45 protein-coding genes, 1 tRNA gene and 1 pseudogene (1 of these 47 only partly in view) are annotated in these 57,671 nt (G+C 52.2%); 35 read left to right on the top strand and 12 right to left on the bottom strand.

What is annotated here, in order from left to right; all coding sequences use genetic code 11:
• The 3 genes from PSCS_RS10990 to PSCS_RS10980 all read right to left on the bottom strand — a co-directional run.
• Positions 1-2,870, bottom strand: partial view of a TonB-dependent receptor plug domain-containing protein gene (locus tag PSCS_RS10990; RefSeq protein ID WP_068812145.1) — the 5' portion only. Its footprint begins 139 nt before the window's first position; only the first 2,870 of its 3,009 coding nucleotides appear in the window; the start codon lies at positions 2,868-2,870; its stop codon lies beyond the left edge, outside the window.
• A gap of 270 nt (positions 2,871-3,140) precedes the next feature.
• Positions 3,141-5,294 carry a TonB-dependent receptor family protein gene (locus PSCS_RS10985; RefSeq protein ID WP_068812144.1) on the bottom strand — a complete coding sequence of 718 codons (2,154 nt, stop codon included), beginning with the start codon at positions 5,292-5,294 and terminating at the stop codon, positions 3,141-3,143.
• A gap of 316 nt (positions 5,295-5,610) precedes the next feature.
• Positions 5,611-5,697: transfer RNA gene (locus PSCS_RS10980), tRNA-Leu, on the bottom strand.
• 188 nt (positions 5,698-5,885) lie between these two features.
• Between PSCS_RS10980 and queA the strand changes: the two genes are divergently transcribed.
• The 4 genes from queA (at position 5,886) to PSCS_RS10960 (ending at position 9,953) form a co-directional block, all read left to right on the top strand.
• Positions 5,886-6,935, top strand: coding sequence for a tRNA preQ1(34) S-adenosylmethionine ribosyltransferase-isomerase QueA (gene queA / locus PSCS_RS10975; protein WP_068812277.1), 1,050 nt, complete (start codon positions 5,886-5,888; stop codon positions 6,933-6,935).
• Between the two features lie 78 nt (positions 6,936-7,013).
• A complete protein-coding gene (locus PSCS_RS10970) occupies positions 7,014-7,994 on the top strand; it encodes a malate dehydrogenase (RefSeq protein ID WP_068812143.1) in 981 nt (326 codons plus the stop codon).
• Positions 7,995-8,020: 26 nt separating this feature from the next.
• Positions 8,021-9,112 carry a sensor histidine kinase gene (locus PSCS_RS10965; RefSeq protein ID WP_082866336.1) on the top strand — a complete coding sequence of 364 codons (1,092 nt, stop codon included), beginning with the start codon at positions 8,021-8,023 and terminating at the stop codon, positions 9,110-9,112.
• Complete coding sequence (locus tag PSCS_RS10960) at positions 9,099-9,953, top strand: LytR/AlgR family response regulator transcription factor (RefSeq protein ID WP_068812142.1); 855 nt, start codon at positions 9,099-9,101, stop codon at positions 9,951-9,953. The genes PSCS_RS10965 and PSCS_RS10960 overlap by 14 nt, the downstream gene beginning before the upstream one ends.
• 70 nt (positions 9,954-10,023) lie before the next feature.
• On the opposite strand, the gene PSCS_RS10955 is transcribed toward PSCS_RS10960, so the two are convergent.
• Complete coding sequence (locus tag PSCS_RS10955; protein ID WP_068812141.1) at positions 10,024-10,506, bottom strand: Lrp/AsnC family transcriptional regulator; 483 nt, start codon at positions 10,504-10,506, stop codon at positions 10,024-10,026.
• A 528-nt stretch (positions 10,507-11,034) separates the two neighbouring features.
• Between PSCS_RS10955 and leuA the strand changes: the two genes are divergently transcribed.
• The 5 genes from leuA (at position 11,035) to PSCS_RS10930 (ending at position 15,677) form a co-directional block, all read left to right on the top strand.
• Complete coding sequence (gene leuA, locus PSCS_RS10950; RefSeq protein WP_068812275.1) at positions 11,035-12,720, top strand: 2-isopropylmalate synthase; 1,686 nt, start codon at positions 11,035-11,037, stop codon at positions 12,718-12,720.
• A 156-nt stretch (positions 12,721-12,876) separates the two neighbouring features.
• Positions 12,877-13,428, top strand: coding sequence for an RNA polymerase sigma factor (locus PSCS_RS10945; RefSeq protein ID WP_082866337.1), 552 nt, complete (start codon positions 12,877-12,879; stop codon positions 13,426-13,428).
• A complete protein-coding gene (locus tag PSCS_RS10940; RefSeq protein WP_068812139.1) occupies positions 13,415-14,032 on the top strand; it encodes a zf-HC2 domain-containing protein in 618 nt (205 codons plus the stop codon). Before PSCS_RS10945 ends, PSCS_RS10940 begins: the two co-directional genes overlap by 14 nt.
• A 5-nt stretch (positions 14,033-14,037) precedes the next feature.
• A complete protein-coding gene (locus tag PSCS_RS10935; protein ID WP_157885697.1) occupies positions 14,038-15,138 on the top strand; it encodes a hypothetical protein in 1,101 nt (366 codons plus the stop codon).
• Between the two features lie 152 nt (positions 15,139-15,290).
• Positions 15,291-15,677, top strand: coding sequence for a TFIIB-type zinc ribbon-containing protein (locus PSCS_RS10930; RefSeq protein ID WP_068812137.1), 387 nt, complete (start codon positions 15,291-15,293; stop codon positions 15,675-15,677).
• On the opposite strand, the gene PSCS_RS10925 is transcribed toward PSCS_RS10930, so the two are convergent.
• Complete coding sequence (locus PSCS_RS10925; RefSeq protein WP_068812136.1) at positions 15,664-16,644, bottom strand: PHP domain-containing protein; 981 nt, start codon at positions 16,642-16,644, stop codon at positions 15,664-15,666. The genes PSCS_RS10930 and PSCS_RS10925 overlap by 14 nt on opposite strands.
• A gap of 198 nt (positions 16,645-16,842) precedes the next feature.
• Here PSCS_RS10925 and iscR point away from each other — a divergent pair, with 198 nt between their 5' ends.
• From iscR to der, 10 genes are all read left to right on the top strand, one after another.
• On the top strand, positions 16,843-17,316 hold the full coding sequence (gene iscR / locus PSCS_RS10920) for a Fe-S cluster assembly transcriptional regulator IscR (protein WP_068812135.1): 474 nt from the start codon (positions 16,843-16,845) through the stop codon (positions 17,314-17,316).
• Positions 17,317-17,340: 24 nt separating this feature from the next.
• Entirely contained in the window at positions 17,341-18,507 is a 1,167-nt protein-coding gene (locus PSCS_RS10915; protein ID WP_068812134.1) for an IscS subfamily cysteine desulfurase, read from the top strand.
• A 52-nt stretch (positions 18,508-18,559) separates the two neighbouring features.
• A complete protein-coding gene (gene ndk / locus PSCS_RS10910) occupies positions 18,560-18,988 on the top strand; it encodes a nucleoside-diphosphate kinase (protein WP_068812133.1) in 429 nt (142 codons plus the stop codon).
• An 86-nt stretch (positions 18,989-19,074) separates the two neighbouring features.
• The gene (gene rlmN / locus PSCS_RS10905; protein WP_068812132.1) at positions 19,075-20,253 is read left to right on the top strand and encodes a 23S rRNA (adenine(2503)-C(2))-methyltransferase RlmN; all 1,179 of its coding nucleotides are present in this window, start codon (positions 19,075-19,077) and stop codon (positions 20,251-20,253) included.
• 21 nt (positions 20,254-20,274) lie between these two features.
• On the top strand, positions 20,275-21,321 hold the full coding sequence (locus PSCS_RS10900) for a RodZ domain-containing protein (protein ID WP_068812131.1): 1,047 nt from the start codon (positions 20,275-20,277) through the stop codon (positions 21,319-21,321).
• Positions 21,322-21,339: 18 nt separating this feature from the next.
• Positions 21,340-22,482 (top strand): flavodoxin-dependent (E)-4-hydroxy-3-methylbut-2-enyl-diphosphate synthase, encoded by a 1,143-nt coding sequence (gene ispG / locus PSCS_RS10895; protein WP_068812130.1) that lies wholly within the window; start codon positions 21,340-21,342, stop codon positions 22,480-22,482.
• A gap of 60 nt (positions 22,483-22,542) precedes the next feature.
• Entirely contained in the window at positions 22,543-23,829 is a 1,287-nt protein-coding gene (gene hisS / locus PSCS_RS10890) for a histidine--tRNA ligase (protein ID WP_068812129.1), read from the top strand.
• A gap of 159 nt (positions 23,830-23,988) precedes the next feature.
• Complete coding sequence (locus PSCS_RS10885; protein WP_068812128.1) at positions 23,989-24,657, top strand: YfgM family protein; 669 nt, start codon at positions 23,989-23,991, stop codon at positions 24,655-24,657.
• 81 nt (positions 24,658-24,738) lie between these two features.
• On the top strand, positions 24,739-25,887 hold the full coding sequence (gene bamB / locus PSCS_RS10880) for an outer membrane protein assembly factor BamB (RefSeq protein WP_068812127.1): 1,149 nt from the start codon (positions 24,739-24,741) through the stop codon (positions 25,885-25,887).
• 36 nt (positions 25,888-25,923) lie between these two features.
• Positions 25,924-27,342 (top strand): ribosome biogenesis GTPase Der, encoded by a 1,419-nt coding sequence (gene der, locus PSCS_RS10875; protein ID WP_068812126.1) that lies wholly within the window; start codon positions 25,924-25,926, stop codon positions 27,340-27,342.
• Positions 27,343-27,356: 14 nt separating this feature from the next.
• Here the strand turns inward: der and PSCS_RS10870 are convergent, their stop codons facing one another.
• Positions 27,357-27,791: a DoxX family protein gene (locus PSCS_RS10870; RefSeq protein ID WP_157885696.1), complete on the bottom strand. Its 435-nt coding sequence runs from the start codon at positions 27,789-27,791 to the stop codon at positions 27,357-27,359.
• A 159-nt stretch (positions 27,792-27,950) separates the two neighbouring features.
• On the opposite strand from PSCS_RS10870, the gene rodA reads away from it, so the two are divergent.
• A complete protein-coding gene (rodA, locus tag PSCS_RS10865; RefSeq protein WP_068812125.1) occupies positions 27,951-29,096 on the top strand; it encodes a rod shape-determining protein RodA in 1,146 nt (381 codons plus the stop codon).
• A 531-nt stretch (positions 29,097-29,627) separates the two neighbouring features.
• Here rodA and PSCS_RS10860 read toward each other — a convergent pair.
• Both PSCS_RS10860 and xseA read right to left on the bottom strand, forming a co-directional pair.
• Positions 29,628-30,323, bottom strand: a complete 696-nt coding sequence (locus PSCS_RS10860; protein WP_068812124.1) for a DsbA family protein — start codon at positions 30,321-30,323, stop codon at positions 29,628-29,630.
• Entirely contained in the window at positions 30,316-31,689 is a 1,374-nt protein-coding gene (gene xseA, locus PSCS_RS10855) for an exodeoxyribonuclease VII large subunit (RefSeq protein ID WP_068812123.1), read from the bottom strand. Before xseA ends, PSCS_RS10860 begins: the two co-directional genes overlap by 8 nt.
• 65 nt (positions 31,690-31,754) lie before the next feature.
• On the opposite strand from xseA, the gene guaB reads away from it, so the two are divergent.
• The 3 genes and pseudogenes from guaB to PSCS_RS16150 form a co-directional block, all read left to right on the top strand.
• Positions 31,755-33,224 (top strand): IMP dehydrogenase, encoded by a 1,470-nt coding sequence (gene guaB, locus PSCS_RS10850; protein WP_068812273.1) that lies wholly within the window; start codon positions 31,755-31,757, stop codon positions 33,222-33,224.
• A 157-nt stretch (positions 33,225-33,381) separates the two neighbouring features.
• Complete coding sequence (guaA, locus tag PSCS_RS10845) at positions 33,382-34,959, top strand: glutamine-hydrolyzing GMP synthase (RefSeq protein WP_068812122.1); 1,578 nt, start codon at positions 33,382-33,384, stop codon at positions 34,957-34,959.
• 131 nt (positions 34,960-35,090) lie between these two features.
• Positions 35,091-35,351, top strand: a pseudogene (locus tag PSCS_RS16150) (DNA-binding protein); the annotation flags it as partial.
• Here PSCS_RS16150 and PSCS_RS10840 read toward each other — a convergent pair.
• On the bottom strand, positions 35,342-37,138 hold the full coding sequence (locus tag PSCS_RS10840) for a spinster family MFS transporter (RefSeq protein ID WP_068812121.1): 1,797 nt from the start codon (positions 37,136-37,138) through the stop codon (positions 35,342-35,344). The pseudogene PSCS_RS16150 and the gene PSCS_RS10840 overlap by 10 nt on opposite strands.
• 360 nt (positions 37,139-37,498) lie before the next feature.
• On the opposite strand from PSCS_RS10840, the gene PSCS_RS10835 reads away from it, so the two are divergent.
• From PSCS_RS10835 to PSCS_RS16145, 6 genes are all read left to right on the top strand, one after another.
• Positions 37,499-40,237: a cation-transporting P-type ATPase gene (locus PSCS_RS10835; RefSeq protein ID WP_068812120.1), complete on the top strand. Its 2,739-nt coding sequence runs from the start codon at positions 37,499-37,501 to the stop codon at positions 40,235-40,237.
• On the top strand, positions 40,234-42,072 hold the full coding sequence (locus PSCS_RS10830) for an acetate/propionate family kinase (protein WP_068812119.1): 1,839 nt from the start codon (positions 40,234-40,236) through the stop codon (positions 42,070-42,072). The genes PSCS_RS10835 and PSCS_RS10830 overlap by 4 nt, the downstream gene beginning before the upstream one ends.
• Positions 42,073-42,171: 99 nt before the next feature.
• Entirely contained in the window at positions 42,172-44,583 is a 2,412-nt protein-coding gene (locus PSCS_RS10825) for a phosphoketolase family protein (protein ID WP_068812118.1), read from the top strand.
• Between the two features lie 30 nt (positions 44,584-44,613).
• Complete coding sequence (locus PSCS_RS10820) at positions 44,614-46,032, top strand: MBL fold metallo-hydrolase RNA specificity domain-containing protein (RefSeq protein ID WP_068812117.1); 1,419 nt, start codon at positions 44,614-44,616, stop codon at positions 46,030-46,032.
• 36 nt (positions 46,033-46,068) lie between these two features.
• Entirely contained in the window at positions 46,069-47,199 is a 1,131-nt protein-coding gene (locus tag PSCS_RS10815) for a Na/Pi cotransporter family protein (RefSeq protein ID WP_068812116.1), read from the top strand.
• Positions 47,177-47,650 carry a hypothetical protein gene (locus tag PSCS_RS16145; protein WP_068893733.1) on the top strand — a complete coding sequence of 158 codons (474 nt, stop codon included), beginning with the start codon at positions 47,177-47,179 and terminating at the stop codon, positions 47,648-47,650. The genes PSCS_RS10815 and PSCS_RS16145 overlap by 23 nt, the downstream gene beginning before the upstream one ends.
• Before the next feature lie 50 nt (positions 47,651-47,700).
• Here the strand turns inward: PSCS_RS16145 and PSCS_RS10805 are convergent, their stop codons facing one another.
• The 3 genes from PSCS_RS10805 to PSCS_RS10795 form a co-directional block, all read right to left on the bottom strand.
• Positions 47,701-48,588 (bottom strand): M28 family metallopeptidase, encoded by an 888-nt coding sequence (locus tag PSCS_RS10805; RefSeq protein WP_068812114.1) that lies wholly within the window; start codon positions 48,586-48,588, stop codon positions 47,701-47,703.
• A gap of 27 nt (positions 48,589-48,615) precedes the next feature.
• Positions 48,616-49,317 carry a protease-associated domain-containing protein gene (locus tag PSCS_RS10800; protein WP_068812113.1) on the bottom strand — a complete coding sequence of 234 codons (702 nt, stop codon included), beginning with the start codon at positions 49,315-49,317 and terminating at the stop codon, positions 48,616-48,618.
• Positions 49,318-49,393: 76 nt separating this feature from the next.
• Positions 49,394-50,002 carry an SCE4755 family polysaccharide monooxygenase-like protein gene (locus tag PSCS_RS10795; protein ID WP_157885695.1) on the bottom strand — a complete coding sequence of 203 codons (609 nt, stop codon included), beginning with the start codon at positions 50,000-50,002 and terminating at the stop codon, positions 49,394-49,396.
• Positions 50,003-50,261: 259 nt separating this feature from the next.
• Between PSCS_RS10795 and PSCS_RS10790 the strand changes: the two genes are divergently transcribed.
• The 6 genes from PSCS_RS10790 (at position 50,262) to PSCS_RS10770 (ending at position 57,661) form a co-directional block, all read left to right on the top strand.
• A complete protein-coding gene (locus PSCS_RS10790; RefSeq protein WP_082866340.1) occupies positions 50,262-52,547 on the top strand; it encodes a TonB-dependent hemoglobin/transferrin/lactoferrin family receptor in 2,286 nt (761 codons plus the stop codon).
• 440 nt (positions 52,548-52,987) lie between these two features.
• The gene (sorU, locus tag PSCS_RS10785; RefSeq protein WP_068812111.1) at positions 52,988-54,538 is read left to right on the top strand and encodes a SorU family sulfite dehydrogenase c-type cytochrome subunit; all 1,551 of its coding nucleotides are present in this window, start codon (positions 52,988-52,990) and stop codon (positions 54,536-54,538) included.
• 14 nt (positions 54,539-54,552) lie between these two features.
• Positions 54,553-55,377, top strand: a complete 825-nt coding sequence (locus PSCS_RS10780) for a M90 family metallopeptidase (RefSeq protein ID WP_068812110.1) — start codon at positions 54,553-54,555, stop codon at positions 55,375-55,377.
• Positions 55,378-55,492: 115 nt separating this feature from the next.
• Complete coding sequence (locus tag PSCS_RS15910; protein WP_157885694.1) at positions 55,493-55,714, top strand: hypothetical protein; 222 nt, start codon at positions 55,493-55,495, stop codon at positions 55,712-55,714.
• A complete protein-coding gene (locus PSCS_RS10775) occupies positions 55,698-56,348 on the top strand; it encodes a DUF3450 family protein (protein ID WP_068812109.1) in 651 nt (216 codons plus the stop codon). Before PSCS_RS15910 ends, PSCS_RS10775 begins: the two co-directional genes overlap by 17 nt.
• On the top strand, positions 56,345-57,661 hold the full coding sequence (locus PSCS_RS10770) for a MotA/TolQ/ExbB proton channel family protein (RefSeq protein ID WP_082866342.1): 1,317 nt from the start codon (positions 56,345-56,347) through the stop codon (positions 57,659-57,661). Before PSCS_RS10775 ends, PSCS_RS10770 begins: the two co-directional genes overlap by 4 nt.
• Positions 57,662-57,671 lie beyond the last annotated feature (10 nt).

Raw genomic sequence — 57,671 nt, 5'->3', positions numbered from 1 at the left:
CCACCTGCGCCAGGCACTTCCAGTCCCTGATAGGTGTAGAACATGTCCATTTGCGTCCATGGACGGATCTCCGTTGTGTAGCGGAAAGTGCTAAAAGGGAAGAATCGCTGGAAATCGTATTCATTAGCGTCAAATGCAACAGAATGTGTGTAGCGTGCTGTCAGCGCCAATGTGTGGTCGTTCATCGACCAGCGCAGGCGAGAGTTTGCGCGCCATCTTGGCATTGCCGGAACGGCACCCGTTGGATTGTTCTGGTTACCGGCGCCTTCTTGGACGGGATCATTCGCTGACATTTGATATTGATATGTATCTACATAGGTTGCCTGCATATTGATATCAAATGCACCCCAGCGGCGGAACGGCAAATCATAACTTAAGCGGGTATCCCAGGCACGTACCAGCATGGTAGAGGCGTTCGAATCGCTTTGCTGAATGCGCTGTACAGTTGCTATGTCACCCGGTACCCGCATGATTCGTTTGTCAGACCTGGGGTCGTCAATCCATTGTTGTAGCAAACTCAGGGACGGGTAGGGGTTATCTGTTGTCGGGGTAAATCCGTAGGCTTCCTGGAAGGCATCAAAGTCAGAACGTATCGTATCCTCCGTTGTCGTGCCGACGATTCTGTCTTCGAAGTCAGTTTCACTCCAGGTAATGGACCATGTCATGCCCTCCATCGGCACCAGATCAATACCGGCAGAGACGCTGGTGGAGGTTTCTGATTGCAGATTCGGATTGCCTGCTTTACAGGAAGTCACAAAGCCCTGGAAGGTGGTAAAGGGGTCGTTGACACTACTCAGGCCGCAATCTTCAGGCGACTCCAGTTGCCTGATAGTCGGTGCGATGAAGGCCTGTCCCCAGGTAGCTCGGATGCCAACCCAGTCAGCAGGTTCATACACAAGCCCGACTTTTGCAATGGCATCGTCCTGGCCAGTGCTGAACTTTTCCGAACGGAAAGCACTGGTGATTTCAAAATTGCTGGTCACCGGCAACAGGACTTCAGCAAAAAAGGCGTCAACAGACCGGCTGCCATAGGCGACGTCCAGTTGTGAGCCAATGAATTGATCACCAGCCAGGATATTGGCTGCTGGTACGTCGAGCAGCTTTTCCTGGCGGCGCTGGTAGCCAACGGCCATACCAATCTCACCGCCGGGCAGCTGGAAATCGCCAATGCGGACATCGCCATTAAAGACCAGGTCAAAGGTTTGCAGTTCGTCTTCATTGCGACGAGCGTAGTTGGTCCAGATGGCATCGGTGACTTCCTGGGAAGTGGCAAATTGCGGATCAACGACACCAAACGGGTTGTAACAGGCATCCACATCATTGATGACATCACAGTTCAGGCCGGATTCAATGGCGCTGAAGCTGAAGGTCTGATTTTCCCGGCCACGATCTTCGAACTTGTTGTAGGCGTAACTGGCCATGCCTTCCCAGCTGTCGAGAAAGGGGGCAGGGAAATTGGCGGTGAAAGCCAGGCGCATATTTCTGTCATCGTTAACATAAGGGTTGGTGCCGTCAGCATTAAACCCAGTGGGTAATGTGCTGGTTTTTCCTATCGGCATCCAGGCATTGGCCCTGACATCTTCATAGAAAGGCACACCGCCACTGGGGTCGGCATTCATGGATGCGAACTGATTGCCGGCCAGCACCACCTGGCCGCTGGCGTCACGCATGGGAAGAGGGCGACCGTAGCCATCGGTAACAATAGCGCCGTTGCCATCCCTTAGAGGCTCTGCATAAAGTTCGCGCTGATCAGCTGACATCGCGCGGAATGTATTGCCAGGCAACTCCCCCCGAATAGTCGACATGTCTTGTACGCGACCGCCCGGGTTAGACTGGTTGTTACGGCTATGCCTGTATTTGCGCGAGAACATGACCTGAGCGGACATGGAAAAATCGCCGGCAGGGCTGTAATCGAAATTGCCGTAGAACTGGCTGAATTGCTGATCGTTGCGGAAATCCCGGGTGTCGCCGAATTCCAGCCAGCATCGCCCCAGCAAGTTGATACCATATGGGTTGTTGCCCATCTGGCGCGGGTCTTCGCTGATCAGGCCACAGCTTGGATCAGGCCGACCTGCTGTGCCACCGGTCAGGTTGCCCATTTCATCACGCACAGGTACCAGGAAGTTGCCTGGGTGCGAACCGGAATTCAACGTCAGGCCTGATGTCATCAGTTCCGGACGGTCCAGCCAGCGCAGCCTGCCCTGATCCCGGTAACTGGCGGCAGCGGTGATATTGATATCGTCGGAAAGCTGGGTGCCAGCCAGCAGGCCAATGGAAGAATCCTTGAAGTCGCCCCGCGTATCACCTTCCTGGAAGAAGGACATTTCTACCCCTTCGTACTGGGTATGGGGAATAATGTTGACAACGCCAGCTACGGCATCACTACCGTAGAGTGCAGCGGCGCCGTCGGTCACGATATCAATACGCTGTACGGCAATATCAGGAATCAAGGCATTTACGTTATTGGTTGTCACGCGTTTGCCATCGACCAGTTGCAGTGTGGCGCTGGGGCCCAGGCCACGAAGATTGAAGGCCGGACTGTTGTCATCGACCCCCTGGATCGAGTTGGTGACAGCAGTGCCGCCGTTAAAGGTCATGTTTTGTACGACCTGGGCCATATTGGCCGTGCCTTCAGCGTCAAGGTCTTCAGAGGTCATTTGCACTACCGGCGAAGCGGCGGTAAACCCTTCGCTTCGACGAATAAATGAGCCGGTGACAACGACTTCCTCCACTTCCATGTCACTGTCATTTTGCTGCGCACTGACAGGGGCAGCATGAATGGCTGCGATGGCGCTGGTGCAAATGATGGCGGTTAACAGACGGTGATGGGTCGAGCGACGGAACGGGGGTAGGTGATGTGGGAACCACATATAAAATGTCTCCTGCAATTACATTGTTATGATTATTTGGAGATTTCGTCTACAACTGCATCCCGACAGCCTTCCAGGAATGTAGTGGTTTCACTATAGAGTTTGCAATGAGAGGATGCTGCCGGATTCTGAATTTCCGGCTAAGTCATTTTTAAAAAAGGCAGGTGTTTTCTTGAAATTGCTTGTTTAAGATGAAAAGACGTTAGCAGGATTTGGCTGGATGTCAGTAAAGCATAGGTGGCGAAGTCATTGACTTCGCCACCTATGAGATTAAAACTGGAAATTGACACCTACACTGGCTGCTCTTGGCTTGCTGGGGCGAGCGCCACCGGGGCTGCGAGCGACTATCTCCTGCTCATCCAGTATGTTGTCAATCTTTATATACAGCCGGGTATTATCATTGATGTTGTAATGTCCTACCAGGTCGAATATCAGCGTTTCATCTGTTTCCAGCAATGTATCATTGATGCCAGGACGATCACATTCGTTGTTGTGGCACATTTCAGAAACATAATTGGCATTCACATAAACACTCAGGCTATCGCCATAGTTTATTCCTACCTGGGTACTAAGAACATTTTCGGGGACATACCTTAATACATCACCTGCTTGCAGTGAATCGTTGCTTTCCGCATCCGTAATTTCTGCATCTGTGTGGGTAAAGCTGACCATCAACGGTACCTGCACAGACCCGGAGTTATAGAGCCTTGTCTCCAGCATCAGCTCAACCCCGGCAATTTCTGACTGACCCAGGCTCTGTGAACCACTGGATTGCTGCCCACATGGGAATGCCTGGGAGCAGTTAAGTACAGTGCTTTCATAATCACTGAAAAAGCCGATAACCGAGCTGTTGAACGCGTCGGACTGGTAACGGAAGCCGGCCTCATAGTTTTGACTTTTCTCCGGCTCAACATTATCGCTCGACCCAGCGGAAGCAGGGGCAAACCCTGTATGGACACCCGCCAGTACCTGCCAGTTGGGAGTTAAGTCATAAGTTGCGCCCAGGCTCCAAAGCGTTTCTGAGACACTATTGTTCGCCGTCAGTGTTCGTGTGCTGCGTTGCGGGTCGCTGTAGCGTAGCTGACGTGTATCAATATCTTCATGTCGCAGACCCATCGTGACATCCAGCTGCGCAGAGGCCTGCCAGGTATCCATGAAATGGATGGCGAGAGCTTCAGCTTCCTCGATCCGGTTGTTGCTGGAGCTGGGCGACGTGATGCGGTCGAAGACCAGGTTTCCGCTGGACTGCTGAAAGACTTCACTCGGCTGGAAACGGTCAACATCGTCCTCATGATATCTGATGCCGAGCTCCATTTGATGAGAGCTCACAGACCACTCTGCTACTGACTGCAGCCCCTGGCTGGTATATTCACGAGCGTTATGTTTGATACTGATTTCTGCATCAGTGTCGCCATTCAGGATTGACTGAGCAGATACATCACCAATATTAGCAGCGTCTATCAGGCTGCCAAAACTTGATCCATCGATTTTATCAACTTTGAACCAGTCTCGTTTAAAACGGTTCTGGTATGCCGTGGTAGTGAGCGTAATTTGATCATTAAGCTGAACCAGGTGGCGGGCACTGATGCTGGAGTGGCGCGTATCCATCTGATCATTGGCGGTCAGTCCATATCGACGATTGCTGGTATCGCGGAAATCACGGTCTGTCAGGCCGACATAGGTTTCATTGGACAGCTCTTCTGAATATTGAATTTTCAGGTCCAGCTGCTGATAAAATGAGCTGTCGCCTGCTGTGTTGACAGTAAACTTGGCCAGGTAGTCTTCAACCTCAAAGCCGCTGTCCTGATTTGAGCGGTCAATCTTTTTGAAACCGTCACTCTGCAACTGCTGGGTTTCAAGCAGCATGCCCCAGTGCGCTGAACGGGTACCATAACTGGCATTCAGGTTATGGGTACTGAAGTCGCCTGTTTCCAGATTGATCTCGGCGCTGGTCTGGCTTGGGATTGGGGTCGAAATCAAATTGACAACGCCGCCCACAGTGGCAGGGCCCTGGCGCAGAATACTTGCGCCTTTCAGTATTTCAATTCGGTGCATCCGGCCTGCTGTCGGGAAATAGTAAGCCGCTGGTGCAGAATAAGGGGCTGGCGCCATCAGTACACCATCTTCCAATAATGTAATTTTATCTGAACGTTCAGAGCCGGAGCCGCGAATGCCAATATTGGGCCGTAAGCCAAATCCGTCTTCTTCCTGCAAGTAAACTCCGGGAACTTGGCGCACCATTCTGTTGATGTCTGTATAGGCAAACTTTTCCAGCTCGGCTTCACTGACGACATGCGCTGAGCCAGGTAACTGCATCGCGTCTTCGGCGCTGCCTATAATAGTGACTTCCTGTAGCTGGTCATTACTGGCTGCAGCCTGAGTGCTAATCAGAATGGAAGTAAAAAGCAGGGTGCGTTTGAACATGGTGAGGTTTCTCCCGTAAGTCAACTCTAAAGAACGGCGCGAATAGTAACGAAAATGATAATGATTAGCAAAAATAAAAACAGAGTTAATAATTTATGGATAATCTGCCGTCAGAAAATAACTGCCCAGCTGATAATAGACGCTGGCGGGGGTAGGGTGGATCAGGAGTGAATACACAATAGTGCTGGGAGAGAAGGTCAGCCAGTACAGTCATGAGTTCAATAACCCAGTAATGGCGCTGATAATATTGATTTTGACAATGCATATGACCAGCTAACAGCAAAATGCTGAAAGCAGGAACAGAAAGGAAAAAGATTGGTACCGGAGGCCGGACTTGAACCGGCACGCTGTCACCAGCACCGGATTTTGAATCCGGCGTGTCTACCAATTTCACCACTCCGGCAGGGATGTGCGAATCAGAGGGGCGCATTATAGCAGTATTACTGGCTGTGACAATGCTATTACACACAGTTCCTGCAGGCATTTCAGGAAAGGCAGTCTTCCCGCTTGATATTGCCCTTTATGTCGGGACACTTTGGTGAAAATTGCTGCTTGGCAAGTAATCGCGATTCGGGCAAACTTGCCAGCCTTATGAAACTCAGTGACTTTGATTACAACCTGCCTGAATCCCTGATCGCTCGCTACCCCGCATCTGAACGGACGCATAGCCGTTTGCTGTGCCTGGGACGTGATGATGGTCAGGTTCAGCACCGGCAATTCCTGGACCTGATGGATTTGCTTAATCCGGGCGACCTGCTGGTCTTTAATGACACGCGAGTCCTGGCCGCGCGTCTGTATGGCCGCAAGGCCTCGGGCGGTAAACTGGAAATCCTGGTTGAGCGCCTGTTAAGTGATACTGAAGCGCTGGTGCAAATGCGTGTCAGCAAGTCACCGGCAGCTGGCAGCCGAATCGAGTTTTTGTCTGATCAGCCGGACATGCCACCGCTGGAAGCAGAAGTGCTGGGGCGGCAGGATGCATTCTTCCACCTGAAGTTCCATTGCCAGGAGGCACTGACAACGGCGTTGGAGCAGTACGGTCATATGCCGTTGCCTCCTTATATAGACAGAGATGACGAAGCCGCTGACCGTAGTCGCTATCAAACCGTGTATAACAAGAACCCGGGCGCTGTTGCAGCACCTACTGCGGGGCTGCATTTTGATGAGGGTATGCTCAAGCAACTCTCGGAGAAAGGTGTCGAGCAGACCTTCCTGACCCTGCATGTGGGTTCAGGCACTTTTCAGCCGGTTCGTACAGAGGACGTGCTTGAGCATAAGATGCACAGTGAGTGGATTGATGTGCCGCAGTCGACTTGTGAGCAGATTGCTGCCTGCCGGGCAAGGGGAGGCAGGGTTGTCGCGGTCGGAACGACATCTGTGCGCAGCCTTGAAAGTGCTGCCGCTCACCAGGTTCACAACCGGGTACCAGACGCTTTCGCAGGCGAAACGGACATTTTTATTTACCCCGGGTATGAATTTCAGGTCGTGGATGCCATGATCACCAATTTCCACCTGCCAAAATCTACCCTGATGATGTTGATCAGTGCTTTTGCCGGCAGGGACTCTGTCATGGCCGCCTACCAGGAAGCTGTGGCAGAGAAATACCGCTTCTTCAGCTATGGCGATGCCATGTTCATCGTGTAGTGGTATACTTTCCAGCCTTCTTATCAGGTCGTGCACGTCTTTGGCGACAAAATACATTGCTATTCAAAGGGTTAAAAAATGTCAAAAGCACCAGTTCGTGTTGCTGTCACTGGGGCAGCAGGTCAGATCAGCTATTCCTTGTTATTCCGTATTGCTGCCGGTGAGATGCTGGGTCCAGACCAGCCGGTTATCCTGCAGCTGCTGGAAATCACACCAGCTCTGGACGCGCTCAAAGGCGTTGCCATGGAGCTGGAAGACTGCGCATTCCCACTGGTACAGGGCATTGTTCAAAGCGATGATCCTAATGTGGCATTTAAAGATGCGGACTATTGCCTGCTGGTTGGTGCCCGTCCTCGTGGACCAGGCATGGAGCGTAAAGATCTGCTGGAAGCTAACGCCGCGATCTTCTCCGTGCAGGGCAAAGCTATCAATGACAACGCCAGCCGTGACGTGAAAGTGCTGGTCGTTGGCAACCCGGCTAACACCAATGCCTTGATTGCATATCGCAACGCGCCAGACCTGAACCCAGGCCAGTTCACTGCTATGACGCGTCTGGACCACAACCGTGCTATCGCACAGCTGGCTGAGAAGACTGGCAAGCAAAGCACTGATGTTGATGGCATTATCATCTGGGGTAACCACTCTGCGACACAGTACCCTGACATCCACCACACCAAAGTGGACGGCACAGCGGCAACGGAGCTGGTTGATCAGAACTGGTTAACCGAGAGCTTTATCCCGAATGTACAGCAACGTGGTGCTGCCATTATTAAAGCACGTGGCCTGTCCAGTGCGGCATCAGCAGCGAACGCGGCGATTGAGCACATGCGTGACTGGGCACTGGGTACAAGCGGTAAAGTGGTCAGTATGGGCATTCATAGCGATGGCAGCTATGGTATTGAAGAAGGTTTGATTTACTCCTTCCCTGTGACCTGCGAAAACGGTCAGTACACCATTGTTCAGGGTCTGGATGTGAATGATTTCAGTCGTGACCTGATGCAGAAGACGGAACAGGAATTGCGTGAAGAGCGTGATGGCGTTTCGCATCTGCTGCCTTAAATTGTTGCAGTGGGCAGCATTCTGAGATGCTGCCCACTTCTCTCATCATGTTGCCTAGTCACCCTTTTTGGCGTCGTGAGATTCAATTCTGGATATTCCAGCTGATTGGCTGGAGTCTTTGGATTGCTTTGCTGGTTCTCAGGGACCTGACCTTTATACCCCGCGAATATATCCTGGAACGCGTGCTGGTTTTTCTGGTTGATGCATCAATTGGTATTGTGCTGACTACCGGGCTTCGCCACCTCTACCGTGCTGTCTGGGACTTCAATATGGCCCTGCGCCTGATTGCCGTTGTGCTCGGTTGCTGGGCGGCTTCACAGGCCTGGCGCCCGATCAAGTGGTTGATTACCGATTCTGACTTTGGTTCGACAGTGGACCTGATCGGTTATGGCTGGGCTACCTTCAGTCAGTGGATGCCGGTGTCGATGACCTTGTTGCTGATCTGGAGTGTGCTGTACTTTTTCCTTAAGTATTATCACCTGTTCCAGCGGGAAAAACAGAAAAGCCTGCGTTCTGAAGCGCTGGCGCATGAAGCTCAGCTTCGCATGTTGCGTTATCAGCTAAATCCACACTTTCTTTTCAACACGCTCAATGCCATTTCTACCCTGATCATGGTGCAGTCCAATGATCAGGCAAACAGCATGATTACCCGTCTCAGCAAGTTCCTGCGCTACTCGCTGGAGCACGACCCCTTTGATAAAGTGGACCTGCTGCATGAAATCGAATCGCTGAACCTGTATTTGCACATAGAAAAAGTACGCTTCGAGGAACGCCTGACGGTTCACTTTGAGGTGCCGTCTGAGCTGGAAGACGCCCTGGTACCCAGCATGTTATTGCAACCGCTGGTCGAAAACGCCATTAAACATGCTATTGCCCGCTCAGAGTCAGGCGGTACAATCTGGATTCAGGCAGAATTGTGTCAGAATGATAAATTATGTATTACAGTAGCGGATAACGGACCCGGCGGGTCGGATCACCCGACATCAACCGGTGTCGGGTTAAAGAATATTCGTGATAGATTGCAGGAAATATACGGCGAGGCCTATCAGCTTGGTTCCTCGCCGAGAAAACCGAAAGGATTCCAGGTAACGGTAACAATACCCTATGAACAAGGTTAGTACTGAAAATCGTGCGGAACATATAATCAATCAGGAAGAGCAGCCCATCCGTGCACTTATCGTCGATGATGAGGCACTGGCCAGACAAGGGTTGGCTGTCAGGCTCGAGCAGGACAGCAGGGTCGAGCTGTTGCGCTCCTGTAAAAATGGACGGGAAGCGCTGGAGGCGATTGCCGAACTGGAGCCGGATCTGATTTTTCTGGATATTCAGATGCCAGGTATGTCAGGTTTTGATGTGGTGGAACGGCTGCAGCAGGATAATATGCCGCTGGTTGTTTTTGTAACCGCCTACGATGAGTACGCTATCAAAGCATTTGAAGTGCATGCTGTCGACTATTTACTGAAACCCATCGAGCAGGAGCGCTTGCAACAGGCGCTGGATCATGTCTCAGTGCGTTTGGCGGGTAAGCGGGATCAGCTTGAGAAGCAGCGCCTGATGGATGTCGTGATCCGCTTGACCGGTCGGTCCGAGGATGCGGTTGCCGAGTTGATGGTCAACGAAGAATCGGTGGTTCGTTATTCAGAGAAACTGGCCATAAAAGATGGTTCCTCGACCACATTTGTGCCTGTACGAGATATCGACTGGATTGATGCGGCCGGTGATTACATGTGTGTTCATGTTAAGGGCGAGACACACATTATGCGTACCACCATGAAAGAGCTGGAATCATCACTGGATCCCAACCTGTTTCAACGTGTTCACCGCTCCACGATTGTGAATCTGGATCGGGTTGAAAGGGTTTCCTCGCATATCAATGGCGAGTTTCATCTGACCCTGTCATGTGGAACCTCATTAAAAATGAGTCGTTCCTACAAAGATAAGGTCCGGCACTTTTTCTAGCCCTTATTGAATTCCTGGTCGACACCAGCAACCTGAAACGGGTTCTTGAGCGGTTTAAGGCAGCTGGGTTTTAGTGTGCACCTATGTGTTTCAGGGGCAATGCGGTTGTGTCCAGCACTTTACGCATGATAAAGCTGGAGTGGACATCTGCGACGCCTTCGATCCGAGTCAGGGTGTTAAGCAGAAACTCTTGGTATTCGTCCATATCACTGACCACGACCTTGAGCTGATAATCGGCAGACTGCCCTGTGATCAGCAGGCACTCCAGTACTTCCGGGTGTTTGAGAATTTCTGATTCAAAGCGTTCAAAGCGGTCAGGAGTATGGCGATCCATACTGACCTGTACCAGGGCGCTGAGCTTCAACCCCAGCATGGCAGGTTCGAGCAGGGTAACCTGACCGAGAATCAGCCCCTCATCCTGCATTCGTTTGACGCGCCTGGCGCAGGGAGTCGGGGAGAGGCCGATTCGCTCGGCCAGCTCCAGGTTGCTGATGTCTCCTTGCTTTTGTAGCTCGGCAAGAATTTTGCGATCCAGTTTGTCCAGTTCCAGCATACATTTTTCCTCTGAACTGTCGGTGAAAACCAATCAAAAGCACTGGCCTGTATTAGATTAACTAATATTTGGCATTATTTTAGTTAATATGTCCAATATTATTCAAAAATGACGCGAATTAGCGGTAGATTCACTCCGGCATCATGGGTAATCTATGCATCATACGGTCAGGCATGGGATTCACCATGTCGGCGACGCTGGCGGCCAACCCGCGGCAGTGTCGACGAGCGATACCGGTTGTACGAAGCGGCAGTCTTACCCAGATTGACAGGCATTCGGCAACGGAGTCGGGCAAACCCGCCCAGGACAGCTTGCCAGGCCGGCATGAATTAAAAGCAAAGGCACGGTGTAAGAAGAGCTTTACCCTTAAGCAGCTCTCAACTTAAACCGGTCGTCAGTAAACAATAACGTTTAGCAAGATCACAGCAGATAATACTGCAGATAAATATTGCAGATAAATATTGCAGATAAATATTGCAGATAAATATTGCAGATAATAGTACAGCAGATAAAAAGGCAGGCAGTCACATGGCAGAACAGAACCGTTTTGATCATCGCAAATACCCGGCATTCAAGCCGGTCGGATTAACAGATCGCACTTGGCCGGACCAGGTTATCAGCGAGGCGCCCCGGTGGTGCAGCGTGGATCTGCGCGATGGTAACCAGGCGCTGATCGAGCCCATGTCCGTTAACCAGAAGAAGCAGATGTTTGATTTGCTGGTGGAGGTCGGTTTCAAGGAAATTGAAGTTGGATTCCCTTCAGCCTCGCAACCGGACTTTGATTTTGTACGCTACCTTATTGAAGAAAATCGTATTCCCGATGACGTCACGGTGCAGGTGCTGACCCAGGCGCGCCCGGAGCTGATCGCGCGCACTTATGAGGCGCTCAAAGGGGTGCGGCGAGCCATCGTGCATGTTTACAACTCAACATCTGTGGTGCAGCGGGAAAAGGTCTTCAAGACTGACAAGGCCGGTATTGTTGATATTGCCGTCAGAGGTGCAAAAGAGGTTAAGAAGCATGCGGATTTGGCACCGGAAACCGAGTGGGTGTTTCAGTACTCGCCGGAGAGTTTTACCGGAACTGAAGTCGATTTTGCAGCAGAGGTGTGCAGCGCAGTGGTCAATGTCTGGCAGCCGACCAAAGACAAACCCTGCATTATCAATTTGCCAGCCACTGTCGAGATGGCAACCCCCAATGTCTTTGCCGACCAGATAGAGCTGTTCTGTCGTCAGGTGGAAAACCGCGAAGCTATCATTATCAGTCTGCACACCCATAATGACAGGGGTTGTGGTGTCGCAGCCGCCGAACTTGGCCTGATGGCCGGGGCTGACCGTATTGAAGGGACGTTACTGGGTAATGGTGAGCGAACGGGCAACATGGATATCATCACCATGGCAATGAACATGTACAGCCAGGGTGTGGATCCAAAGCTCGATTTCAGTGACATGGACAAGATCTGCACTGTCAGCAAAGCCTGCACCCAGATTGAGGTACACCCCCGTCATCCTTATGCAGGCGACCTGGTATTTACCGCTTTCTCAGGCAGTCATCAGGATGCCATCAAGAAGTGCCTGGATCTGTATCAGGAAGGCTCGTTCTGGGAAATTGCTTACTTGCCCATTGATCCGCGGGATCTGGGTCGTACCTATCAGGACGTGATTCGCGTCAACAGCCAGTCAGGTAAAGGGGGTGTTGCCTACGTATTGCAAAGCAAGTTCGGCTTTGAATTGCCGCGCTGGCTGCAGATCGAGTTCAGCCGTGTGGTACAAAAAGAAGCTGAAACCAGTGGCCAGGAGATTTCTCCTGATCGTATCTGGAGTCTGTTCCAGGAAACCTATCTGAGTAACCCTGATGAAGTGGTACTCGATACCTTTGCATTTGAGAAAGTGGGTGACCGTGAAAACTTTAAAGCCGAGCTGCATTGTTTTGGTCAGACCCTGAATATTCAGGGCGAAGGTGATGGTGTAGTTGATGCCTTTGTTGAAGCGATCAAAGGTTCAACCGATGTCGATTTTGAAATTATGGAGTATGGCGAGCATGCGCTGGGCCAGGGTGCTGATGCAGAGGCGGTCACTTACATCCAGCTCAAGGACGGTCTGCAGCGCTACACTGGTGTTGCCATCAGTCGCGACATAGTCAGTTCCTCACTGAACGCCCTGCTGCGAGCTGCAGGACAGCTGATTCAGGATGCCAGAAATCGCGATGCTGCCTGATAACGTCCGTTTTTACTACCACACCAGGTAACGGTTAGCAGATAGCCGTGAAGCCTGGCTGACCCCTGCTCTCGTGATTTTTCCGGAGCAGGGGATTTCTTTTTCTCTCCCCCCAAACTTTCCGCTAAAGTGGTGCGTCCAAGGTAAAAGAAGATCATGGAACGTACCGAACTGGCATTAATACAGCGCGCAATCCAAGGACAGCCCGACGCCTGGCAGGCACTCGTGCGCACTCATGAAACGCGGGTTTATAACTTTGGGTTACGAATGACGGGCAGTGTTGATGATGCTCAGGATTTACTGCAGGAAGTGTTTTTCAGCGCTTATCAGAACCTGTCAGGGTTCAGACAAGATGCGCAGTTTTCGACCTGGTTGATGCGTATTGCCTATAACCGGGCAGTAGACCAGGCCAGACGTCGCAAGGTCCGGGATGCAGATCCTTTGCCGACATCGACGGAGACGGTTGACGATAGGCCTGGCCCGGCCGCTGAAACACAAAGTCAGCAGCGAAACCAGCAATTGCAGAGCTGGCTGGCGGCTCTGCCACTGGAGCAGCGAATGGTAATTGAATTGAAATTTTTTCAGGAAATGACCTTTGACGACATAGCAAGCCTGGAGAGCATTTCCCCAAATACGGCAAAAACACGGTTTTATGCCGGTTTGGCCAGACTGAAGACATTAATGGGAGATTGTGATGGCCTGTTCTGAAACGCAGAAGCTGGTCGCGGAATACCTGGGCGGAGAAATGACGGTCGCTCAGCGTACTGCCTGCGAGTATCACTTTTCAGTGTGCGAAGACTGCCGACAGGCCGTGGACGGCCTGGCTGGCACGGCCGGGCGTTTGCTTCACTGGGAGCAAGTGACGATCCCTGACTGGGATCGCACGGCGTCAACGGCAGAGGAGGTCAGCGCACAGAAAACCAGGCCGGAGGTCGTGCCATTGAACACCAGGTCACGCCAGATACCGGGTGGTTGGCAAAGCTGGCTGCCGCTGGCTGCAACGGTGGCGCTGGCTGTGTTCCTGGGTTGGAATCAGGATTCCGGATTGAGTGAGCAGGAGCTGACTGCCTACCTGGATGCTTTTGAGCAACGCCAGCAGGCGCAAACGCAGCGCATCATGGAAACTGCCATGCAAGAGTTTGGTGACAGCACCAGCGACAGCATGGCGCAGTTAGTGGAATGGATACAGGCGCAGCGGACAGCAGATATGCAGCAGCTTGAAGCAAGCTTTCAGCAGATGCTCAACCATGATTACCAGGCACTGAGTTCAATGCAGCAACTGGCCTCCTGGGTCAGTACACAAGAGCCCTGAGATAAATGAAGCGAGGAACAGCAATGACTTATCAATGGTTAAGGTCCAGTCGTAATGCAATCGCGCTGACAACTTTTATGCTCAGCAGTGCAGTTGCCGCTCAGGTGCCGCCTGGCCAGGCAGCCCTGGATGACCTGCAACGAAGCGCGGAAGTGTTCAGTGCCACACTGACTGAGAGTCTCGGTCTGAATGAGCGCCAGGGGATATTCAGTCCACGTAACGGACATGTCAATGGTCGCTATCTGGCGCGCCAGGGTATGGTGTTTGAAATTGTGATGCCTGATCCTGGCCGGTCGGGAATGATTGGTATCAATCTGCAGCAGCTTGATGAGTCATTGTCCGCATTATCGCAGCAACTTGGCACCATGGTTGAGCGTGGGTTGGTGCATCGTCCTGACCCTGAAGCGATCCGTGAGGCCATGGCATTGAGTTTGCGCTCAGGGGAAGTCGCTGAGTTCTATCGTGAGAAACTGCAGGATGTTTCGGCATTGTCAGAGTCTGTGAATGTGGAGCGTGCCCTGGCTCGAGCCAGCGCTACCTTGCAGCGTCTGCAGGCTGATGGTGTACTGAACTCTGAGGAGATGAGTGAGGCCAGAGAACACCTTGATGAACTGCAGCAGGAGGCCCTCAGCAATCTTCAGTCTTTGCGAGAGCTGCAACAGGAGATTCGCCGGGAAGGGCTGGAGGCAGTCGAATTACCAGACAGTGCACAGGTGGAAAGCTGGGAGTCGGCACTTTCCGGCATGACGGCAAGCCTTGCCGGGGTGGAGTCACGCGCCAGAGAGCAGCTGTCAGAATTGCAGGCGCAGCAGCAACGCCTGCGAGCACAGAATCAGCAGGCACAGCAACAGGCGCTGGCGAGCTTTGAATCAAGGTTATTTGAGACGGTGTGCGACTATGCAGCAGCGATGCGTGCTTTGCCGGATCAGGAGTATGTCACATTGATTCTGGCGGGAGCGGGGCGTGTTGGTGATGCTGCCGAAGAGAATGAGGCCCTGCCGCGGGACAGGGTTCATGTGCTGACCCGGGATGCGATCGTGCAATGTCGGCAGGGTGAAATGAACGGTCAGGAGCTCGCTGACTCAGCCTCGACTTATAATTATTAGTGGATTCAGCAGGATGCAGGGCTTTTTAAGTTCTGACTCAGGTGATAATCTATCAGCTCTCAAGAGAGGCTCCTGGGACGAGGAGTCACTCTTAAAATAACAAGCGTTAATAGATATCGCGCATGAAGCAGCGGTTACCTGAGGAGAACAACATGGAATGCCCCAAATGTAATGCACAGATGAAAGAGCACTCAGTCAGGGTTCTGCACGGCACCGTCGTGATTGATCAGTGTAATAGCTGTCATGGGCTCTGGTTTGATAACGGTGAAGCCGAAGAACTGAAGTCGTCCTGGATGTCGGACTTTCTGGACAGCGGGGATCCGCGAATTGGTAAAACCTACAATCGGGTCAGAGATATACAATGCCCCCGATGTTCAAAAGCCATGTTGAAAGTGAATGATTCCAGGCAGCCTCACCTTGAATATGAAGCCTGTCCGGAACACGGCATGTTCATGGATGCCGGGGAATTTACAGACTACAAGCATGAGACGCTGATGGATATATTCAAGGGGCTTATCTCAACTCTCAAGCGTCGCTGATAGCACTGCCTTCAGAACCGCCTGCTGACACAATAGCTGGCAGCTTGCCGATGTGCTGCTGCCAGGCAGGATGGTGCCAGATGGCTGAATGGCGACAGGCAGCCGGCATCATCCGGATTTTTCCAAGATCCATCCAGTGATGATCAGGGGAGTGGAAATCAGATCCCGCTGTCGCCCAGAGCTCATGTTTTTCACACAATTCTGCCAAATGGCCAAGGCTGCCGGGGTTCAGGTTTGAGTAGCTGACTTCGATAGCATCACCGCCGGCTTCACAATAATCCTCCACCATGCGTCGAAAACGAGGTCGGCTCAGCGGGTAGCGGTCCGGATGTGCCAGTGAAGCAATCCCTCCCGCCTCGTGGATAGTGGCAATGGCATCAGCAAATTCACACCAGCCTGCAGCGACGTAGGCCTTGCCTTTTCTGCCAATCAGCTTGTTAAAGGCATGCTGTTTGTTTTTGCTGTGGCCCTGGTTTACCAGAAAGTCGGCAACATGACTGCGACTGATGGCATCGCAGGGCAGGGTGTCGAGATAGGCGCCAAGGCCTGTCATACCGTTACGCTGCAATTTCAGGTCGATAGCCGCGGCGCGTTCACGGCGTCTTTGCTGTTGCTGCTGCAACATTGTGGTGAGTGCGACGTTGTCTACATCAACAAACAGTCCGAGCACATGGATTTCCAGTCCCTCCCATTGGCAGGAGACTTCCACGCCGCTGATAAGGCCGCCGCTGAGCTGAGGAAGCCGTAATATTGTGCCAGATGCATTCGATGTCGTGCTGCTGTCATCCGGATTTGTGTCCTTGCTGGCATGGGCATGGCGTTCTGCTCTGAGGGTATGAAAGGCAGTCACACTGTCGTGATCTGTGATCGCCAGGTATTCCAGTCCCCGTTCGTGGGCCCGCGAAAGCAGGCGGGATGGGGAGAGGTCGCCGTCGGAAAAATGTGTATGGCTGTGGAGGTCAATCATGGCGCGCAGATTACGCCAGCTACTGATGCTTGTAAATGCCGCAGTTTCAGCGACCTTGACCTGTCAGGTCTGAACAAGACCGATTAGTGCGCTGGCAAGATTGGTATGTGGGCATGTGATGGTATAATAGTTGACTAAAATACTGTGGTATTTCATAATTTAATTCTTATCCTTCCGAGTTTATTGCGCGGACTGTCTATGCGATTGACAACCAAAGGGCGATACGCGGTCACAGCCATGCTGGATTTAGCGATTCATGCAGGTACAGAGCCGGTTACATTGTCCGATATTTCGCTGCGCCAGGATATTTCCCTATCCTATCTGGAGCAGTTGTTCGGCCGATTGAGACGTCGTCAGTTGGTTGTCAGTATCAGAGGGCCTGGCGGCGGCTACCAGTTGGCGCATGAAACCGGTGATATCGCGATTGTGGACATTATCAATGCGGTAGACGAGTCCGTCGATGCGACGCGTTGTCAGGGGCAGGGCAACTGCCAGCAGGGCGAAACCTGTCTGACACACCATCTTTGGGAGGATCTCAGTCAACAGATTCACGAATTCTTGCGTGGTATCAGCCTGGCCGATCTAATGGCCCGACATGATATTCGGCAGATTGCTGATGACCAGGACGAGCGCAGAGAGCTCATTGTTCGCGACCTCAGTCTGTCTTCCTGATACCCGGCGCATGTGGGAGACATTATGACCTTACCTGTTTACTTGGACTATGCGGCGACAACACCGGTGGATACGCGGGTTGCTGAGCGCATGGCGGAGTGTTTGACCAGGGACGGAAACTTCGGCAACCCGGCCTCACGCTCTCATCTCTTCGGCTGGCAGGCCGAGGCGCTGGTGGAAAGTGCCAGACGCGATGTGGCCGATTTACTGCATTGCGATCCCCGTGAAATCGTCTGGACCTCGGGTGCAACTGAAGCCGATAACCTGGCGATTAAGGGTGTGGCTGAATTTTATGCGCAGAAAGGTCGTCACATCATCACCTCGGCAGTTGAGCACAAGGCGGTACTGGATAGCTGTCAGGCGCTCGCGGACCGTGGTTTTGATATCACCTATCTGAAGCCTGATGAGACAGGGTGCATTACGGCATCCCAGTTAAATGAAGCGATTCGTCCGGATACAGTGCTGGTATCCCTGATGCATGTAAACAATGAGCTGGGAAGCGCCAATGACTTGCTGGCGCTGGGTGAAGTTTGTCGCAGGCATCAGGTTATATTTCATGTAGATGCTGCGCAGAGTGCCGGCAAACTGGCTATTGATCTGCGCGAGCTTCCAGTGGATCTGATGTCATTCTCGGCGCATAAAATTTATGGTCCCAAAGGCATGGGCGCGCTCTATGTACGACGGGCTGAACACGTCAACCTGAAAGCCCAGACGCACGGTGGTGGTCATGAGCGCGGTATGCGTTCCGGTACCCTGGCAACTCACCAGATAGTCGGCATGGGCGAGGCGTTTCGCCTGGCAGCCACTGAAATGCATGACGATACCCGGCATATCCGTCAGTTGCGTGAGCACTTTCTGGGTGGTCTGAAAGGGCTGGCAGACTGGCAGTTAAACGGGCACCCGGAGCAGCATGCTCCCGGCATCGTCAATGTCGCGTTTGCGGGCGTTGATGGCGAAACACTGTTGCTGGCGTTGCGTGACCTGGCTGTCTCTTCCGGTTCAGCCTGTATGTCGGCCACCATGGAACCATCGTATGTGCTGCGTGCGATTGGTGTGCCGGATCACCTGGCACAAAGCGCCCTGCGCTTCTCATTCGGGCGCTTCACCAGCACAGAAGATATCGAATTTGCAGTCAAAACCGTCAAAGAAACAGTAAACAGACTGCGTAATGTAGAATTGCAGGCGCGATAACCAGTATAATGCGCGCCTTTCATTTTACTGTCACCCGCTTTGGAGCGTATAAATGGCTATTGAACGTACATTATCCATCATTAAACCTGATGCAGTCGGCAAAAACGTAATCGGTGAAATCTACAGCCGGTTCGAAAAAGCGGGCCTGAGCATCGTTGCTGCAAAAATGGTACAGTTGGACAACGACAGCGCTGGCGGTTTTTACGCCGAGCACAAAGAGCGCGGTTTCTTCAACGACCTGATTGCTTTTATGACGTCTGGTCCGGTTATGGTTCAGGTGCTGGAAGGTGAAGGTGCTGTTGCCAAGAACCGCGAACTGATGGGTGCAACCAACCCGGCAGAAGCCGACGCTGGCACCATTCGCGCTGATTTTGCCAAATCCATTGACGCGAACGCCGTTCACGGCTCGGACTCCACTGAGTCAGCTGCGCGTGAAGTGGCTTACTTCTTTAGTGATGCAGAAATTTGCCCTCGCGGCTAATTCGCTGAAACGTACTGCCTGTTAATACTATGTACTGGCTGCCATCAGTGAATTTGATCTGACGGGGCCGGTACCGGAGCTCAGTCATGAGTCAGACCACAGAGCGAGTCAACCTGTTAGGAATGAGCCTGCCACGTATGCAGGCTTATTTCGTCTCGATTGGTGAAAAACCGTTTCGCGCCACGCAGATGATGAAGTGGATTCATCAGCGCGGTGTCACCGATTTTGAGGCGATGACCGACATCAGTCGCAAATTGCGCGAGCGCTTGCAGGCTGAGGCAGAGATTCGTCTGCCGACTATTGTGGAAGAATATCTGGCCAGTGACGGCTGCTATAAATGGATTGTCGAAGTGGCCAGTGGCAGCCGCGTGGAAACGGTATTCATACCGGAAGCCTCCCGTGGCACGCTGTGCATTTCCTCCCAGGCAGGCTGTACCCTGGATTGCAGTTTTTGTGCAACCGGCAAGCAAGGATTCAACAGTAACCTGACCACAGCCGAGATTATTGGTCAGCTGTGGTGGGCCAACCATCGGCTGGGCGGTTTTACTGACAGTCGCTCAAATGCCAGTCAGGCCAGCCGCACAGTCAGTAACATTGTCATGATGGGCATGGGCGAGCCGCTGATGAACTTTGACAATGTCATGGACTCACTGAGTCTGATGATGGAAGACAATGCTTACGGTTTGTCCAAACGACGGGTGACCGTCAGTACGGCAGGTGTTGTTCCGGCCATCAGGCGCATGCACGAGTTTACCGATGCCTCGCTGGCGCTGTCTTTGCACGCGCCGAATGATGAGTTGCGTAACCAGATTGTTCCGATTAATCGTAAATACCCGATTGCCGAACTATTGAGCAGTGCGGCTGACTATATGGCCAGCCTGCCTGACAAGCGTGTGCCAGTGATTGAATATACGCTGATCTCAGGCGTTAACGATAAGCGTGAGCATGCGGAGCAACTGGCTGTCCTGCTCAAAGATTTTCCCTGCAAAGTGAATCTGATTCCGTTTAATCCATTTTCACAGTCGGATTATCAGCGTCCCAGCAATAATGCAGTGCACCGTTTCCGGCAGATCATGCAGGAAGCCGGTTATACTGTAACGGTTCGCACCACACGCGGTGATGATATCGGGGCAGCCTGTGGTCAACTGGTCGGTGAAGTGGCGGATCAGACCAAGCGTAGCCAGCGATACCGTCAGGCAGCCGAAAAAAAGGCGGCCAACCTCGCTACGGAAGCGGGTCGTGTACCCGTGCAGGAAATCCATTAACCCTGATAGGGCTCAGTAGTTATGTCTAATGCCGAGGAAGGCCAGACGACATCAGATGAGGTAACCCCGGAGTCGCCAGCGGAGCAATTGCCAACGCCAGGTGCGCTGTTGGGTGCGCAACGGGAAACGCTGGAATTGTCGCTTCAGCAAGTGGCTGATCGATTAAATCTCACCATGCACTTTGTCAGATCTATTGAATCTGATAATTACGAGAAACTGCCCGGCGATGTCTTTATCCGCGGTTACCTGCGCAGCTACGCCGAGTTGTTGCAGCTCGATTCAGAATACGTGCTGGAGTTGTATAACCATTTCACGCAACGTCGCCAGGCTCGTAAGCAAGAAGCCATCAAACGCATTTCCCGGCGCCGCAAAGACAAAAACCGTCCTTGGGTTGTTGTTTCAGGTATCGCCTTTGTGCTTTTGGCATTGATATTGTGGTATTTCAATCGGCCAGGGGATCCGCAGGCCTCGCAGCAAAATGACCTGGCAGGTATGACCAATGCCCAGGTTGACGGGGCTGCGCAGGAGATAGCAGCATTGGCTGACGCCGAATCGGAGCAAAGTGTTCGAATTGTTGACGGTGTCGACTTGTCATCAAGGGCGCCGTCGCCAGCATTACCAGACGCAGCAAACAGCGATGCAGAAACTGACCAGGATGAAACCCCTGGCTCAACAGTCGAAGATGCCGGGCCTGGTCAGGGCCAGGCGACTGTGGCGCTAACTGAAGAGAGCATGAGCAGCGCCGGGCGGGGCCGATTGGCGCCAGGCGAGCAAGACAGGGTTGCTATCGAGATACTGGAAACGCAGTCATTAAACTGGTCCGGCGATGATGTATTGGATATCCGTTTTTCAGCCGCATCACAGGTTGAGGTGTCCCACAACCGCGGGTCTGAATCGCATGAAGCGATGGCAACACCAGGACTACGCCTGTTGGTCAACGGCGAAGGGCCGTTTACACTGGAGTTAGGCAATGCTGAAGCCGCTACAGTCATTTATAATGAACGTATACTGGCGTTTAAGAACGCGATCCGTGATGATGGCTCTGTCCGTCTGAGCGTTGGAATGTAGAATCAGGATTAGCGAATCATGAATTCAGAATCACCAATTACACGTCGCAACAGTCGACGCATTATGGTTGGCAATGTGCCGGTCGGTGGTGGTGCGCCCATTTCCGTACAAAGCATGACAAACACTGAAACCTGCGATGTTGATGCGACTGTGGCACAGATCAGGCGTCTGGAAGCCGTTGGTGCTGACATCGTCCGTGTTTCCGTGCCCACCATGGATGCTGCAGAGGCGTTTCGAAAAATTCGCCACCAGGTCAATGTACCCCTGGTGGCTGATATTCATTTCGATTATAAAATTGCTCTGAAAGTGGCTGAGTATGGCGTTGACTGTCTGCGCATTAATCCAGGCAATATCGGTAATGAGGCACGGGTTCGGGCTGTGGTTGATGCCGCTCGCGACAAAGGGATTCCAATCCGTATTGGGGTCAACGCCGGTTCATTAGGCAAGGCGTTGTTACGAAAATACAAGGAACCCACAGCCGAAGCCATGGTCGAATCAGCACTGACACAAATTGATGTGCTGGATAAGCTGGATTTTCAGGATTTTAAAATCAGCCTCAAGGCTTCGGAAGTCTTCATGACACTGGCCGCTTATCGTCAGCTAGCCAGCCAGATTGAACAACCGCTGCATCTGGGGATCACGGAAGCGGGCGGTTTGCGCTCCGGTACGGTGAAATCAGCTGTGGGCCTGGGTGCGCTGTTAATGGACGGGATTGGCGATACCATTCGTATTTCCCTGGCAGCAGACCCGGTTGAAGAAATCAAAGTGGGTTTTGATATTCTGAAAAGCCTGGGAATACGCAGCAAAGGGGTTAACCTGGTGGCCTGTCCGAGCTGCTCGCGGCAGAACTTTGATGTGATCGGCGTGGTTAACGAGCTGGAATCCAGGCTGGAAGATATTATTACGCCCATTGATGTGGCGGTGATTGGCTGTATTGTGAATGGTCCGGGTGAGGCAAAAGTGGCCGATATCGGCTTAACCGGTGCCAGCCCCAACAACCTGGCCTATGTGGATGGCAAACCCAACCACAAGATCAACAATGCAACGTTGGTCGACGAACTGGAAGTCATGGTTCGCAGCCGGGTCGCTGAAAAGCTCAAGGCAGAAGCGGCAGCAGAGTCAACACAACGAGACAAAGCAAACATTATTGCCCGCGGATAAAGCGGCAGACCAGAAACAGACATAAGGAAAAGCCGCCAATCGGGTCGGCTGATGTAACAGATGAGCAAAATTCAAGCGATCCGGGGCATGAACGACTTGCTGCCGGAACAGACCCCGATTTGGCAATATGTCGAGAAAGTTGCTGAGCGGGTTGTCCAGTCATACGGGTATCGTGAAATCCGTTTTCCCATATTGGAGCAGACACAACTCTTTAAACGTTCTATCGGTGAAGTCACCGATATCGTTGAGAAGGAGATGTACAGCTTTGCTGACCGTAACGGTGAGGACCTGAGTCTGCGCCCTGAAGGCACCGCGGGCTGTGTCCGTGCGGCCGATCAGCATGGTTTGCTGTATAACCAGCAGCAACGGCTGTGGTATCGCGGCCCGATGTTCCGCTATGAGCGTCCGCAGAAAGGACGCTATCGCCAGTTTCACCAGATGGGCGTGGAAAGCTTCGGCATGGCCGGCCCTGATATTGATGCAGAAATGATTCTGGTCTCGGCCGCACTGTGGCGTGAGCTGGGGTTGAGCAGCAATGTGCGTCTGGAAATCAATAATATCGGTTCCTCCGAGGATCGAAAACGGTTTGGCGCCGCGCTGGTCTCTTTTCTTGAGCAGCACGTTGATCAGCTGGATGAAGACAGTCAACGTCGGCTGGGTTCCAACCCGCTTCGTATTCTTGACAGTAAGTCGCCTCAAACCCAGGCGGTGCTGGCCGGAGCGCCGGTATTGAGTGACTACCTGAATGAAGAGAGCCAGGCGCATTACCAGGCATTGAAGGTCATGCTCGATGCGGCCGGTCTGTCTTATGTAGAGAACCCGCGTCTGGTGCGTGGTCTCGATTACTACAACAACATGGTCTTTGAGTGGATTACCGAAGACCTGGGTGCCCAGGGCACCGTCTGCGCCGGTGGCCGTTACGACGGTCTGGTCGCACAGCTTGGTGGCAAGCCAGCGCCGGCGGTGGGCATGGCTTTTGGCCTGGAGCGGTTGATATTGCTGGTGGAGAGTATTGGTACGATTCCGGCGGCAGCACTGAAACCGGTTGATGTTTACTTGTTGGCATCGGATAAATCCATGCAGGCCAGTGTATTGACCCTGGCTGAGGCATTACGAGCAGACATGCCGGGGTTACGATTGCTGGCACATTGTGGTGGTGGCAAATTTAACAGCCAGCTAAAGAAAGCCTTTGCCAGTGGTGCTTCATTCGCATTAATCGTGGATCCGGCAGAGGAAGCTGGGCAACCTGAAACACTGCGTTTGCGACCACTGGCTGATGAGGCAGAGGTGGAAACTGTGACGCGCCGCGACCTCAGTGCACGGCTGAAGACGTTGCTGGAGCAATAGCAAGGAAATAGTAAGGCACTTTCACTGCGGGTCAGCACAGCTTGACAGCATTGGTGCAGTAGGACAGGATGCCTGCCAGCCTGAATAAGACTGGGGCAAATGATATTAACCACATCCCTGAGGGGATGAAGCTAGAGTAAGTAGTTACAGGAGCGATTTGTGGCATTAAGTGCATCAGAAGAAGAAACGTTAGAGTCGCTTAAGCGCTGGTGGGATGAGAGCGGAAAGCAGTTGGCACTGGGTATTGCTGTTGTGGCGGCAGGGTATTTCGGCTGGCAGTTCTGGCAAAACAGTCAGACACAGCAAGCAGCTGAGGCATCTGCCATCTATGACCGTATGTCACAGCTTATCGTTGTGGCACCCGGACAACCTGTTGATCCGGCCAGCGCCGACCAGGCCAGGGGCATGATCAATACGTTGAAAAATGAGCACAGCGAAACAATTTATGCCCTTTATGCCGCCTTGTTTGCCGCACAGCTTGATGTGCTGAACGGTAATCTGCAAAGTGCCAGACAGGAACTTGAATGGCTGCTGGATAATACCCAGAGCGGTTTTTTTGCCAGTACAGATGAATCACTGATTCGCCTGGCGCAATTGCGTCTGGGACGTATTATGTTGTCGCAAGGCGAAACCGATGAGGCCCTGGCGCTGGTTAACAGCGTTGATGGTCAGGCCATGCAGGCCGAGTTCGATGAATTAAAAGGTGATATTCACCTGGAGCGTGGTGAGCGTGATCTGGCATTGCCTGCCTATGAGGCAGCTGCAGCTGCTGGCACGCCGACGCCGATACTGGAAATGAAAATCACAGAGCTTCAAGGCGCTATGTAATCACTTGCTTGCGATAGTCGCAACCAGGCTGAAAAGTTGTTAGTGAGAAACCGGGCAGTAGGAAAAGTGGATACCAGATTGATGAATCAGTACATAAAGGGATTGATGATCGTGTCACTTGGCGTGCTAATCAGCGCCTGTGGCATATTCTCCGATGATGAAGTCGAGCAACCCCGGGAACTGGTGGATATTGATGCGTCAGTTGAGCTGGAAGAACTGTGGACGGCTAATATTGGCAACGGCCAGGGTGATAGCTATCTGCACCTGGGTCCCAGCATAGATGGGCAATATATCTATGCTGCAGCTAACAACGGTGAAGTCTATTCCCTGAATAAAGAAACCGGTGACAGACAGTGGCAGCGTGATACCGATGATGTCATTTCCGGCGCCATTGGTGTGGGTGGCGGTATGGTTGTCTATGGCACCCTGGACGCACAGGTGGTGGCGCTGGATGCGGATAATGGCGATGAGCTATGGCGCAGCAGTGTCAGCAGTGAAATATTGGCGGCACCGCAAACCGATGGTCGTCGCGTAGTCGCGCAAACTGTCGATGGCCGTTTGCTGGCGCTGGATGCTGAAAATGGTGAGCAGGTCTGGGCCTATGAAAGTTCCGTGCCGGCTCTGTCTTTGCGCGGCAGCAGCAAACCGATTATTACTGGCAACACCGTGGTATCAGGCTTTGCCAATGGCATGGTGGCGGCTCTGGATGCCACTGACGGATTTATCATGTGGGAAGAGCGAGTCGCTGTTCCGCAGGGGCGCTATGATATTGAACGAATCATTGATATCGATGGCGATCCGGTTCTGATTGGCGGTACCGTTTATGTTGGCAGCTTCCAGGGTAACCTGATGGGGCTGGATCTGCAGAGTGGCCGTATTGTCTGGGGTATGCCGGGCTCTACCTACCGTAGCCTGACGCTGGGTCTGGGTAATGTCTACTGGGCCAACTCGGAAAGCCACCTATTCGCTGTCCAGAACAACACTGACAGTGAAGTCTGGGAGAACGATGATCTTCGACTTCGCCGTGTTACCTCTCCGGTTGCGTTTAACAACTACCTGGCAGTGGGTGATTTTGAAGGCTACCTGCACTTACTGTCGCAAATTGATGGCCGTATCGTCGGGCGCACACGCGTTGATAGCGATGGCTTGCGTAGCAACATTGTCGCTGATGGCAGAATGCTGTATGTCTATGGCAACAGCGGCCGTTTAGTCGCCTACCGACTGCCCTGATCTTAAGGGTGTCTCGACACCCGCTCTGGAAAAACTATGAAACCTGTAATCGCACTGGTCGGAAGACCTAATGTCGGTAAATCGACGCTGTTCAACCGGCTGACTCGTAGCCGTGATGCGCTTGTGGCTGACTTTCCCGGTCTGACACGTGACCGGAAATACGGTGAAGGGCTGGGTGCCAGCAAACCGTTTATTGTGATTGATACAGGTGGCCTGGAAGGCGGCGAGCAGGGCATTGATTTTGCCATGGCATCGCAGTCGTTGCAGGCAATGGAAGAGGCGGACATCGTTCTGCTCCTGGTCGATGGTCGCGCCGGACTCAACCCGGCTGATATTCAGATCGTCGATCACCTGCGTCGCAACAATAAAAAAGCCTGCCTGGTCGTTAATAAAATTGACGGCATTGATGAGAACGTGGCCAATAGCGATTTCTATTCGCTGGGTATGGACACCATGTTCAGCATTGCCGCCTCGCAGGGTCGGGGCGTGTCGAGCATGATCGATTACGTACTGGCAGATTTTCCCGAGCCGGAAGCGGAAGAAGATCGTGAGGAGCAGGGCATTCGCATTGCGATTGCCGGACGACCTAATGTGGGTAAATCCACGCTGGTTAACCGCATGCTGGGCGAAGACCGGGTTGTTGTTTATGACATGCCTGGGACGACACGCGACAGCGTCTATATCCCCTACGAACGCCACGGCGAGCGCTATACGTTGATTGATACCGCGGGTATCCGGCGTCGCGGCAAGACCAAGGAGACGGTTGAAAAGTTCTCGGTGGTCAAATCTTTAACCGCTATCCAGGATGCTAACGTTGTGGTCATGGTGATTGATGCACGTGACGGCATTGTCGACCAGGATCTGCACTTGTTGGGTTATGTGCTGGAAACGGGGCGGGCGCTGGTAATTGCGCTGAACAAATGGGATGGCATGGATCTGGAGCAGAAAGATCGGGTCAAGAGTGATATCCGGCGCCGATTTTCTTTTGTGGATTTTGCTGCCATCCACTTTATATCTGCCCTGCATGGCACCGGGGTGGGCGATCTTTATAAATCGATTAACAAGGCCTACGATTCAGCGCGTCGGAAACTGAGTACCAACCAGTTAACGCGTATTCTTCAGGATGCAGTGCTGGATCACTCGCCATCGATGATCAATGGTCGTCGTATCAAACTTAAGTACGCACACACAGGCGGTCATAACCCGCCGTTGATCGTGATTCACGGTAACCAGACTGACAAGTTACCTGCTCACTACAAGCGCTATCTGGAAAAGACCTTCCGGGATGTACTGGACTTGCAGGGTACGCCGATTCGGATCGAGTTGCGTCAGGACAGTAACCCTTATGTGAAGCACGAAGAGGGTATGTCAGCACAGCTGATTGCGCAAAAACGCCGCATCAGGAACAACCGCAAAGTACCCGCCAGCCGGGAGAAAAAACCCAAGCGTCGCTAGGCGGGCGGGTGGCTTTAACGGCGTATCAGGGCGTCTACGCTGATTTTTCCTGCGCCAAAGCAGAACAGTACCAGGTAAACGACAAAATACATGGCGGCCAGTTCGCCATTGTTCAACGTCGGAAACCAGGCAGGGTGAGCGGTGGCATAGGCCATGGCCATCAGAATGGCACATAACAGGGCGGCATAACGGGTACATAGGCCGATGGCGACCAGTCCGGCGACAAAGAGTTCAATCACCCCGGCAACCCAGAGCATGTTGATACCGACATCAATGCCAAAAAAATCCATGCCGCCAAACATGGGCTGGGCGCGTTCGCCGAACAGTTTGGCCCAGCCGTGAGTCATGAACATGGCACTGGAGAGCACACGCATGATGGTCCATGCCAGCGTCTGCAGATTATCGCCAAGGGTGTTGATCAAGCGGTTGGTAGATTGAAAAACTGACATGCCCCTGTCCTCCATCATATTGTTTTAGTCAGTTATATTTCCTGCAAGGGATTGTCGGACATTCGGGCTCAACCGGTGTCCACAGTCAGTAAAGAGAATAGACTTAATCAGGCTTTCAAGCTACCCTTTTACGTTTACTGTTTGAATTGTATTCCTCCTATGGCAGAACGGCTACGACGCATGCACGGCTCCCGTGTGGATCTCAATCACCGGGAACGAACCCTTGCCTGGCGTCTGCATCTGGATTTGCCACTGCTCGCTGCCGCATTGCTGGTTTCCGTCATCAGTCTGATTGTGCTCTACAGTGCCAGTGGCCAGGATGTGGATTCCGTGGTGCGCCAATGTATTCGCCTGGGGTTTGGTTTCGGCGTCCTCGCGCTGTTTGCCCAGTTCCCGCCTCGCACCTACCGATACTGGGCAGTCCCGGTGTTCAGTGCGGGCGTGGTGCTGCTCATTCTGGTGCTGCTGTTCGGCACAGTCTCCAACGGTGCCCAACGCTGGTTGAGTATTCCCGGCCTGGGACGTTTCCAGCCTTCAGAGGTGATGAAACTGTCGCTACCGATTACGGTGGCCTGGTGGTTCAGCAAACGAAGCCTGCCGCCCAGTATGCTGGAAGTCGGGGCAGCTCTGCTCATTATTGCCATTCCTTGCGTGCTTATTGCTGATCAGCCGGATCTGGGTACAGCGATTCTGGTCGGAATGGCAGGCATCATTGTGCTGTTTTTTGCCGGCATATCCTGGCGCATTGTGTCATTTGCCGGGCTGAGTGCCGTTATTGCAGCACCGCTGATGTATATCTTTGTGCTGGCAGATTACCAGCGCCGCCGCGTAGACACACTGTTCAACCCGGAGGCAGACCCGCTCGGTGCAGGCTGGAATATCATCCAGTCCAAGATAGCCATCGGCTCTGGTGGCGTGTTCGGCAAAGGATGGTTGAATGGCACGCAATCGCGACTGGATTTTCTGCCCGAATCAACAACTGACTTTATCCTGGCGGTGATTGGTGAAGAGTTCGGGCTGGTTGGGATAGTACTGATTTTGATGATCTACCTCTTCATCGTCGGCCGTGGGCTGTTTATCAGCTGGCAGGCCAGCGATACTTTCAGCCGCTTGTTAGGGGTCAGCATTTCATTGACCTTTGCCTTCTATGTCTTCGTGAATATGGGGATGGTGACCGGGCTCTTGCCGGTGGTGGGTGTGCCTTTGCCGCTCATCAGTTATGGCGGTACATCGGCGGTGACGCTGCTGGCCAGTTTTGGGATTTTGATGTCGATTCATACGCATCGGCGTTTGTTGCAGCCTTGAGTGGTTGCATGTCGAGGGAGCGGTCAGGGCATCACTCCACGTACCACAGCCGACCACTGCCTAACGCCCCTCACCCGGCAGCCGGAAACTCACCTGACGGCTCAAACAGTCCGGCTGCTCTTTCGGGTAAGGGGCGCTAGGCAAAGCGTGGTCTGATTGGCTGTGGTACGTGGAGTGATGCCCTGACCTTGTGCCGTATACATCCATGGGAGGAAAATGCTTTTGTGTTCCCGTCATCCCATTAGGTTATAGCTCCCAGCGGACATCCCTGTTCGCAGATGGTTCGACTTATACTGACAAGGCGCTTTCCTTGATAATTGGATCTACTGCCGAGTTTTGCTGCCGTTGGAGTGGCACTAAACTGAGGTACCTTCGGTAAATAAGGTTAGAAGAGCCAGATCGTCGGCGGACAGGACGTCCGCCGCCGAGCCCTACAGGGATGTATTTACGGGCGTGCCTGAACAGTTTATCTGCCTATCTCCGGTCGTAGCCTGGACGTAGCTTGTCCAGGCATTTGTTTGCATGCAGATATTACGGTGCGGCGTTGTTTACCAGTGAGATCATGTCCACCGGATTCTGTGGCACCTGCGTCGGCCGGCCGTTGACGAACAGGGCGGGTGTGCCTCTGACGCCAGCCTGGGTGCCGCCGCGCTGGTCGTTGCGGACTTTCTGAATGACAGCATCCGATTCCATGTCGGCGTGTGCCTGTTCCACATCCACGCCTATCTGTTCCAGGTATCCGTCAAACTCGCTGCGGACATCATTTAATGTTGACCAGTAACTCTGGTTGAGGAATAGCTGATCGTACATTTCCCAGAACTTGCCTTGCTGACCGGCAGCTTCGGCGTACAGTGCTGCTGTCCAGGCAAAGCGGTGTGTGCTGGTCAGCGGGTAATGCCGGTAAACCAGCTTGGCCTGATTGGCGATACGGGGCCAGGCCTGGCTCATGATGCGGTGTTCTGTGGCGCAGGCCGGGCACTGGAAATCTGCATAGACCATCAAAGTCACATCAGCGTCCGGGTTGCCCAGTACATGATCGCTCTCGGCGACCTGGTCTGGCGGATAGGTTTCACCCTGGCTCATCATGCCCCATAAAATGGCGATGGCCAGCAGGGGTAGAAATATCACCAGCGCTGCACGCGTCATGTTTTTTTTCATGGCTTCTTTGCGCTGTGCCGCCTGTTGTTTCTGTTCCCGAATCTGACGTTGTTGTTCTCGTTTATTCATACTGTCCTCCACGTGATGCGCTGCTGACTATACTGCGAATCACGCCGTCGGTCACTACCGTGTTAATTTCTTCACCGGTCTGCACTTGCGAAACCGAAGTAATGACAGCGCTCGAGGTGTTCTTGGTGACGCTATAGCCGCGCTGTATGGTCTGTAGCGGGCTGATGCTGTCGAGCTGGCGGGCCAGCGCGCCCAGTGACTGTTGGTGTGTCTGTAATTGTTGTTTCATGGCGCGTTGTAATCGTGCCTGCACTTGCTTCAAGTGTGCAGACTGTTGCCGAATCTTGTGCCCGGGGTGCTGCAGGCGTTGTCGCAGAGAGCTGACTCTTTGGCTGTGGCTCTGCAGACGCACCCGCAGCGCCCGCTGTAGCTGTTGCTCGAGCCGGTCCAGTTGTTGTGCCTGATCCTGAAGTCGGCGACCCGGATGCACCAGTCGTTTGCGGGTCCAGGCCAGTTGTTGCTGCTTGCGTTGCAATGTCTGCTGCAGCAATTTGCCAATGCGCTCTGCCTGGAACGCCAGGCCCGCCATCCATTCAGCCTGATCCGGGCTAAGCAGTTCCGCTGCGGCAGAAGGGGTGGGCGCCCTGAGGTCGGCCACGAAGTCGGCAATACTGACATCGGTTTCGTGACCCACGGCGCTGACGACCGGTAATGCGCTGGCAACGATGGCCCGCGCAACCCCTTCATCATTAAAGGCCTGCAAATCTTCCAGCGAACCGCCGCCCCTTGCCAGCAGGATGGCATCAAAACCCAGCTTTTCCGCGTGCAGGTTGGCAGCATGAATGGCCTGAATAATGGCTGGGACAGCAGCTTCGCCCTGAACAGCCACTGGCAGTACCGTGACATTCATGCCGGGATAGCGGCGGCGAAAAACGCTGATAATATCGCGGATGACCGCGCCGGTGGGCGAGGTAATGACCGCGACATGCCGGCAGCTGTCATCCACGGGGCGTTTGCGTTCGGCGTCAAACAGTCCTTCTTCGGCCAGTTTCTTTTTCAGCGCATCAAAGGCTCGCTGTAAAGCACCGGCCCCGGCATCTTCCAGACTGTCCAGAATCAGTTGATAATCGCCCCGGCCTTCGTACAGACTCAGGCGGCCACGGACAATGACCTGCATGCCATTACCGGGTTTCAGTCGCACGCTGCGATTACGGTTACGAAACATGGCACAGCGGATTTGTGCATGCTCATCTTTCAGGGTCAGGTACCAGTGACCAGAGGCAGGCATGGCAAGGTTGGAAATTTCGCCTTCGACGATGACCGAAGGGAAACATTCTTCCAACAAACCGCGGGCCAGGCGGTTGAGCGTGGAAACACTGATGATATTTTCGTCGGTCGGGCCGACCGGTTGATAGCTGGATTTCATTCGCGCAGTTTACCTGAGCGTCTGTGATCTGTATAATCGCGTTTTTGGAGATAGGTGAAAAACTTATGTTACGCATAGCTGAAGAAGCGCTGACATTTGATGATGTTCTGCTTCTCCCCGCCCACTCGTCCGTTCTCCCCAAGTCAGTCAGTCTGAAAACACGATTGACTCGAGATATTACGCTGAATATTCCGCTGATGTCTGCTGCCATGGATACTGTGACAGAGGCTCGCCTGGCTATTGCCATGGCGCAGGAAGGTGGCATCGGGGTGATCCACAAGAACATGACCATCGAAAAGCAGGCGCGTGAAGTTCGTCTGGTGAAGAAGTATGAAAGCGGTGTGGTCAAGGATCCGATTACGATTGCACCTGACGCCAGCATTAATGACCTGATTGCCCTGATGCGGGAAAATGACATTTCCGGTATGCCGGTCGTCAATGGTGCGCAACTGGTCGGTATTGTGACCAGTCGTGATGTCCGCTTCGAGAGTAATTTTGAGGCCCGTGTTGATAGCATCATGACCCCGAAAGATCGTCTGGTAACGGTATCAGAAGATGCCAGCCACGATCAGATCAAGAATCTGCTGCATCAACATCGTATTGAGAAGATCCTGGTGGTCAACGACGCCTTTGAACTGCGTGGTCTGATTACCCTGAAGGATATTCGTAAGTCAGAAGATTACCCGAATGCCTCAAAAGACCAGCAAGGTCGACTGCGTGTTGCCGCAGCGGTGGGCACCAGCGCAGATACCGAAGATCGTGTTCACGCACTGGTGGAAGCCGGTGTGGATGTGATCGTGGTGGATACTGCACATGGCCACTCAGCTGGCGTGATCAACATGGTCAAACGCGTCAAAGGTCTGTATCCGGAACTGGCTGTGATTGGCGGCAATATTGCCACTGCCCAGGCGGCACGTGATCTGGCTGAGGCCGGTGCTGATGCCGTAAAAGTCGGTATTGGTCCTGGCTCTATCTGCACCACACGTATTGTGACTGGTGTGGGTGTCCCCCAGATTTCTGCCGTGTCCAATGTCGTGGATGCGCTCAAAGATACTGAAGTCTGTGTCATCTCCGATGGTGGTATTCGCTTCAGTGGCGATATTTCCAAAGTCGTCGCGGCGGGCGCTCATGTTGTCATGATCGGCAGTCTGCTGGCTGGTACGGAAGAAGCGCCAGGTGAAGTGGAACTGTTCCAGGGCCGTAGCTATAAAGCTTACCGTGGTATGGGTTCACTCGGTGCGATGTCGCAAAGCCAGGGTTCCAGCGATCGTTACTTCCAGGATGCCGATGCCGGTGTTGAAAAACTGGTGCCGGAAGGCATTGAAGGCCGCGTGCCTTACAAAGGTTCCATGTCCGCGATTGTCCACCAGTTAATGGGCGGTCTGCGTTCCAGCATGGGCTATACCGGTAGTGAAACCATCGACATCATGCGCACCAAGCCGGAATTTGTGAAAATCACGGCATCCGGCATGCAGGAAAGCCATGTCCATGACGTGAGCATAACCAAAGAAGCGCCTAACTACCGCGTGGGTTAAATTGCCACGCAGGTGAAAGTGTATGGCTGGCCTTCGGGCCAGCCCGGCTTCCCAGGATAACCCGCGGCAATCCGGTTGCCTGATGCTAGTTGCCTGATGTTAGCCGCCATAATTGTTACCTTCCCGATCAACCTGTCTAAACTCGAGACTTTCATTGATGACTCAGAATATCCACAGCCAGAAAATCCTCATTCTTGATTTTGGTTCCCAGTACACACAACTGATTGCGCGTCGTGTGCGTGAGCTTGGGGTTTACTGTGAGATCTGGGACTATCAGTGCTCGGAAGACGAAGTCCGCAATTTTTCCCCGGAAGGCATTATTTTTTCAGGCGGACCGGAAACGGCAACCCTGGAACATTCACCACGAGCGGAAGCCTGGTTATTTGAACTGGGTCTGCCATTGCTGGGTGTCTGTTACGGCATGCAGACCATGGCTGAGCAACTTGGCGGTAAAGTGGAAGCTTCCGACAAGTCAGAATTTGGCTATGCCGAAGTGAACCTGCCCAAACCGGGCGCTTTGTTTGACGGTATTGAAGATCGTATTCTCACGGATGGTCTGGCGCAACTGGATGTCTGGATGAGTCACGGTGACAAGGTGGTGAAACTGCCGCCGGATTTCGTGGTCACTGCAGAAACGGGCAGTGCACCGATTGCCGGCATGGCCAATGAAGAGAAGCGGTTTTACGGTGTACAGTTCCACCCGGAAGTCACTCACACCACACAAGGTAAACGCATACTGGAACGGTTTGTGCGTAATATCTGTGGCTGTGAAGCCCTGTGGACGTCTGCCAATATTATTGAAGATGCCATCAAGACGGTTCGTGAACAGGTCGGTGACGATCATGTTCTTTTAGGTCTGTCCGGTGGTGTCGATTCTTCGGTTGTTGCTGCACTGCTGCACCAGGCCATTGGTGATCAACTGACCTGTGTGTTTGTTGATAATGGCTTGCTACGCCTGAACGAAGGTGATCAGGTAATGGCTACCTTTGCAGAGAACATGGGTGTGAAAGTTATTCGCGTCAATGCCGAAGATAAATTCCTGGACCGGCTTGCCGGTGAGGATGATCCGGAAAAGAAACGCAAAATTATTGGTAACACCTTTATCGACGTTTTTGATGATGAAGCGTCCAAGATCGCAAATGTGAAATGGCTGGCGCAAGGCACCATTTATCCTGACGTTATCGAATCGGCCGGTTCACGTACCGGTAAAGCACACGTCATCAAGTCTCACCATAATGTCGGCGGCTTACCGGAAGACATGGCGCTGAAACTGGTTGAACCACTGCGTGAACTGTTCAAAGATGAAGTCCGCCAGATCGGTCTGGAACTCGGCCTGCCTTATGACATGGTCTATCGTCATCCATTCCCTGGCCCAGGCCTGGGTGTGCGCGTACTGGGTGAAGTGAAGAAAGAATACTGCGACATCTTGCGTCGTGCCGATGCCATCTTTATCGAAGAGCTGCACAAAGCTGACTGGTACCACAAAACCAGCCAGGCCTTTGCTGTCTTCCTGCCTGTGAAATCTGTGGGCGTAGTAGGCGATGGTCGTCGCTACTCCTGGGTGATCGGCATTCGTGCGGTTGAAACGATTGATTTCATGACCGCCCGCTGGGCGCATCTGCCCTACGAACTGCTTGAGACTGTCAGTAATCGCATTATTAATGAAATTACGGATGTGTCGCGGGTGACGTATGACGTGTCGTCCAAGCCACCTGCTACGATTGAGTGGGAGTGAAATAAGGTCTTTCTGAGTCTCTCCAGCGCTATGCTGGACAAGATGCCAAAGTTTATAGAACAACGGTAATGCTCACCGAGAGTGAGTAAATTCACTCCACGACTATGATCCGGATGACCTGGTGGAGCGCCTTGGCGCTGGAGTTCTCCCGTGAGGCGGTGAGCGTCGAGAAGGCAATCCACACAGCTTTGGCCGATGTAAAGAATGTAACCCCTTCGGCTCGACTGATCGAAGTTTCACCCGACCTTGTTGGTTTAACGGACATCGCTGACTTAGTAGGTGTCTCCCGTCAGGCAATGCGCAAACTCATGCTCACTCACCCGGAAACATTTCCTTTGCCGGTTCACGAAGGTAGTGCGTCGATCTGGCATTTGGCAGAAGATCATGCCTGGGCGGTCTGGAATCGTGCTTCATCTTTTTTGATGGTAAAACACGCCATAAATGCCAGCGCAATGCCGACTCCATAGAGAATGAATGGCCAGGCTACGGCAGTTTGCAGTGCTTCTGCAGATCCCATCCCTGCATAGCTGTATGAAGCACTGAGCACACCCATGACATGCGGTCCAAGTGCCAGTCCGATAAAAGTCATCAGCATTAAATACACGGCTGTGATCATGCCTCGCATGTGACTGGGTACGAGGTCAGTGACGGTGGCATAAGATGGCCCGAGGAAGATGGGTTTGAAGAAAACAAAGATGAAATACCAGATGTAGGTGGAGACAATATCGTCTGAGTACAGAAACATCAGTCCCGTTGGCACAGCACCGACCCCAGATACAATCCCCGCGATCATGCGGCCACTGACAAAGCGCTTGCGAAGTTTGTCAGCCAGCCAGCCTCCAAACGCCACGCCCATCAGGCCCGCCCCGGCGGCAGTCAGCCCCATCACCATGCCTACTTCAGAGTTGGAAACCTCAAAGGTGCGCTGTACGTGAGGAATGGCCCAGAAACCGGTGCCGTAAGTGACAAAACTCATGATCGGGAAGGCGAGTCCAACCAGTACCAGGGTCGGCGTACGGAACATGGTACGGAATACTTCAGGCAGTTTGATTGACATCGATTGTGCCCAGGTAAATGCACAATAAACACCTACCCCCAACGCTGACCATTGAATGATATTGCCTGGCAGCATGCGGTTTCCTGTCGCCGACTCTGCCCACAGGAAACAGGCATAAGCGACCAGAGCAATGATCAGAGCACCGAACAGGTTCACCGCAAAGACTTTGCCAGGCTGCACATTTTCCGAGTGTCGCTTGGAGAGGGACAGCAAAAGTGCCTGGGCAATGGTCAGCATTGTGTAAACCGCAATCGCCACCAGTGGCCAGGACAGCAAAGGAGCATTCATGTTGGTGAAGTAAACCAGTACCAATGCAACCGTCGCTAATGCCAGTGCCAGGCAGGCATTATATTTGAGCGCTTTGTTGCGTGCCTTGCCAGCCACGAGCGAAACAATGTTGATGCCCGGGAAGATGGCCAGTAATTCTGTAAAGGTTGTTTTAAACGGATGTGGGTGTAGCGGGGCAGGCTCCATGACCCCTTCACTCATGCCACGGATAGGCTCTTTGAGTGTGTTGACCCAAAACGCCATCAAAATGCCAGGAATACCCACCGCAAGAAAAGCGACCTGCCATCCGGCCAGGCCCAGAGGCGCCAGGCTCGGGTCGGGGTACCAGGCTTTCCAGGTATCAAGCACCGGACCGCCAATCATATAGGCGATGCCGCTGCCAATATAGATACCACTGGAGTACAGTGCCATGGCCGTGGCCCGTTTGGCCGGCTTGAAGTAGTCTGCAATCATGGAGTAGGCGGCAGGCCCGGCGCTGGCCTCGCCAACCCCGACACCGATACGAAAGGTCGACAGCATGCCAAAGTTGCGGGCAAAGCCAGATAAAGCCGTCATCAGGCTCCAGAAACCCAGGCCAGTGGCAATAACGCGTTTGCGAACCCAAAGATCAGACAGACGTCCCAGCGGGATCCCGAAAATGGCATAAAACACGGCGAAGGCCGTGCCGTAGAGAAAGCCGATCTCGGCATCAGATATGCCCAGATCCGCCTTAATATCGTTGGCCAGAATAGATAGGATCTGCCGGTCAATAAAGTTAAACATGTAGATAACGATCAACACCGTCAATACGTACTTGGCGTAGCCGCTATCCACGGTTGACGGGTCGGCATACATCCCGGTGTCTGTCCTGTTCCGGTTGCCGTTATCATCGTCAGTATGTGTTTGGGGTGCCACGTTCTTCTGGCTCATGGTGCTGCACTCTCCCTTGATGGTCTGATCCACAGGATTCACAAACGACTACATTGACTGCTTGAAATTTCTTTCGATTGAAGCACAGGTAGAGCGACCGTTCTATATAGATTGACTGAGATGAGGGAAAGTTGAGTTGAGTTGAAGTGCTTGTGCCATATCGTCCGGAAAGTTTGATCTAGTCGGTATTAAGTGTCAGATTACATTGTTATGCATACCGCTAAGAATTAGTATGAGGCTCTAGCAGTTTCCGATATGTCCGAAGTGACAAGGGATGGCAGAGGTATGCCCATAAGCGTAAATTGTGACACACCTGTTGCCTGGCACAGTTTATCTGAGTTGGAGGTGCTTCAGCAGTTATCGTCATCACCGACAGGGCTCAGCCAGGCGGAGGCCCAGCGCCGCTCTCAGGCTTTTGGCGCGAACCGCCTGCCAGATTCGGCCAGACAAACCCCGCTGCTGCGCTTCTTGCGGCAATTTCACAATATCCTGATTTATGTTTTGCTCGCTGCTGCTTTGATTACGGCATTTTTGAATCACTGGGTGGATATGGTGGTGATCCTCGCTGTTGTCATTGCCAATGCCGTTATCGGCATTATCCAGGAAGGTAAAGCTGATAAAGCCATGGAGTCTATCAAAGACATGCTGTCTCTCAAGGCAAATGTGCTGAGGGACGGAAAGCGCGTGACGATTGACGGCGAGTCGTTGGTACCAGGGGATATTGTCATACTTGAGCCAGGTGATAAGGTGCCAGCCGATTTGCGGCTGCTGGCAGCGCGTGGCGTCACTGCACAAGAGGCTATTCTGACCGGCGAATCAGTGCCTGTAGAAAAAGACACCCGGCAAGTGGCGGAGTCAGCTGCGCTGGGGGATCGGCGCTGTATGCTTTTTTCAGGTACTTTGGTTAGTACCGGGCAATGCAATGGTGTGGTGGTGGCAACGGGGGAGAATGCCGAAGTGGGGCGTATCAGCCAGTTGATTTCTTCTGTTGAAGTGATGACAACACCATTGTTGCGGCAAATGAACCAGTTTGCTAAATGGTTAACTGCATTGATACTTTTGGTTGCAGTACTATTGCTGGGGTTCGGGTATTTCGTCAATGACCATGATTTCACTGAAATATTTATGGTTGTGGTCGGGCTCTCTGTGGCAGCCATTCCGGAAGGATTGCCTGCTGTGCTCACCATTACAATGGCGATAGGTGTGCAAGCCATGGCAAAACGCAATGCCATAGTCAGACGTCTTCCTGCCATCGAAACCCTTGGCTCGGTTTCGGTCATCTGTACTGACAAGACAGGCACCCTGACACGAAATGAAATGATGGTCTCTTCGGTGATTACCGGGCAACATGTGTTTGGCCTGTCCGGAGAAGGTTATCGGCCCGCGGGGCTATTGACTGTGGGAGAAACCGAAGTGGATCCGGTTGAGCATCCTGTTCTGGAGGAACTGGCGCGTGCGGCAGCACTTTGTAATGATGCTCAGCTTCAGGAAAAAAATGCTGTCTGGTACAGTGAAGGTGATCCGATGGAAGGTGCTTTGCTGGCTTTCGCCGGCAAAATGGGGCTGTCGGTACCTTATGAGCAGGCCAACTGGCAGCGAACGGATGTGATTCCCTTTGATGCCCGCCATCGCTTTATGGCCACCTTAAATCATAATCACCAACACCAGGCATTTGTTTTCGTTAAAGGCGCCCCGGAACAGGTGCTGCTTATGTGCAGCCAGCAACAAAATGCCGATGGTAGCACGTCTGAATTGAATCCGGCTTACTGGACCTGCCAGTCAGAGAAGGTGGCGGCGATGGGGCAGCGGGTGCTGGCATTGGCTGTCCATCCTGAAAACGCTGGCAATACTGTGCTGGAGCAGGACAGTATTTCAGGCTCACTGATTCTGTTGGGTCTGGTTGGCATGATTGACCCACCGCGAACGGAAGCGATTCAAGCCGTCAGTGAATGTTACCAGGCCGGTATTGGCGTCAAGATGATTACCGGCGACCATGCTCAGACTGCGGCGGCGATTGGCCGGCAAGTTGGTCTTCAGAATCCAGGCAAGGTGTTGACGGGCACAGATATTGATAAACTAGATGATCTGGCGCTTAAGAATAAAGTCCTGCATTGCGATGTTTTTGCACGTGCCAGTCCTGAGCATAAGTTACGCCTTGTTAATGCGTTACAAGCTAATGGAATGACAGTCGCAATGACCGGTGACGGCGTAAATGATGCGCCTGCCCTGAAACGCGCTGATACAGGCATTGCCATGGGTAAAAAAGGCAGTGAGGCAGCAAAAGAAGCAGCGGACCTGGTGCTGGCCGATGATAATTTTGCATCAATTGTTGCTGCCGTGCGTGAAGGCAGGACTGTTTATGACAACATCAAAAAAATTATTACCTGGACTCTACCTACCAATGCGGGGGAGTCACTGGTGATCATTGTTGCCTTGCTTGCAGGAATGTCGCTGCCTGTCACTGCAATCCAGATACTGTGGATAAATCTGGTCACAGCAGCTTCTCTGGGAATTGCTCTAGCTTTTGAGCCCACAGAAGAGAACACCATGTCTCGTCCGCCCAGGGCGCGCAATGAGCCGCTGCTGAATGCTACCATGAGTTGGTATATTGTTATGATCGCCGTGCTGATTTTGTGTGGAGTCTACAGTATCTATTTCTATGCCATGGATCGTGGGTATTCTGAAGAGCTAGCGCGAACGTTGGTGGTTAATACCATAGTTGCCATGGAAATATTCCTGCTGTTTTTTGTCCGCAATATCTACACGACATCGCTTAACTGGCAAGCAGTCCAGGGCACAAAAGTGATCTGGCTGGTAGTGATCAGTGTCACTGCCGTGCAGTTTGCATTTACGTATTTGCCTCCTTTGCAGTATGTTTTCGGTACACGGCCGGTCTCCTTCTGGGACGGGGTGCTTGTCTTCAGTATAGGTGCAATTGTATTTGTCATCTGTGAGCTGGAGAAACAGTTGCGTCTATTGCTTGGTCGAACCTCGCATACGTTGACCAGGAATGGCAGCCCATGAAAATACTGGTGTTTAATGCTGGCAGCTCAAGCGTAAAGTTCGGTATTTTTGATACCCGTATTGATGACCCCCGGGTTGTGAAAGCAGAGTTTGAACATTTCCTGGATGGGTACTGTGATTTGCATTTTCAACTCGGGGGAGAACAGGGAGAAACCCTGCATCATCGTGTCAAAGTTACTGACGTAGAGCATGCGATTGAAAATATACCCAACCTGTTGGAGCAGTGGGGGTATGATGATTTCGATGCTATTGGGCATCGGGTTGTTCATGGCGGAACACTGTTAACCGCAGCAGTTCGTATAGATAATAAAACACTGTCATTGATAGAAGATGCTACACCACTGGCTCCGCTACATAATCCGGCCAATTTGAGTGGCATCTATATCAGCCAGGAAATCTGGCCAGATAAACCCCAGGTTGCGGTATTTGATACATCATTCCACAAGACAATTCCCGAAGAAGCCTATAGCTACGCCATCCCGAAGTCATGGCGTCAACTGGGGGTTAGGCGATATGGTTTTCATGGTACTTCACACCATTATGTCGCATTGCGTGTAGCAGATGCGTTACAGACTCCGCTCTCGGATCTGCGAATTATCAGTTGTCATTTGGGTAATGGTGCGAGTGTTTGTGCGATTAACCATGGCGTATCAGTCGATACCTCAATGGGTATGACACCACTGGAAGGTCTGGTGATGGGAACTCGCTCGGGTGATGTTGACCCTGGTTTATTCAGCTTTTTGTCGCGCCACTCAGGGATGTCCATCGAAGAGATAGAGCGTCAGCTCTATCACAACAGCGGACTAAAGGCCCTGGGTGGAAGTTCAGATTTGCGAAATATCGAACAACAAGCAGCAGAGGGAAGTAGTGATGCGCAATTGGCGATTAATGTTTATGCCTACCGGGTAAGAAAGTATCTGGGTGCTTATTCAGCAGTGATGGGAGGGGTGGATGTGGTCGTCTTTACCGGCGGGATCGGTGAAAATTCCGCTACCATGCGTCAGCGTATTTGTGACCAATTACATTTTTTGGGACTGTCACTGGATGTCAATAAAAACAGCTCGCTGCAGTTGAGCGCTTTTGATTCCCAACTGATCAATCATGAAATTTCCAGAATCAAGGTGATCGTTACACGGACCAGTGAGCAATGGATGATCGCTAAAGAAGTACAACAACATCTGGAATCTGCCCGATTACAGGAAAATAAAGATAACTGTGTCATTCCGGTGGCTGTTTCAGCCCGCCATGTTCACCTCTCCCGGCACGCAGTCGAGCTACTGTTTGGTAAGGGCTACCAGCTGAATGTGCTTCGAACCCTCAGACAGCCTGGCTCGTGGGCAGCCCTGGAAACCGTTGAACTGATTGGTCCGAGGGGTATCATTTCTAACGTGCGGATTCTGGGCCCTGAGCGTGAGCAGACACAGATTGAGGTGTCGAGAACTGACACTTTCACATTAGGCATTGAGGCACCAGTGCGTGCTTCAGGTAAACTCGATAACACGCCACCGATACGACTGCGTGGTCCTTGTGGCGAGTTGGTAACTCGAGGAATGATTGTTGCTGCCCGTCACATTCATATGCACAGTGATGATGCCCTTGCATGGGGGCTGAATGATGGCGATCTTGTCGATGTAGAGCTGGGTGAAGGGGAGCGGCGGACCTTGTTTGCCAATACCAAAGTACGGGTGAATGGAAATTTTCTTACTGAAATGCACATTGATACAGACGAAGCTAATGCTGCGGGTATCACTTTTTCGACAAAAGGACACCTGGTAAACAAACAATCGGACAGTATCGTTACTATCGTTAACAAGAAGCAACAAACATTGAAATGAAACGTGGACAGATAGGCAGACTGACAATGTAAAAGTCACAAAATAGATTAGTTGATAATCACATATCGGAGTAACTTTCGCTGACAGACGGAGATACCTATGAACAACGCTGTAGATACTGATACCAGGCTAGAGGCGAGTGTTATACCGGAGAATGAGCTGCAAGCACTGGATGCTTATTGGCGTGCCTGTAATTATTTGGCAGCTGGCATGATTTATCTGCAGGACAATCCGCTGCTGCAGGAGCCTTTACAGGTCAAGCATTTGAAAAAGCGCTTGCTTGGCCATTGGGGGGCAAGCCCGGGGCTGTCATTTATGTATGTGCATATGAACCGGCTAATCAATCGCGATGACCTGAATGCGATTTTTCTGGCTGGTCCAGGGCATGGGGCGCCAGGGGTTATCGCACCGGTTTACCTTGAAGGAATGTACTCGGAAGTATATCCCGATGTCAGCCAGGACGCACTCGGTATAAAGCACCTGTTCAGACAGTTCTCCTTTCCTGGCGGCATCGGGAGCCATTGTACACCTGAGTTACCCGGGTCCATTCATGAGGGGGGCGAACTGGGCTACAGTCTTTCTCATGCCACCGGAGCCATTTTTGACAACCCCGATCTCATCAGTGTTGTCGCGATCGGTGATGGTGAAGCTGAAACGGGGCCTTTGGCCACTTCCTGGCATTCTGGCAAATTTATCAATCCCATACGGGACGGGGCTGTGCTGCCCATACTGCACCTCAATGGCTACAAGATAAACAACCCTACTTTATTATCGCGGATACCGCATGATGAACTGGAAGCACTGTTTATCGGCTATGGATGGAAGCCTTGCTTTGTCGAGGGCGATGATCCCATGATCATGCATCAGAAGATGGCTGCTGCGATGGAAAGCTGTATTGCTGATATCAAGCGTCTGCAGAAACAGGCACGCCAATCCGGTCAGGCAAAACGTCAGATCTGGCCAATGATTGTCTTGCGTTCCCCCAAAGGGTGGACAGGGCCGGACTTTGTAGATGGCAATAAAGTGGCAGGTTACTGGCGGGCACACCAGGTACCACTGACTGAAGTCCATGATAATCCCGAGCACCTGACGTTACTGGAGCAGTGGTTGCGCAGTTACCGTCCAGAAGAGTTGTTTGACCAGGAAGGTCGCTTGTCACCATCATTACAGGCATTGGCACCGCAAGGGTATCGGCGCATGAGTGCCAATCTGCATGCCAATGGCGGCATGGTGAAACGCAATTTGCGTTTGCCGGATTTTCGTGACTATGCTGCCAGGGTTGGTAGTCCGGCAACCAGCAGTGCGATGAATACTCGTCCTTTGGGGGCTTTTTTGCGCGATATCATGCAAATGAACAATAGCAACTTCCGTGTGTTTGGTCCTGATGAAAATACGTCCAATAAACTGGATGCGATTTATGAAGTCAGTAAAAAATTATGGTTGGAGGATTACCTGCCAGAAGATGACAATGGCGGGGAGTTAAGTCCGGACGGACGAGTCCTTGAGATGTTATCGGAGCATACCTTGCAGGGGTGGCTGGAAGGCTATCTTCTGACAGGCAGGCACGGTTTCTTTGCCACCTATGAGGCGTTTGTGCATGTGATTGATTCCATGTTCAATCAGCATGCCAAGTGGCTTGCCATTGCTGAAAAACTGTCTTGGCGCGCTCCGATTGCTTCGATTAACTACCTGATTACCTCGACTGTCTGGCGACAGGATCATAATGGCTTTACACATCAGGACCCCGGGTTTCTGGATCTGGTAGTGAATAAAAGCCCTTCGGTAACTCGCATTTATCTGCCCCCCGATGTCAATTGCCTGCTTTCCACAGCGGACCACTGTTTGCGAAGCCAGAATGATATAAATGTCATAGTCTGCGACAAGCAGTCTCATATTCAGTATCTGGATATGGACAGCGCCATTGCGCATTGTATTAAAGGTTTGGGGATCTGGCCCTGGGCCAGCAACGATGAAGGCGAGGAGCCTGATGTGGTCATGGTGGGGTGTGGCGATATTCCGACCAAAGAAGCATTGGCTGCTACTGCCTTGTTGCGTGACGCGTTTCCGACGTTAAAAATCCGCTTTATCAACGTGGTTGATCTGTTTCGGCTGACTCCGGAAAGCGAGCACCCCCATGGACTCTCCGATCGGGATTTTGACAGCTTGTTTACCACGGACAAACCAATCATTTTTAATTTTCATGGTTACCCGTGGCTAATCCACCGTCTGGCATACCGTCGCAATAATCACCCCAATTTACACGTCCGGGGGTATGTCGAGCACGGCAATATTAATACACCGCTCGAATTGGCTATCGCTAATTGTATTGACCGTTTCAGTCTGGCAATTGATGTCATCAACTGGGTGCCCGGGTTAAAAGTCAGAGGTGCTCACGCCAAGCAGGATTTTCGGGATCAGCAAATAGCCTGCTTGCAGTATGCGCATCAACATGGTGTTGATGCGCCGGAAATTAATCAGTGGCAATGGCCGTTTGCGCCGGTTACTGATTAATAATTTGCTATTTTAAGATAAGGAAACATTATGGCACAGCTCACTTTTTACGGTGCAGTCGAAGGGGTCACGGGTTCTTTGTATCTGTTACAGACTGATAAGGCGACGTTATTGTTGGAGTGCGGGCTGTTTCAGGGGCGGCGTGAGGAAGAGGATGCTAACGAAAAGCCTTTACCATTCGAAACCTCGACCATTGATGCCGTGGTTTTGTCCCATGCCCATCTCGATCACTCCGGGCGCCTGCCTTTGCTGGTAAAGTCCGGCTACAGTGGCCCCATTTACATGACCCGAGCTTCCTCTGATTTGATTGAGATACTGCTAAAAGATGCGGCGTCACTACAGGAGCGTGATGTTGAATGGGAAAACAAGCGACGTCGCCGTGCGGGAAAACAGGAAATTGAGCCCCTGTATAGACTGGAAGATGTTGAAGCTACGCTGGATTACTGCCAGGGGCTGAGATACCACCAGCGCACTAATATTGCCGATGGTGTTGATATTCGTTTTCTGGATGCCGGTCATATTCTGGGGTCGGCCATTGTCGAACTCTATATCAACGAGCGGGGGGTGGAGAAAAAACTGGTTTTTTCTGGTGACCTGGGTAATTGTCAGGCAGCCTTGCTACGGGACCCTGAAGTAGTGGAAGAAGCGGACATCCTGTTGCTGGAATCAACGTATGGTGACCGTGATCACCGTTCGATGGAAGACACGTTACAGGAGTTTGAGGACGTTATTGAAGAAGCCTCGGCAAACGGGGGGAATATTCTCATACCATCTTTTGCTGTCGGCAGAACACAGGAAATCCTGTTTCGCCTTGGCGAGCTGTATCAGGCAGGCAAGCTGCGCCACCAGGCCGTTTATCTGGACAGCCCAATGGCAATAGCGGTAACCGAGATTTATCATCGCTATCAGGATATCTATAATGAAGAAGATAAAGCTGTCATCGATGCAACGTCTTCAACTTCACGTGCCAATCAAAAAAGTCTACATACGTTCCTTCCAGTGCTGCGTTACTCTACCACGACAGAAGAGTCGATTGCCCTGAACAAACTTGAAAGTGGTGCAATTATTATCGCTGGCAGTGGCATGTGTAATGGCGGACGAATCAGGCACCACTTGAAACACAATCTTTGGCGAAGACAGTCTCATGTGATTTTTGTCGGTTTCCAGGCGATGGGTACACCAGGGCGTGCCTTGGTCGACGGCGCCGAATACTTCAAAATTGGCGGAGATGAAATTGCGGTCAGGGCGGCCATTCACACGATGGGAGGATTTTCTGCCCATTCCAGTCGAACACAGCTTATTGAATGGTTAGGCTATTTTCAGGGAGAAAAGCCCAGGTTGTTTCTAGTACATGGGGAAGAAAAAGCCAAATTGACATTATCAGAAGCGGTCAAGGAAATAGGATGGCATCCTGAAATACCACACCTGGGTCAAAAAATCACATTTTAGTCGCCAGGCTCAACTACTCCTTTATAAGAAGTGATCATGGAAAATATTCATATTCTGATGGCAGGCCTTACTGCCATTATCCTTTTTGTATTCGGGTTACAGAATTTTTCCCAAGAAATTGAGCATATTGCGGGTGAGCGTTTTCGACGGATCATTGGAAAATTGACCAGGAAGCCGGTGGCAGGTGTGTTAATCGGAGCGCTGGTAACAGCGATTATACAGTCAAGTTCAGCAACATCCGTGATTACGATCAGCCTGGTGAATGCAGGTGTCCTGTCCTTTAAAAATAGTGTGGGTATTGTTTTTGGCACAAATATTGGTACTACCATCACCGCACAATTAGTGGCATTTAAGCTTACTTCTTTTGCTCCCATTATTATCATTTCTGGCTTTGTTTTGTCACTGCTGCACTCCAGGTTAGCAGTGTTTGGTAAGGCAATTTTCTACTTTGGCTTTGTTTTCTTTACGCTCAATCTGATCTCCTCATCCTTGCAGCCATTGCAAAACAATCCCTGGCTTGTAGAGGTGCTGAGCACTCCTCAGAATCCATTGTTGGCGTTATTAATCGGCTGCCTGTTTACGGCATTAGTGCAATCCAGCTCTGTCACGACCGGGTTGGCGATTATTTTTACCCAACAGGGTATTCTGGGTTTGGAAAATGCCGTGCCATTGATCATGGGTGCCAACGTTGGCACAACAGTGACAGCGCTTATTGCCATGATCAGTGCGGATGCTGCAGCTAAAAAAACGGCATTCAGTCATCTGATGTTTAACTTTGGTGGTGTGTTGATCTTCTTGCCAATATTGTTGTTGTTCGGTCATCGCCTTTCGATTGTATCTGTCGAGCCGGCGAAGTTTCTTGCCACATTACATCTGGTTTTTAACGTTGTCACGACAATCCTGTTTCTCATTTTTATCAACCCTTTTACCCGTATGGTTGATGCGTTACTGGGAGAAGGAAAGATGGATTTCCAACGACTGAGTTTGCCGACATACTCGGAAAGTGATGAGTTTGACCATATCAAAATGGAGCTTGGCGAGCAGGCAAACGGGTTGCTGAAATTTTTGCAAGAAAACTACAGCCAGGTGGCTCTGAGTCTGGAGACAAATTACCGGGGAATCTATGAGTCATCTGGAAAGCGCATTGAATATATTGATTTTTTTTAAAAAAGAATATCTCAGCTATTTTGCCAAGGTCGTTTCATCGATACAGGACGAGCATCAATCCCGTGAACTGATGCATATCATTAACCGTTATGATTATCTGTTTCAGATCCACGATTCAATCAAGGATATCTACAACACCAAAAAAATGTTGTCAGCGCACTATCTTGAACCCAAAAGCGATATTCTGCTGATTATTCGTGAAATATCCAGTGGAATTTTGCAGATGTTTGATGTCATCGGAAAAAGCATGGAATCACAGGATGAAATGGACATTCATGGTTTTTCCGAGGCGTTGCAACTGGATATCAATCAAGGTAACCGCACGTTGTTAAAACTGTTAGCTGACCCTTTAAGAAAGGATGTTGGTGCTTTGACCAACTTCATTACTTATTCTCAGCGCCTTAAAGATAAACTGGTCAATTATGCCAAAGGTTTGCCGGTTGCCAGGTAGATCACTATAGGTGATTTCATATATGCACTGCCGCTTGTAATAAGAAAGCATTACGGGTCGATCTGTTCCCGAGTTGCCTGGTTGACAGCATGGATAAAGAAAGCCAGAAAGCGCGCCATGCGCTCCAGCCCTGGCATCGATACCGCTTCAATCACTTCACCGCTGGTATGGTACAGCGGTGGTGCCTGCATAGTGGTGATGATCGGTGCTCCCATAGAGCGATAGCCACCCCCTTCACCGCTGGCCATGATCGAGACATCCGACACGAAATTGGTGCCGTAACGATCCACACCTTCCACAAACAGGTTTTCCAGAAACGGTGCACTATTGGTGATACCTGCCACGATAGGGGCTTCGCCTGAATCAGCAATAAACTCACGATAGCCGTCAGCAAACTCGGAGCGTGCCGGTGAGAAATTGCGTTGGGCGACATGCTCGATATTGATTGCAAGTACGGCATTATCCGCCAATTCAGGGTTCATTCTGACAAAAGCTGAAGGGCCGTTAAGGCCGCGGGTATGATGGCCGGCACTGGCCACAAAAACCAGCGTGCGCGATGGGCGGTTTTCTGGTTTGGCAAAGTGTTTGGCCAGTGCGATTTGTACGGCCACACCGTCACCGTTATCGCCAGCGCCATCAAACCAGGCATCGGCATGAGCGTTGATGATGATGGTCTCATCACTGTTAGTACCCGGAATCACGCCGATGCCATTGATGGCACTGAGGTTGCGATAGGTTGCCGTTTCCAGGCTCAGTTCGACCTGCAATGGTTCTGTGACACCGTTCCCGGCGGCCGCATTTAGCGCTGCAGCCAGAAAATGACCATCACGGCCACCAATGTTAAAACAGGGCCCGCCGCAGTTATTGAAATCACGTGCCATTTCGTTTCCTGGCTGATCGACAATAATCAGCACTGCCAGCGCGCCGCGGGCAAACATGTCCCGCGTGCGTGGTACCGTCGTCGCTCATTCAAATACCAGGTGAGCTTGCGGAGTAATGTGCTGCACGGCGATTTTGCCGTTTACGTCGATGTGGGCCAGTTCTGCCGGGCTGCCGGTGCCGACATAGACCAGTTCACCGTTTAACTGGCCTCCAGGTAACTCTGATGGGGATAACGGGTGGGCCGTTTCCAGCACAATGTCCTGACTGCCGGAACCGAAGACATCATCGCCTTTCAGGCGAACCTCCCATGAGTGCGGTAACCAGAACCGGGCATCGGAGTCCTGATCAAAAGATTGGATCGCTGTTTGTTCAATGCCGACTTCCTGGTAGCGATTGACCATCCATTCTACTGTCCGCTCTGACGAGGGAAAGCCACTGATTCTTCCCCAGAGTTGACCGTTACCTATTTCCTGTTCGCTGCGGCTTTGCCGGGAGAATGCCACCACCTTTTCCAGGTCTTGCCAGATAATTTCGCCCTGGAGTTCAGTGTTGTCTTCCTCTCCAGCGGGAACCACCGCTGGTGTTGGGCCACGTTCTCCCACAATGGCGGGCAGGCGGTGCGCCTGGAATGCCGGGGGTAACGGCAGTCCAAACCAGGGCGCATCACTTTCTGACTGTGCATGTGACAGGTTTGCCCAGACGCTGGTTAGCAGCACCAGTGACAGGGTGCTAGCGGTTGCAGACAGGTGTTTACAGCGTGACAAGCCAGGTTGTGAATGTGTCATTGATGGGCTCCGGAACATGCATTTTCATTATTAGTTGTGGTCTTTATCCCTGTAAAACATGTCTCAGGTTTGATAGCTATCTGTTTGGACTTGGCCACCCTTCATCTATCGGTTTGCTGGGATCAGCCGTGATGTCCAGCATGGCACAGTGATGGTAGGTAAAACCCCCTTCGCGGAAGCCAGGGTGACCTTCCATAAATTGTACGACCTGGAGAAAACAGTCATCGCAATCAATATTCGGTATGGCGATCTCTGTCTCCAGCGGACCCGTGCGGCGTTCATAATTCTCCCAGAGCCCATCCAGTAATATCGGTGGTTGAGGGTTGGCGTCGATGGGGGCATGGCCAGAACGAGGACCGCGATCGGTCTCAACCATGGGGGCGACCGGATCACCGGGCAGCCAGTTCAGTCGCCTTGCCAGCGCAACGCGGTAGTGTCCGGGATGGTAAATCGTTTCTGTAATGGCCAGGCGCATCATGCTGCCGCCAGTAACCGCTGTCACATCGCCTGTGCGCGTGCCGCCGTCATCCAGGGTGCCGCCACAAGGCGCTATTTTCTGGGGGTCGCCGCGTTCATCTTCGACAATCCATGAGGCGGGGCTTTCCAGTTTGAAGTGAGCATGAGCTGCCAGGCTCAAGCCCATCCCTGCAGCTGCGATGAGTATCTGTAAACGTCTTTTTTGCATTGTCATACCTTTGCCTGTTTTGTATCAGATCATCTTATCTGCATGGATGAAAAACGCCAAATTCCATGAGATAGATGATAGTGCAGTGTCGTTGTAACACCTGTCTGATCCGGAGCTTGCTTATATCTTCTTTTAAACCCGTTGATAATGTAAATAACAACCATTATCATTTGTTGTCATTCATAGCCAGGTTGACTCCTTTTTGTCATTGCCCAGCCATTGATAACTATCAAGGTGCATAACAAATCAGGAGACCCCCATGAATACACGCTATTTGTCTGCCAGTACGCTCAGGACGCTGCCCCCGAAGCTGGCGCTGGCCCAGGCTATTGCCATGCTCATCGCAACCGGTGCTCATGCCCAGTCTGTGCAGGAGCTGGATCTGACCACCGTTGAGGCAGAAAGCATCGAACGTGATGCTGTCGTCGAAGTCATTACAGCCGATGACATCAATGCCGAGATGGTCGACAACTTTGAAGACCTGGTTCGCTTTATTCCTCATGTGAGTGTTTCCCGCGGTGATGATCGCTGGGGCGCCAGTGGTTTTAATATTCGTGGTCTCGATGAAGATCGTGTCGCCATCAATGTCGATGGTGTACCCCAGGGTGAAACGCTGAAGTACGAAGGTGGTCAAGCTTACGGTTATTTCAAAGGCTCCCGCAACGGGGTTGATATTGAAGCATTGAAAGCTGTCGAAATCGTCAAAGGGGCGGATGCTATCCTGTCCGGTAATGGATCATTGGCTGGTGCCGTGAACATGACCACCAAAGACCCGGCCGACTTTCTCACGGACCAGGGCAATGACAGTGGTTTTGCCGTTAAAACCGGATATACCGGGCTCAATGATGAGATGATGGCGTCATTCTCCGCTGCCAACCGCACCGGCAAACTTGAGTCCTTGCTGGTCTATACCCGCCGCGAAGGTCATGAGTTTGAAAATTACGACATGGACGGTCTGGATGTGGATGGCGCCGGTCGCGAGACTCCTGACCCGCAGGATAATCAGCTCGACAGCGCGCTGGTCAAATTTATATATGACCTGACCCCAAACAGTGAAATTGGTCTGGTTGGCAGCTATTATGAACGAAATGCCAACACCGACAACCGTTCCTTCAATGGTGGCTGGTACTCGGATCGGGTGGGTGATGATTTCAACGAAACCAAGCGCGTCGGCATCTTCTATAATCTGGACATGCAAACTGCGTTTTTTGATTCAGTTGTGACTGCCCTGAATGACCAGAATGTCCTTATGGAAGCCAATACGCACCAGGAAGTGAATATTCAGATTCCCGGTTTCCCTAACTTCAATACCAACGAAAGGCGCATTTCAACCCGAGCCTATGAACAGGACCTGTTACAGCTGACGGTGGATTTCAACAAGGCGGTAGCGGATCATTCTTTGGTATATGGGCTGGAAGTGCAGGATAAAGCGTTTAAGAATACGCAAATTCGTCAGTCCGATAACCTGCTTGATGACAGCGATGAGTGGGTGACCAGTAATATTGGCGCGTTGGTCCCTGCTTCAGAGGCCGATGTTTACACTTTATACGGTCTGGATACCTTTTATCTGGGCGATAATACCCAGATGCGTCTCGGCCTTCGGTATGACGATTACACCTATGATGCCGAAGCCGATGAAAACTTTTCGGACGACACAGCCACCCTGGGTGAAGTCAGCTTTGATGCTGTCACCTGGACGGTTGGTGTTGAGCAGGGACTGTCCAATACCTTAAGTCTTGAGGCAGGGGTGTCTACCGGTTTCCGTGCGCCAACTATTGAAGACATGTACAGCATCAGTGGTACCTTTGATGACTGGAACACGGTACCCAATGCTGACCTGGAAGCCGAGTACAGCACTAACTTCGATATCGCCCTGGTAGGTGAGTACGCGGCAGGCGATGTCCGAATAGGTGCGTTTCGCAGCAACTATGATGATTTCATAGACTACCAGACAGTTAATGGCACCAACACCAATACAGGTTTGCCTGATCCGGATGGGTACCTGGTGCCATTCAATAGCAATGATGTGGAAATGCAGGGCCTGGAATTCTCTGCCAATATCGACCTTAATGCGGCCATTGGGGCGGCCCAAGGTCTAACCATGAGTTTCTCTGCAGCCTACACAGACGGTGAGGAAGCCAATGGCGATCCGGTTTATTCGGTACAACCCCTGAATGCAGTCTGGCGCACAGGTTACACCAGCCCGACAGGCAAGTGGGGAGCGAGCCTTGTCACCACCTACAACGAAGGCAAGGCCAATGACGATTCCTACGATACCGATGCCACCGGCACCCGGATCTATCCTCTCTATCTGAGTAATACGGCCACGCTGTTCGACTTGATGGTATATGTCGACTTGCTGGAAAACCTGCGTTTGACCGCTGGCGCCTTTAACCTGACGGATAAGGAATATTACACCTGGGATAGTGTCCGTTTTATTGACCAGGGTGACTTGCGGCCCGGCATCGGTGTCACCGGGAATGGCATTCGCCGCTACAGTGAACCCGGCCGCAGCTTTGAAGTGAACCTGAACCTGACTTTCTGACGTTTCAGATAAAACTGATCATCATAACCAGCCAAACTGCCTTTGGTCACTTTGACCAAAGGCAGTTTTTTTGTGTAAAAGAGACTGAACCGAGATCATAGCTTGCCAAATGCTATAAAAATAACAGCCAAGTATGAGTTTTACAGGGAATAAATGGGCTACGTTCGTTTTATTGGCACCCATGCCGATTATGATGAAATAAATGTGGAGAGTATCTGATGGATATCAAGGCCATACACTCAGAAGTAGACTACGAGGCAGCTTTGTCGCGTATGAACGCAAGCATTTCCGTAAAATAACGAATGCGTGGGGTATACCGGCAGAACCGCTAATCCAGGAGTATGAAATTTCGCAGGGTTAAGGGTAAATGCTACCTTGTTTCGCTAGGTTTAGTATTATGAGTTCATATTGTTTTTGTTGCACGTAATCAGGAGCGAATCATGTCATCATTCAGCCGTCGCAGTTTACTTAAAGCCTTTGCAATAGGAGGCGCGACAGCTGCTGTCAGCCCGCTGGCCAGATTCGCCAGTGCCCAGGCGATGGAACGTGCCATGCCCACTGGCAAGCTGGCGAGCAATTTCCATATCCACAATGACATGCCCTGGGCCCTGGAAGCCAGGCGTTCGGCGCTGGGCCTGGCACCTATTACGCCGCAATCAGCTTTCTTTGTCCGCAATAACCTGCCTACGCCCGATGAGTCGATCATTGCCAATCGTGATGCCTGGTCGATCGAGGTGGCAGGTGTGGCCAACACAGGGCGAATCACACTGGCTGAATTAAAAACCTTGCCGGTTCGGATGGAGGCAGCAGTGCTGCAATGTTCCGGCAATGGCCGCGCCTATTTCCCGCATGAACCATCGGGTTCGCAATGGGCGACCGGGGCGGCTGGCTGTGCTATCTGGACGGGCGTGCGGGTCAGTGATGTGATTGAACACTTTGGGGGCGCAGCTGCGGATGAACTGGCTTTTCTGACCGCGACCGGCTCAGAAGAGTTACCTGACGGCGTTGATCCATCCCAGGTAGTAGTCGAGCGTTCCGTGCCCAAAGCAAAGGGTTTGCAGGACTGCATGCTGGTCTGGGAAATGAACGGGGCACCTCTGCCATTGGTGCATGGTGGCCCGGTACGGATGCTGGTGCCAGGGTATTTTGGTGTGAACAACGTGAAGTGGGTCAAGCGCATCGCATTAACGGAAGAAGAGTCGGGTGCTTCCATTCAGGTTTCCAGTTACCGTTTCCGTGATATCGGGGAGTCCGGCCGTCCGGAACACCCCTCCATGTACCGCATGCCGGTGAAGTCCTGGCTGAATGGTCCGGGCGCGGATGACATGCCGGTATTGAAAGGCCAGGCAACGCTCTATGGTGTAGCGTTCTCCGGGGAGCGTGGCATCGATAAGGTGGAAGTGTCTGTGGATGAGGGGCAGAACTGGCAGGAGGCCGAGCTGATTGGCCCTGACCTGGGACCCAATGCCTGGCGCAGTTTTATTCTGCCCATGGAACTGAGTGCCGGGCGGCACCGGTTTGTGTCCCGCGCGACGGATATTAGCGGTGATACACAATCGCGTGACGCCATACCTAATCATCGCGGCTATGGGCACAACGGCTGGTATGATCACGGCCTGGAAATCAATGTAGTGGATCAACTTCCGGCATCCATGACAGCAAACGCAACAGCTGCCGGATCAACACCCACTCCAGCAGCGGCAGCAGGAACTGCTGCCAGCTCATCATCCTCCTTGTCAGCCGAAGCAACGGCTGGGCGAGATATTTTCCTGACTCAGGTGCAACCCGGTTGCGGTGTCTGTCACACCCTGGCAGATGCCGGCACTGCTGGTGCCATCGGTCCCAATCTGGACACCTTGAAACCTTCAGTTGACCAGGTCATGAGAGCCGTGAGGCAGGGTGTTGGCGCCATGCCAGCGTTTGGTGCCCAGTTAAGTGAAACCGAGATGCGTGCACTGTCTGTTTATGTGGCAGAAGCCACGTCAGGATAAGGTTCAAGCGGTTAATGATATATGCGTTGTTAGGTTGTCTGGTCGTCATCATTGCCGGTTTTTTTCTGGTGCCTCGTGTCATCCGCTTGCGAAAGCAAAAGCGGCGTGAAGAGCTGGCAGCCCAGCCTTTTCCTGAGAACTGGCGTGAGCTGTTGCGTCAGCGCTTCCCCTTGTATAAGCAACTGCCGGTGCAGCTGCAAAGCCGGCTGGAGGGCTTCATCCATATATTCCTGGATGAAAAAGTGTTTCTGGGTCGAGGAGGCATGACCATCAATGATGAGGTCCGTCTGCTGATTTCAGCACAGGCCTGTTTGCTGATTCTTAACAAAGCGACGGATTTTTACCCCGGCTTCCGAACCATCCTGGTTTATCCGGATGTCTATCAGGCGCAAGCGTTGCAAAACCAGCACGGCGTCGTCTCGCAACACCAGCAACTCAGGGCAGGGGAGTCCTGGCATCGGGGACCAGTGGTTGTTGCCTGGAGCTCGGTGGTGGAAGGCGCTGAGGATCCGGAAGACGGTGCGAATGTGGTGTTTCATGAGTTTTCTCACAAGCTGGACGAAGAAGACTCCGTGATGGATGGTACACCGGTGCTTGAAACACGGCAGCAATACAGTGAATGGGTGCGTGCTTTCAGTACAGAGTATGAGCAGTTGGTGGAGCAGGTGGCCCATCATCATGCTCATGATATTGACGCTTACGGCGCTCATTCCCCGGCTGAATTTTTTGCCGTGGTTACTGAAGCCTTTTTCGAACAGCCACAGCAGATGTCTCAGCAGCATCCGGCTTTGTACCAGCAGCTGCGCGATTTCTATGCGCTTGATCCACTTTGCTGGTAACAGGTATTTCTATTTTTCTTGCTTTCCTCGGCAGGCCTTTCTTTCAGAATTAGTTGCTATTGATAGTGATAATGAGAAATAATATCATTATTATTTGCATATAATTTTGTAAGACATGAAGTTACTACCTATCAATATTCGACACCTGATATGCAGGCTTATGGGCTATGCCCTTCTGTCTGGCTGGTTGCTTACGGCAGAGGCTGGTGCGCAGACGCCGGCTGAAATTGATCAGCTAACACATCAATGGCTCGCCACTGAGCGTCAGATTAGCCGCCTGGAGGCGGACTGGCTGGCCCAGCAGCCCATACTGGAGCTTGTTGCAGGCAGAGCGTGATCAGCTACAGGACATCCTCGCCGCCAGCGACGCCAGTCAGGATGATGTGGATGATCGCAGAGAAGCGTTACTGGCACAGCAAGACGAGCTGGAAGCAGAGCAGCAGGAACTGGCTCAGGCCCTGGATGGACTGGTTGCCCGGCTGGGTTCCATTCAGCCGCTGCTGCCTGATCCGGTCCGTGCGGGTTGGGAAAATGAGCAGGCCATGCTGAGTGCTGACCCGGAAACCTCGGAGCAATTACAGGTCGCCCTGGCTCAACTGTCCCGTCTTGCCGATTTCAATACCCGGATCAGTGTACAGGAAGCACCGATGACAGTGCCGGATGGCTCTCAGGTCATGGTTAAACAACTGTACCTGGGTGCAGGAACAGCCTGGTTTGTCAGTGCTGATGGTGCTTATGCCGGATATGGCCAGCCGGGCATTGGCGGTTGGCAGTGGAGTTTTGATGAATCTGTCAGTGCCACAGCGATTGCTGAAGCCATCGCCATTTATGAACGCCAGCAGCAGGCGGCCTTTGTGCGTTTGCCGGTCATATTACAGAGCGCCGGGCAGAACACTACGCAGAAAAATGAACAGAAAAATGGCGCCAGGGACCTCAATACTGCAACTGGCAGTGGGAGTGTTCAGCCATGATTCAATCGCTTTTCCAGTGCATGAAGTCTATCGCGTATTTCGGATTCAGCATGATTATCCTCGGTGCAGTGCTACCTGCTCAGGTATTTTCAGCTGAATCGGATCATCTGCAGCAGAAAATCAGTGATGCTCAGCAGCGACTTTCTGAAACAGAACGTCGCGTTGCAGAGCAGCGTCAGCAATTGGCCAGGGAATTAAATGCGCTGGAGCGTGACGTGCGTCAACTGCAGGATCAAACGGCTGTCGCCCGACGCGCCGCAGACGAAAGGACATTAAGTCTTTCCCAGTTGGAGAACCGCCTGGAAAGCTGGAGAGAGCAACAGGTTTACCAGGCCAACCTGCTGCACCGGTTTATTCAACAATACACCGAAGGCAATGCCAACGTGTCGCGAATACCGGCTGAACAGATAGATGTGGTGATGGATTACAGCCGCCAGATTTCCGGTTTTCTGTTCCCGGACTGGCAACAAGCCGAAATCACCCGTACCAGTGGCCAGATCGCTGAGCTTCCTGTGTTAAGTCTGGGGCCGGTCACCTGGTACTGGGATGATGAAGCTAACCAGGCGGGGCTTGCCAGTTACAGAGATGATGGCCGCTTGCAGGCAGATGTCATGCTCGAAGGCGGTGACAGCGATACCATCGCAAAACTGCGCGCTGCACAGGAGGGCGAAGTCGTGTTTGACCCGACGCTGAGCCGGGCACTGGCGCGGCAACAACAATCGGAAACATTGATAGAGCATCTGCTTAAAGGCGGTCTCTGGGTGGCGCCGATTCTGTTCTTTGCTCTGTTTGCTGTCTGTATTGCGCTGTTGAAAGTTGTTCAGCTCTGGAGTCTGCCGCGCATCAGAAAATTTGCACCTTCAACCCTGGCAGAAGCCGCCAGCGACAAGAACTCTCCCGTACTTGAACAGCTTAAAGGCATGCAAAAGCGTTTGCTGGAAGTCGCTCAATCTGCCAGAACGGCCCGCCAGCGTGATGACCATCTTTTTGTGCAGCTACAGGATGACCGTCATCGTCTGGAGCGATGGATTTCCGCCATCGCGATTACTGCAGCGGTCTCACCGCTTCTGGGCCTGCTGGGGACGGTCAGCGGGATGATTGAGACGTTCAACATGATGACCCTGTTTGGCAGTGGCGATCCTGAAGTGGTATCGGGTGGTATTGCCCAGGCGCTGGTAACGACAGAACTGGGGCTGGTGGTCGCCATTCCGGCATTGATTCTGAACGCTGTGCTGTCGCGCAAAGCCAAAGGGTACTACAACGAACTGGAAAGTTTCGCTATCTCACTGGGCAAGGCTGATGATGAAGACTGAGCGCCGGAGT

Origin of the sequence: Pseudohongiella nitratireducens, from assembly GCF_001642735.1 — a bacterium.
Classification (GTDB): domain Bacteria; phylum Pseudomonadota; class Gammaproteobacteria; order Pseudomonadales; family Pseudohongiellaceae; genus Pseudohongiella; species Pseudohongiella nitratireducens.
The sequence above is the reverse complement of the archived record's forward strand: the minus strand, read 5'-3'. Positions and strand labels throughout refer to the sequence as shown.

Excerpts from the sequence above, each read along its gene's own strand:
- PSCS_RS10970 (WP_068812143.1), top strand. The coding sequence starts at position 7,014 with ATGTCAAAAGCACCAGTTCGTGTTGCTGTCACTGGGGCAGCAGGTCAG.
- sorU (WP_068812111.1), top strand. The coding sequence starts at position 52,988 with ATGTCATCATTCAGCCGTCGCAGTTTACTTAAAGCCTTTGCAATAGGA.
- PSCS_RS10940 (WP_068812139.1), top strand. The coding sequence starts at position 13,415 with ATGGCCTGTTCTGAAACGCAGAAGCTGGTCGCGGAATACCTGGGCGGA.
- xseA (WP_068812123.1), bottom strand. The coding sequence starts at position 31,689 with ATGAAATCCAGCTATCAACCGGTCGGCCCGACCGACGAAAATATCATC.
- PSCS_RS10870 (WP_157885696.1), bottom strand. The coding sequence starts at position 27,791 with ATGTCAGTTTTTCAATCTACCAACCGCTTGATCAACACCCTTGGCGAT.
- PSCS_RS10925 (WP_068812136.1), bottom strand. The coding sequence starts at position 16,644 with ATGATTGACCTCCACAGCCATACACATTTTTCCGACGGCGACCTCTCC.
- guaA (WP_068812122.1), top strand. The coding sequence starts at position 33,382 with ATGACTCAGAATATCCACAGCCAGAAAATCCTCATTCTTGATTTTGGT.
- PSCS_RS10805 (WP_068812114.1), bottom strand. The coding sequence starts at position 48,588 with ATGTTTGCCCGCGGCGCGCTGGCAGTGCTGATTATTGTCGATCAGCCA.
- ispG (WP_068812130.1), top strand. The coding sequence starts at position 21,340 with ATGAATTCAGAATCACCAATTACACGTCGCAACAGTCGACGCATTATG.
- queA (WP_068812277.1), top strand. The coding sequence starts at position 5,886 with ATGAAACTCAGTGACTTTGATTACAACCTGCCTGAATCCCTGATCGCT.
- PSCS_RS10835 (WP_068812120.1), top strand. The coding sequence starts at position 37,499 with ATGCCCATAAGCGTAAATTGTGACACACCTGTTGCCTGGCACAGTTTA.
- PSCS_RS10770 (WP_082866342.1), top strand. The coding sequence starts at position 56,345 with ATGATTCAATCGCTTTTCCAGTGCATGAAGTCTATCGCGTATTTCGGA.
- PSCS_RS10830 (WP_068812119.1), top strand. The coding sequence starts at position 40,234 with ATGAAAATACTGGTGTTTAATGCTGGCAGCTCAAGCGTAAAGTTCGGT.
- PSCS_RS10790 (WP_082866340.1), top strand. The coding sequence starts at position 50,262 with ATGAATACACGCTATTTGTCTGCCAGTACGCTCAGGACGCTGCCCCCG.
- guaB (WP_068812273.1), top strand. The coding sequence starts at position 31,755 with ATGTTACGCATAGCTGAAGAAGCGCTGACATTTGATGATGTTCTGCTT.
- PSCS_RS10900 (WP_068812131.1), top strand. The coding sequence starts at position 20,275 with ATGTCTAATGCCGAGGAAGGCCAGACGACATCAGATGAGGTAACCCCG.
- leuA (WP_068812275.1), top strand. The coding sequence starts at position 11,035 with ATGGCAGAACAGAACCGTTTTGATCATCGCAAATACCCGGCATTCAAG.
- PSCS_RS10930 (WP_068812137.1), top strand. The coding sequence starts at position 15,291 with ATGGAATGCCCCAAATGTAATGCACAGATGAAAGAGCACTCAGTCAGG.
- hisS (WP_068812129.1), top strand. The coding sequence starts at position 22,543 with ATGAGCAAAATTCAAGCGATCCGGGGCATGAACGACTTGCTGCCGGAA.
- PSCS_RS10915 (WP_068812134.1), top strand. The coding sequence starts at position 17,341 with ATGACCTTACCTGTTTACTTGGACTATGCGGCGACAACACCGGTGGAT.
- der (WP_068812126.1), top strand. The coding sequence starts at position 25,924 with ATGAAACCTGTAATCGCACTGGTCGGAAGACCTAATGTCGGTAAATCG.
- PSCS_RS10945 (WP_082866337.1), top strand. The coding sequence starts at position 12,877 with ATGGAACGTACCGAACTGGCATTAATACAGCGCGCAATCCAAGGACAG.
- PSCS_RS10815 (WP_068812116.1), top strand. The coding sequence starts at position 46,069 with ATGGAAAATATTCATATTCTGATGGCAGGCCTTACTGCCATTATCCTT.
- PSCS_RS10960 (WP_068812142.1), top strand. The coding sequence starts at position 9,099 with ATGAACAAGGTTAGTACTGAAAATCGTGCGGAACATATAATCAATCAG.
- PSCS_RS10795 (WP_157885695.1), bottom strand. The coding sequence starts at position 50,002 with ATGCAAAAAAGACGTTTACAGATACTCATCGCAGCTGCAGGGATGGGC.
- PSCS_RS10965 (WP_082866336.1), top strand. The coding sequence starts at position 8,021 with ATGCTGCCCACTTCTCTCATCATGTTGCCTAGTCACCCTTTTTGGCGT.
- PSCS_RS10825 (WP_068812118.1), top strand. The coding sequence starts at position 42,172 with ATGAACAACGCTGTAGATACTGATACCAGGCTAGAGGCGAGTGTTATA.
- iscR (WP_068812135.1), top strand. The coding sequence starts at position 16,843 with ATGCGATTGACAACCAAAGGGCGATACGCGGTCACAGCCATGCTGGAT.
- PSCS_RS10935 (WP_157885697.1), top strand. The coding sequence starts at position 14,038 with ATGAAGCGAGGAACAGCAATGACTTATCAATGGTTAAGGTCCAGTCGT.
- PSCS_RS10780 (WP_068812110.1), top strand. The coding sequence starts at position 54,553 with ATGATATATGCGTTGTTAGGTTGTCTGGTCGTCATCATTGCCGGTTTT.
- ndk (WP_068812133.1), top strand. The coding sequence starts at position 18,560 with ATGGCTATTGAACGTACATTATCCATCATTAAACCTGATGCAGTCGGC.
- PSCS_RS10955 (WP_068812141.1), bottom strand. The coding sequence starts at position 10,506 with ATGCTGGAACTGGACAAACTGGATCGCAAAATTCTTGCCGAGCTACAA.
- PSCS_RS15910 (WP_157885694.1), top strand. The coding sequence starts at position 55,493 with ATGAAGTTACTACCTATCAATATTCGACACCTGATATGCAGGCTTATG.
- rodA (WP_068812125.1), top strand. The coding sequence starts at position 27,951 with ATGGCAGAACGGCTACGACGCATGCACGGCTCCCGTGTGGATCTCAAT.
- PSCS_RS10860 (WP_068812124.1), bottom strand. The coding sequence starts at position 30,323 with ATGAATAAACGAGAACAACAACGTCAGATTCGGGAACAGAAACAACAG.
- rlmN (WP_068812132.1), top strand. The coding sequence starts at position 19,075 with ATGAGTCAGACCACAGAGCGAGTCAACCTGTTAGGAATGAGCCTGCCA.
- PSCS_RS10985 (WP_068812144.1), bottom strand. The coding sequence starts at position 5,294 with ATGTTCAAACGCACCCTGCTTTTTACTTCCATTCTGATTAGCACTCAG.
- PSCS_RS10840 (WP_068812121.1), bottom strand. The coding sequence starts at position 37,138 with ATGTATGCCGACCCGTCAACCGTGGATAGCGGCTACGCCAAGTACGTA.
- bamB (WP_068812127.1), top strand. The coding sequence starts at position 24,739 with ATGAATCAGTACATAAAGGGATTGATGATCGTGTCACTTGGCGTGCTA.
- PSCS_RS10800 (WP_068812113.1), bottom strand. The coding sequence starts at position 49,317 with ATGACACATTCACAACCTGGCTTGTCACGCTGTAAACACCTGTCTGCA.
- PSCS_RS10820 (WP_068812117.1), top strand. The coding sequence starts at position 44,614 with ATGGCACAGCTCACTTTTTACGGTGCAGTCGAAGGGGTCACGGGTTCT.